The sequence below is a fragment of the Pseudomonas sp. efr-133-TYG-23 genome (assembly GCF_030209215.1).
GTDB classification, from domain to species: Bacteria; Pseudomonadota; Gammaproteobacteria; order Pseudomonadales; family Pseudomonadaceae; genus Aquipseudomonas; species Aquipseudomonas rhodesiae.
Genome location: NZ_JARVSL010000011.1, coordinates 1 through 57,236, shown reverse-complemented (window position 1 = coordinate 57,236; position 57,236 = coordinate 1). Strand labels below are relative to the sequence as shown.

Annotated in this window: 50 protein-coding genes and 1 pseudogene (1 of these 51 running past the window's edge); 22 read left to right on the top strand and 29 right to left on the bottom strand. The window is 60.2% G+C overall.

Going from position 1 to position 57,236, the window contains the following annotated elements; genetic code table 11:
- From QRN41_RS06840 to QRN41_RS06795, 10 genes are all read right to left on the bottom strand, one after another.
- Window positions 1–364 carry the 5' portion of an isochorismatase family protein gene (locus QRN41_RS06840; protein ID WP_123479902.1) on the bottom strand. 155 nt of this gene lie to the left of the window's left edge, so only the first 364 of its 519 coding nucleotides appear in the window; the start codon lies at window positions 362–364; the stop codon falls past the left edge of the window.
- Window positions 365–583: 219 nt separating this feature from the next.
- A complete protein-coding gene (locus QRN41_RS06835; RefSeq protein WP_034138321.1) occupies window positions 584–1,666 on the bottom strand; it encodes a protein-glutamate methylesterase/protein-glutamine glutaminase in 1,083 nt (360 codons plus the stop codon).
- Complete coding sequence (cheD, locus tag QRN41_RS06830) at window positions 1,629–2,162, bottom strand: chemoreceptor glutamine deamidase CheD (protein WP_034138320.1); 534 nt, start codon at window positions 2,160–2,162, stop codon at window positions 1,629–1,631. The genes QRN41_RS06835 and cheD overlap by 38 nt, the downstream gene beginning before the upstream one ends.
- Entirely contained in the window at window positions 2,159–2,968 is an 810-nt protein-coding gene (locus tag QRN41_RS06825; protein WP_034138319.1) for a CheR family methyltransferase, read from the bottom strand. Before QRN41_RS06825 ends, cheD begins: the two co-directional genes overlap by 4 nt.
- Before the next feature lie 9 nt (window positions 2,969–2,977).
- The gene (locus QRN41_RS06820; protein WP_285421376.1) at window positions 2,978–3,517 is read right to left on the bottom strand and encodes a chemotaxis protein CheW; all 540 of its coding nucleotides are present in this window, start codon (window positions 3,515–3,517) and stop codon (window positions 2,978–2,980) included.
- A gap of 37 nt (window positions 3,518–3,554) precedes the next feature.
- Complete coding sequence (locus tag QRN41_RS06815; RefSeq protein ID WP_167418026.1) at window positions 3,555–5,210, bottom strand: methyl-accepting chemotaxis protein; 1,656 nt, start codon at window positions 5,208–5,210, stop codon at window positions 3,555–3,557.
- A gap of 29 nt (window positions 5,211–5,239) precedes the next feature.
- Complete coding sequence (locus QRN41_RS06810; protein WP_040268195.1) at window positions 5,240–7,279, bottom strand: chemotaxis protein CheA; 2,040 nt, start codon at window positions 7,277–7,279, stop codon at window positions 5,240–5,242.
- A 38-nt stretch (window positions 7,280–7,317) separates the two neighbouring features.
- Complete coding sequence (locus QRN41_RS06805) at window positions 7,318–7,605, bottom strand: STAS domain-containing protein (RefSeq protein WP_034097649.1); 288 nt, start codon at window positions 7,603–7,605, stop codon at window positions 7,318–7,320.
- Between the two features lie 15 nt (window positions 7,606–7,620).
- Window positions 7,621–7,989 carry a response regulator gene (locus QRN41_RS06800; RefSeq protein WP_034097651.1) on the bottom strand — a complete coding sequence of 123 codons (369 nt, stop codon included), beginning with the start codon at window positions 7,987–7,989 and terminating at the stop codon, window positions 7,621–7,623.
- A gap of 9 nt (window positions 7,990–7,998) precedes the next feature.
- Window positions 7,999–8,910: a methyl-accepting chemotaxis protein gene (locus QRN41_RS06795; RefSeq protein ID WP_373873673.1), complete on the bottom strand. Its 912-nt coding sequence runs from the start codon at window positions 8,908–8,910 to the stop codon at window positions 7,999–8,001.
- Between the two features lie 571 nt (window positions 8,911–9,481).
- Between QRN41_RS06795 and gcvA the strand changes: the two genes are divergently transcribed.
- The 4 genes from gcvA (at window position 9,482) to QRN41_RS06775 (ending at window position 12,808) form a co-directional block, all read left to right on the top strand.
- Window positions 9,482–10,432, top strand: coding sequence for a transcriptional regulator GcvA (gene gcvA, locus QRN41_RS06790; RefSeq protein ID WP_285421375.1), 951 nt, complete (start codon window positions 9,482–9,484; stop codon window positions 10,430–10,432).
- Window positions 10,433–10,461: 29 nt separating this feature from the next.
- Window positions 10,462–11,289: an EamA family transporter gene (locus tag QRN41_RS06785; RefSeq protein ID WP_285421374.1), complete on the top strand. Its 828-nt coding sequence runs from the start codon at window positions 10,462–10,464 to the stop codon at window positions 11,287–11,289.
- A gap of 30 nt (window positions 11,290–11,319) precedes the next feature.
- Window positions 11,320–12,081, top strand: coding sequence for an SDR family oxidoreductase (locus QRN41_RS06780; protein ID WP_034138313.1), 762 nt, complete (start codon window positions 11,320–11,322; stop codon window positions 12,079–12,081).
- A gap of 151 nt (window positions 12,082–12,232) precedes the next feature.
- Window positions 12,233–12,808: a DedA family protein gene (locus QRN41_RS06775; RefSeq protein WP_213631725.1), complete on the top strand. Its 576-nt coding sequence runs from the start codon at window positions 12,233–12,235 to the stop codon at window positions 12,806–12,808.
- Between the two features lie 414 nt (window positions 12,809–13,222).
- On the opposite strand, the gene QRN41_RS06770 is transcribed toward QRN41_RS06775, so the two are convergent.
- Window positions 13,223–13,354 (bottom strand): DUF2256 domain-containing protein, encoded by a 132-nt coding sequence (locus tag QRN41_RS06770; protein ID WP_080758733.1) that lies wholly within the window; start codon window positions 13,352–13,354, stop codon window positions 13,223–13,225.
- 131 nt (window positions 13,355–13,485) lie between these two features.
- On the opposite strand from QRN41_RS06770, the gene QRN41_RS06765 reads away from it, so the two are divergent.
- The gene (locus tag QRN41_RS06765) at window positions 13,486–14,817 is read left to right on the top strand and encodes an APC family permease (RefSeq protein WP_285421373.1); all 1,332 of its coding nucleotides are present in this window, start codon (window positions 13,486–13,488) and stop codon (window positions 14,815–14,817) included.
- A gap of 7 nt (window positions 14,818–14,824) precedes the next feature.
- Here QRN41_RS06765 and QRN41_RS06760 read toward each other — a convergent pair whose 3' ends face one another.
- Genes QRN41_RS06760 through QRN41_RS06750 form a run of 3 tightly spaced genes read right to left on the bottom strand, consistent with a single transcriptional unit; the run spans window position 14,825 to window position 16,769 of the window.
- Complete coding sequence (locus QRN41_RS06760; RefSeq protein WP_034138355.1) at window positions 14,825–15,148, bottom strand: hypothetical protein; 324 nt, start codon at window positions 15,146–15,148, stop codon at window positions 14,825–14,827.
- 22 nt (window positions 15,149–15,170) lie between these two features.
- Complete coding sequence (gene xth, locus QRN41_RS06755; RefSeq protein ID WP_034138309.1) at window positions 15,171–15,980, bottom strand: exodeoxyribonuclease III; 810 nt, start codon at window positions 15,978–15,980, stop codon at window positions 15,171–15,173.
- Window positions 15,981–16,004: 24 nt separating this feature from the next.
- On the bottom strand, window positions 16,005–16,769 hold the full coding sequence (locus tag QRN41_RS06750) for an OBAP family protein (RefSeq protein WP_094066563.1): 765 nt from the start codon (window positions 16,767–16,769) through the stop codon (window positions 16,005–16,007).
- A gap of 258 nt (window positions 16,770–17,027) precedes the next feature.
- Between QRN41_RS06750 and QRN41_RS06745 the strand changes: the two genes are divergently transcribed.
- Window positions 17,028–17,177: a hypothetical protein gene (locus QRN41_RS06745; protein WP_167418018.1), complete on the top strand. Its 150-nt coding sequence runs from the start codon at window positions 17,028–17,030 to the stop codon at window positions 17,175–17,177.
- Window positions 17,178–17,216: 39 nt separating this feature from the next.
- Here the strand turns inward: QRN41_RS06745 and QRN41_RS06740 are convergent, their stop codons facing one another.
- The 3 genes from QRN41_RS06740 to QRN41_RS06730 form a co-directional block, all read right to left on the bottom strand.
- The gene (locus tag QRN41_RS06740; protein WP_034138307.1) at window positions 17,217–17,603 is read right to left on the bottom strand and encodes a DUF1850 domain-containing protein; all 387 of its coding nucleotides are present in this window, start codon (window positions 17,601–17,603) and stop codon (window positions 17,217–17,219) included.
- Window positions 17,600–19,627 (bottom strand): TRAP transporter permease, encoded by a 2,028-nt coding sequence (locus QRN41_RS06735; protein ID WP_285421372.1) that lies wholly within the window; start codon window positions 19,625–19,627, stop codon window positions 17,600–17,602. The genes QRN41_RS06740 and QRN41_RS06735 overlap by 4 nt, the downstream gene beginning before the upstream one ends.
- A 76-nt stretch (window positions 19,628–19,703) precedes the next feature.
- Entirely contained in the window at window positions 19,704–20,657 is a 954-nt protein-coding gene (locus QRN41_RS06730) for a TAXI family TRAP transporter solute-binding subunit (RefSeq protein ID WP_285421371.1), read from the bottom strand.
- 229 nt (window positions 20,658–20,886) lie between these two features.
- On the opposite strand from QRN41_RS06730, the gene QRN41_RS06725 reads away from it, so the two are divergent.
- Window positions 20,887–22,209, top strand: a complete 1,323-nt coding sequence (locus QRN41_RS06725; RefSeq protein WP_034138304.1) for a chloride channel protein — start codon at window positions 20,887–20,889, stop codon at window positions 22,207–22,209.
- A 205-nt stretch (window positions 22,210–22,414) separates the two neighbouring features.
- Here the strand turns inward: QRN41_RS06725 and QRN41_RS06720 are convergent, their stop codons facing one another.
- The 3 genes from QRN41_RS06720 to QRN41_RS06710 form a co-directional block, all read right to left on the bottom strand.
- Window positions 22,415–23,833, bottom strand: coding sequence for a sugar porter family MFS transporter (locus QRN41_RS06720; protein WP_285421370.1), 1,419 nt, complete (start codon window positions 23,831–23,833; stop codon window positions 22,415–22,417).
- A 94-nt stretch (window positions 23,834–23,927) separates the two neighbouring features.
- Complete coding sequence (locus QRN41_RS06715) at window positions 23,928–24,887, bottom strand: sugar phosphate isomerase/epimerase family protein (RefSeq protein WP_123479890.1); 960 nt, start codon at window positions 24,885–24,887, stop codon at window positions 23,928–23,930.
- A complete protein-coding gene (locus QRN41_RS06710; protein WP_285421369.1) occupies window positions 24,884–25,912 on the bottom strand; it encodes a Gfo/Idh/MocA family oxidoreductase in 1,029 nt (342 codons plus the stop codon). Before QRN41_RS06710 ends, QRN41_RS06715 begins: the two co-directional genes overlap by 4 nt.
- Before the next feature lie 342 nt (window positions 25,913–26,254).
- Here QRN41_RS06710 and QRN41_RS06705 point away from each other — a divergent pair, with 342 nt between their 5' ends.
- The 11 genes and pseudogenes from QRN41_RS06705 (at window position 26,255) to QRN41_RS06655 (ending at window position 37,497) form a co-directional block, all read left to right on the top strand.
- Window positions 26,255–27,280, top strand: coding sequence for a LacI family DNA-binding transcriptional regulator (locus tag QRN41_RS06705; protein ID WP_285421368.1), 1,026 nt, complete (start codon window positions 26,255–26,257; stop codon window positions 27,278–27,280).
- A gap of 827 nt (window positions 27,281–28,107) precedes the next feature.
- Window positions 28,108–28,710, top strand: a pseudogene (locus QRN41_RS26260) (methyl-accepting chemotaxis protein); the annotation flags it as partial.
- Between the two features lie 10 nt (window positions 28,711–28,720).
- Window positions 28,721–29,089 carry a response regulator gene (locus QRN41_RS06695; protein WP_034138300.1) on the top strand — a complete coding sequence of 123 codons (369 nt, stop codon included), beginning with the start codon at window positions 28,721–28,723 and terminating at the stop codon, window positions 29,087–29,089.
- Between the two features lie 30 nt (window positions 29,090–29,119).
- Window positions 29,120–29,437, top strand: coding sequence for an STAS domain-containing protein (locus QRN41_RS06690; RefSeq protein WP_034138299.1), 318 nt, complete (start codon window positions 29,120–29,122; stop codon window positions 29,435–29,437).
- Window positions 29,438–29,453: 16 nt separating this feature from the next.
- Window positions 29,454–31,583, top strand: coding sequence for a chemotaxis protein CheA (locus QRN41_RS06685; protein ID WP_285421393.1), 2,130 nt, complete (start codon window positions 29,454–29,456; stop codon window positions 31,581–31,583).
- A 22-nt stretch (window positions 31,584–31,605) separates the two neighbouring features.
- Window positions 31,606–33,996, top strand: coding sequence for a methyl-accepting chemotaxis protein (locus QRN41_RS06680; RefSeq protein WP_285421367.1), 2,391 nt, complete (start codon window positions 31,606–31,608; stop codon window positions 33,994–33,996).
- 3 nt (window positions 33,997–33,999) lie between these two features.
- Complete coding sequence (locus tag QRN41_RS06675; RefSeq protein ID WP_123479887.1) at window positions 34,000–34,512, top strand: chemotaxis protein CheW; 513 nt, start codon at window positions 34,000–34,002, stop codon at window positions 34,510–34,512.
- Window positions 34,513–34,585: 73 nt separating this feature from the next.
- Window positions 34,586–35,110 carry a chemotaxis protein CheW gene (locus tag QRN41_RS06670; protein WP_285421366.1) on the top strand — a complete coding sequence of 175 codons (525 nt, stop codon included), beginning with the start codon at window positions 34,586–34,588 and terminating at the stop codon, window positions 35,108–35,110.
- Window positions 35,107–35,910: a CheR family methyltransferase gene (locus QRN41_RS06665; RefSeq protein ID WP_285421365.1), complete on the top strand. Its 804-nt coding sequence runs from the start codon at window positions 35,107–35,109 to the stop codon at window positions 35,908–35,910. Before QRN41_RS06670 ends, QRN41_RS06665 begins: the two co-directional genes overlap by 4 nt.
- Window position 35,911: 1 nt before the next feature.
- Complete coding sequence (locus QRN41_RS06660; protein WP_034138293.1) at window positions 35,912–36,421, top strand: chemotaxis protein CheD; 510 nt, start codon at window positions 35,912–35,914, stop codon at window positions 36,419–36,421.
- Window positions 36,421–37,497 (top strand): protein-glutamate methylesterase/protein-glutamine glutaminase, encoded by a 1,077-nt coding sequence (locus QRN41_RS06655; RefSeq protein ID WP_285421364.1) that lies wholly within the window; start codon window positions 36,421–36,423, stop codon window positions 37,495–37,497. Before QRN41_RS06660 ends, QRN41_RS06655 begins: the two co-directional genes overlap by 1 nt.
- A 12-nt stretch (window positions 37,498–37,509) precedes the next feature.
- On the opposite strand, the gene QRN41_RS06650 is transcribed toward QRN41_RS06655, so the two are convergent.
- Window positions 37,510–38,139 carry a response regulator gene (locus QRN41_RS06650; protein WP_034138291.1) on the bottom strand — a complete coding sequence of 210 codons (630 nt, stop codon included), beginning with the start codon at window positions 38,137–38,139 and terminating at the stop codon, window positions 37,510–37,512.
- Entirely contained in the window at window positions 38,136–41,120 is a 2,985-nt protein-coding gene (locus QRN41_RS06645) for a sensor histidine kinase (protein ID WP_285421363.1), read from the bottom strand. The genes QRN41_RS06650 and QRN41_RS06645 overlap by 4 nt, the downstream gene beginning before the upstream one ends.
- Window positions 41,121–41,369: 249 nt before the next feature.
- On the opposite strand from QRN41_RS06645, the gene QRN41_RS06640 reads away from it, so the two are divergent.
- Window positions 41,370–44,267, top strand: a complete 2,898-nt coding sequence (locus QRN41_RS06640; RefSeq protein WP_285421362.1) for a sensor histidine kinase — start codon at window positions 41,370–41,372, stop codon at window positions 44,265–44,267.
- Window positions 44,252–45,313 (top strand): HD-GYP domain-containing protein, encoded by a 1,062-nt coding sequence (locus tag QRN41_RS06635; RefSeq protein WP_034138288.1) that lies wholly within the window; start codon window positions 44,252–44,254, stop codon window positions 45,311–45,313. The genes QRN41_RS06640 and QRN41_RS06635 overlap by 16 nt, the downstream gene beginning before the upstream one ends.
- 64 nt (window positions 45,314–45,377) lie before the next feature.
- On the opposite strand, the gene QRN41_RS06630 is transcribed toward QRN41_RS06635, so the two are convergent.
- Both QRN41_RS06630 and QRN41_RS06625 read right to left on the bottom strand, forming a co-directional pair.
- Window positions 45,378–46,541, bottom strand: coding sequence for a GGDEF domain-containing protein (locus QRN41_RS06630; RefSeq protein WP_285421361.1), 1,164 nt, complete (start codon window positions 46,539–46,541; stop codon window positions 45,378–45,380).
- Between the two features lie 106 nt (window positions 46,542–46,647).
- The gene (locus tag QRN41_RS06625) at window positions 46,648–47,859 is read right to left on the bottom strand and encodes an MFS transporter (RefSeq protein WP_034098162.1); all 1,212 of its coding nucleotides are present in this window, start codon (window positions 47,857–47,859) and stop codon (window positions 46,648–46,650) included.
- Between the two features lie 101 nt (window positions 47,860–47,960).
- Here QRN41_RS06625 and QRN41_RS06620 point away from each other — a divergent pair, with 101 nt between their 5' ends.
- Entirely contained in the window at window positions 47,961–48,782 is an 822-nt protein-coding gene (locus tag QRN41_RS06620; protein WP_040268478.1) for an AraC family transcriptional regulator, read from the top strand.
- Between the two features lie 9 nt (window positions 48,783–48,791).
- Here the strand turns inward: QRN41_RS06620 and QRN41_RS06615 are convergent, their stop codons facing one another.
- The 3 genes from QRN41_RS06615 to QRN41_RS06605 all read right to left on the bottom strand — a co-directional run bounded on the left by QRN41_RS06615 (window position 48,792) and on the right by QRN41_RS06605 (window position 53,702).
- Complete coding sequence (locus tag QRN41_RS06615; RefSeq protein WP_285421360.1) at window positions 48,792–51,344, bottom strand: bifunctional diguanylate cyclase/phosphodiesterase; 2,553 nt, start codon at window positions 51,342–51,344, stop codon at window positions 48,792–48,794.
- Between the two features lie 74 nt (window positions 51,345–51,418).
- Entirely contained in the window at window positions 51,419–52,615 is a 1,197-nt protein-coding gene (locus QRN41_RS06610) for an MFS transporter (protein ID WP_167418001.1), read from the bottom strand.
- Between the two features lie 64 nt (window positions 52,616–52,679).
- Window positions 52,680–53,702 carry an alpha/beta hydrolase gene (locus QRN41_RS06605; protein WP_285421359.1) on the bottom strand — a complete coding sequence of 341 codons (1,023 nt, stop codon included), beginning with the start codon at window positions 53,700–53,702 and terminating at the stop codon, window positions 52,680–52,682.
- Between the two features lie 168 nt (window positions 53,703–53,870).
- Between QRN41_RS06605 and QRN41_RS06600 the strand changes: the two genes are divergently transcribed.
- Window positions 53,871–54,770, top strand: coding sequence for an AraC family transcriptional regulator (locus QRN41_RS06600; RefSeq protein ID WP_285421358.1), 900 nt, complete (start codon window positions 53,871–53,873; stop codon window positions 54,768–54,770).
- Here QRN41_RS06600 and QRN41_RS06595 read toward each other — a convergent pair.
- A complete protein-coding gene (locus tag QRN41_RS06595) occupies window positions 54,767–55,273 on the bottom strand; it encodes a GAF domain-containing protein (protein ID WP_034098156.1) in 507 nt (168 codons plus the stop codon). The genes QRN41_RS06600 and QRN41_RS06595 overlap by 4 nt on opposite strands.
- Window positions 55,274–55,324: 51 nt before the next feature.
- Entirely contained in the window at window positions 55,325–56,827 is a 1,503-nt protein-coding gene (proP, locus tag QRN41_RS06590) for a glycine betaine/L-proline transporter ProP (RefSeq protein ID WP_034138284.1), read from the bottom strand.
- Window positions 56,828–57,236: the final 409 nt, after the last annotated feature.

Genomic DNA, 57,236 nt, shown 5'->3' with positions numbered 1-57,236 from the left:
CGGCACGGCAGGTGCTGTCGACGCAGTATTGGGTTTTCATACCCGCGATCACCACGCCCGTCGCCCCGACAGACCGTAAGCTGTTCGCTAGGTCGGTCTGGGCAAAAGCATTAGGCCGCTGCTTTTCAAACACCACTTCATTGCCTGAAAGCTTCAGCTGCGGCGCCAGCCTCGTCAGCGGGCTGTCCGGCGCCATCGGCGACCCTGCGGGCCCGACGTGGCGCGCGAGGAAAATTCCAGCCCCGGCGCGACGGGCCTGATCCATCAGGCCATTGACGGTGTCGAGCATCGCGTCGCAACGCCAGGGTGTTTCCGGGCCATGAACCAGGCCGACTTGGATATCGAGTACCAACAGTGCATACATGGGTGCATCTCCTTGCGTTTGCGCCAGCAACACAAGGCACAAAAAAAGGCCCTGTCCATTGCTGGCGGGCCTTTGAAGTTCGTTGGCTATGGGCTCACGACACCTCGCACGCACCGCTTTGAGCGGTCGTGGTGAGGGTGGTCGAGGTGAGGCAATAATTTGTCATGAATCGACACTAGCAACACGGCCGCCCGCTGACAAGAGCGCAGCCGCTGGACGTCACTTATGCAAAATCGCCTGATGAATCTCCTGCAACGGCATGACGCGTTGGGCGGCGTTGAGTTTGATGGCTTCCTTGGGCATGCCGAACACCACGCAGCTGGCTTCGTCCTGGGCTACGGTGGCGGCGCCGGCGTCGAGCATTTCCTTGAGGCCGCGAGCGCCGTCGTCGCCCATGCCGGTCATGATGATGCCGGTGGCGTTCTTGCCGGCAAATTTGGCCACTGAGCGAAACAGCACATCCACCGACGGCCGATGGCGATTGACCAGCGGCCCGTCAATCACCTGGGCGTGATAGAAGGCACCGCTGCGGGTGACCATCAGGTGTTTGCCGCCGGGGGCAATCAAGGCCAGGCCGGGCAGGATACGGTCGTTATTGCGCGCTTCACGCACCTCGATCTGGCACAGGCCGTTGAGGCGCTCGGCAAAGGACGCGGTGAATTTTTCCGGCATGTGCTGCACGATCACTATGCCCGGGCACACCCTCGGCAGCGCCGTGAGCACCGCTTCTAATGCTTGGGTGCCGCCAGTGGAGGTGCCGATGGCGACGATGCGTTCGGTGGTCTGGGCCATGGCCTGGCCATTGGCGGCGGGCAGGATCGCATCCGCCGTGAGTTTGCTGGCAGGAACGGGGGCTGGTGTGGGCTTGGCGATGCGCTTGCCCAGGTTCTTGACGTTGGAATTGGCCGCCGCACGAATCGCCGCCACCAGCTCGGGGCCGGACTCGATCAGGAAGTTTTTCAGCCCGGTGGTGGGCTTGGTGATGATCTCCACGGCGCCGGCCGACAACGCCTGCAGGGAGGTTTCCGCGCCTTTCTGAGTCAGCGACGAACAGATCACCACTGGCGTGGGGCGCTCGCTCATGATCTTGCGCAAAAAAGTGATGCCGTCCATACGCGGCATCTCCACGTCCAGCACGATCACATCCGGCCATTCCCGCGCGAGCTTGTCCATGGCGAAGATCGGGTCGGAAGCCGCACCCATGACATGGATATCCGGTGTGTCGTTGAAAATCGCCAGTAGCACCTGGCGTACCACGGCCGAGTCATCGACCAGCAGCACGCTGATTTTTTTGGTAGGCATCTTTTTCGAGTATTCCCATTGGTTGGTGCCGGACCCAGACGTTGCCGTTCCAGAGGTCGAACATAATCGTGCGATAGCCGGTACTACCCATGTCCTGGGCCGCCAGGTGCAGGTGGTGGCGTTCGGCGAGGGCCAGTGCGGCGCGGATATTCAGGTTGGCCACGTTGTGGGCCGGTCGCTGGCGCGGTTGCTCAGGGAACATCTCGCCGCCGCCGAACACTTTGACTTGGTAATCCTGCGGCCGTGTACCGTTGGCGCGGGCGTGGCGCAGTAACAGTTCGAGGGCTTCGTCAGCGTACTTGCCATCCAGTGGCTGGCCCGTGCGGTTGCGCGCCGGCAGCATGAAATGGCACATGCCACCGATGCGCCGTTGGGGGTGCCAGAAAGTGAACGCCACACAGGAGCCGAGCAAGGTACGCAAACGCGTCGGGCAGGTGGCAAAGCTGACTTGGCCAGGGGCGAGCACCACCTCGGCGGCATTGGCTGGCTTTTTCATGGCTTGCGGTAAATCGACGGCGCCACCAGCTTCAACGTGTCATTCACGCCGTTGAGGCTTTCAGAGTGGCTGATGATGAAATAACCGCCGGATTTAAGCTGCGGTAACAGTCGCGCCACCACCTGGGTCTTGGTCGGCTGGTCGAAATAGATCATCACGTTACGCAAGAAGATCACGTCGAACTCGCCCAGGCCGGGCAGGGGTTCATTAAGGTTGACCTGGACGAAACTGACGCGGTTGCGCAGTGGCTTGTCGATCAGGAACGTTCCGTCCTGGCGGCCGATGCCCTTGAGGCAGTACTTGACCAGCAATGGCTGGGGCAGGTTGGCGGCGCGCTCCATGGGGTAGTGGCCGTTGCGCGCCTTGGCCAGCACTTGGGTGCTGATATCGGAGCCGAGCACTTCCCAAGGCGTGGTGCCCAGGCCTTCGGCCAGGGTCATGGCCAGGCTGTAGGGTTCTTCGCCCGAGGAACTGGCCGCGCTCCACACGCGGAACACCTTGCCGGGCGCGGCGTTGGGCAGCACCTGCTGGCGCAGGAAATCAAAGTGCTTGGGCTCGCGGAAAAAGTAGGTCTCGTTGGTGGTCAGCAGGTCCAGCGCCACTTGCAGCTCGCCTTTGCGCTGATCGCTCATGATCAGCTTGAAATACTCGCCGTAGCTCTTGAGTTCATAGTGCTTGAGCCGCTTGAACAGCCGACCGGCCACCAGGGCCTTTTTGGCCGGTGACAGGTTGATGCCCGCCGCGCGATGCAGCCAGGACTGAAACTGGCCGAACTCGCGGTCATCCAGCGGGGTGGTATCAGGCATGATCGCACCTCACCGCGGGTCGAAGTCGAGGGCCGGCGCCTGGCCGGCTTCGGCAAGGCTGGACATCTCATCGATGGACAGCACTTTGTCCACCTCCAGCACAATCACAAACTTGCCCTCGACCTTGGCCATGCCGCTGATGAAGTCTGCACGAATCCGCGCGCCGAAGCTGGGCGGCGGCTCGATCTGGGCGGCCGGGATTTCCTGCACGGCGGATACGGTGTCCACCAGCAACCCGATATCCTGGGGCAGGCCGTCCTCGGTGCTGGCTTCGATAATGATCACGCATGAACGGCGGGTGATCTGCGAATTGGCCCGGCCAAAACGCGCCGACAGGTCCACCACCGGCACCACCGCACCGCGCAGGTTGATCACCCCGCGCACAAACGCGGGCATCATCGGCACCACGGTCAGGCTGCCGTATTCGATTATTTCCTTGATTCCCAGAATGCCGATGGCGAACATCTCGCCGCCGAGCATAAAGGTCAGGTATTGCGCATCCCCGTCGACCGCGACGGCGGCCTGGCGGGTAGTCATCACTGCGCCCATCTCATTACTCCCTGTGAGCCCGGATTGATGCGTACGATCAGAAACGGGTGAATTCCGATTCGTCCGGGGCACTGGCCATGTTGTAGGCAAAGGCCTTGCGCGCTGGCGGTTGCGCGGGGCGCGGCGGCTGGCGAGTCGGCTTGCTGCCGGCGCTGTCGACACTGCTTTGGGTGGCGGCCCTGGACGTCGTGTCGAGCACGAAGAAACTCATGGCCTGCTGCAATTGTTCGGCCTGGCTGCTCATCTCTTCGGCGGTGGCGGCCAGTTCTTCGCTGCTGGAGGCGTTCTGCTGGGTGACCTGGTTAAGCTGGGTCATCGCCGTGTTGATCTGCGCCACACCGGCGGCCTGCTCTTCGGACGCCGCGCTGATTTCCTGCACCAGGTCGGACGTTTTGTTGATCGACGGCACCATCTCATCAAGCAACTTGCCGGCTTTCTCGGCCATGTCGACGCTGCTGGAAGACAGTTCGCCGATTTCCTGAGCGGCAACCTGGCTGCGTTCGGCCAGCTTGCGCACCTCGGCGGCGACCACGGCGAAACCTTTGCCGTGCTCGCCGGCCCGTGCGGCCTCGATGGCGGCATTGAGGGCGAGCAAATTGGTCTGGTAGGCAATGTCATCGATGATGCTGATGCGCTGCGCGATTTTCTTCATCGCCACCACGGTCTGCTGCACTGACTCACCGCCGTCGGTGGCCTCCTTGGCGGCCTTGCTGGCCATGCCGTCGGTGACTTTGGCGTTCTCAGTGTTCTGGTTGATGCTGGCGCTCATCTGTTCGATAGAGGCACTGGTTTCCTCGACGCTGGCCGCTTGTTCGCTGGTGGCCTGGCTCATCGATTGCGCCGTGGCGCTGACTTGCTCGGAAGCGCTGGCCAGATTGTCGGCGGCATTGCGAACTTCGCCGATGATATGCGCCAGTTTGCCGACCATATTGCGCATGGCATTGAGCACCATACCGGTTTCATCTTTGGCGCCCGGTTCGATCTGTGCACTGAGGTTGCCTTCGGCCAATTGCTCGGCGGCGTTGGCAGCCAGCCTCAACGGACGGGAAATAATTCGCGCGATAAACAGCGCCAGGCCCAAGCCGATCAACAGGGCGGCGACCAAGGCCGCGATGATCGACAGACGCGAGCTTTCATACAACGCAGAACCCTTGTCACCGGCAGCAGTGGCGCCAGCATCATTGAGCTCGACCATTTTTTGCAGGCGCGCGGTCACTTCATCGAAGTGCGTCTTGGATTCGCCCCTGAGCAGCCCGCGCGCTTGGGTTTCCTGGTTCTCCCTGGACAGCTCAAGCAACTGTTTACTGGTGGCCAGGTACGCAGCCCATCCGGTTTTCACGCTGTCCAGCAACTGCCGATCTTCGTCATTCGATAGCAGCTGTTCATAGGTGCCCATGCGTGTGTCGAACTGCTGGCGCGCCTCGGCGGCTTCGCGTTCGGCCAGGGCCTTTTCCTCGGCGACCTCGGTGGCGACATGACGGTTCTCTTTCAAGCGGTAGTTGGCCGCGAAGAAGCGCATACCGGCCGCCGCGCGCATTGACGGCATCCAATTGCCGCGGATGTCCTGGGCGGCCTGGTTGACCCCCCCTAATTGGAGGATAGCGAAGGCACCCATGGCCGCTGTGAGCGCCAGGACCACCAGGAACGAGCTGATCAGCTTGGTGGAAATTTTTAGATCGTAAAACCATTTCATCGCGGAACCTCCATGGAATTGCAAATACGTCAGCGAGCGACGACCAGTGGCGACTGTGGCGCCTGGGCTGTGCGAGCTTCCATTTGTACGAGTTGGTTGAGCAGGGCCGGCACATCCAGGATCAGGGCCACGGCCCCGCTGCCCAGAATGGTCGAGCCGCTGATGCCGCGCAGTGCGCCAAACAGCTTGCCCAAGGGTTTGATCACGGTCTGGAACTCACCGAGCAGGTCGTCCACCACCAGCCCGGCCTTGTGCTCGGCATAACGCACCACCACCACGTTCTGGCGCCGGGCGGCGGGGCCTTCATGGTTGAAGTGGTCGCGCAGGTGTACCAATGGCAGCACCTCGCCGCGCAGGTCCAGATAGCCTTGTTCGCGGCTGGAGTCGCGCTGTGGTTCGTCCAGTTCGATGCATTCCTGCACCATGTCCAGGGGAATCACATAAGTGGCTTGGTCGATGCCGACCAGGAAGCCATTGATGATTGCCAGGGTCAGCGGCAGCCGAATACGCACCACCGTGCCCTGGCCGGGGCGGCTGTCCAGATCGACGGTGCCGCGCAGCAGGGTGATGTTGCGCTTGACCACGTCCATGCCAACGCCGCGCCCGGACAGGTTGGTCACCGCCTCGGCCGTGGAGAAGCCCGCTTCGAAAATCAGGTTGTAAATTTCCTGATCGGACAGCACCGCACCGCTGGCCACCAACCCGCGTTCCTGGGCTTTTTCCAGAATGCGTTCGCGGTTGAGCCCGGCGCCGTCGTCGGCGATTTCGATGACGATGCTGCCGGAGTCGTGATAGGCATTGAGGCTCAGATGGCCCTTGCTCGACTTGCCCGCCGCACGCCGCGCCTCGGCACTTTCGATACCGTGGTCCATGGCGTTGCGCAGCAGGTGCATCAGCGGATCGCCGATCTTCTCCACCACGGTCTTGTCCAGCTCGGTTTCCGCACCGCTGATCAGCAGGTCGATGTCCTTGCCCAACTCCTGGCTGACGTCGCGCACCACGCGGCGGAAGCGGTTGAAGGTGTCGCCGATGGGGATCATGCGCAGATGCAGGGCGCCATCGAGGATTTCTTCCACCAGCCCCGACACCGTCGACGTGGCTTCATGCAGTGGGTCGTGGTTGCAGGAGCGCGCCAACAGGCTCGCGCCGGCGCTGGCGATCACTAACTCACCGACCAGGTTGATCAACTCATCGAGCTTGTCGGCGTTGACCCGCACATAGTTGCCATCTCGGGGTTTGGCCTCGCTGGCCGTCGCCACGCGCTGGGGCGCGGTGCTCCGGTGAGTGGGTTCGGCCTGGGTAACCAGCTCGGTGCCGGTGCTCGCCAGGTTGATGGGCGCCTCATCGACGGCCGTGATCTGCACCTCACACTCGTCGCGCACAAAGTCGAACACTTCGTTGAGGGTGGCGTGGCTGGCAGTGGAGCGCAGGTCGATCTCGAAGCCCAGGTAGCAGCTTTCCGGGTCAAAGTTTTCCAGCGCCGGGATGCTGTCGGTGAGGGTGTCGACCTGCACCATTTGCCCCAGGGTTTGGAGGTAGCGCAGGAACGACAGCGGGTCCATGCCATTGCGGTACACGTCCGCGCCGAAGCGCAGAGAAATATGCCACAGCACTTCGGCTGACTCGCCGTCGGCCGCCTTAGCGGTGACGGCGTCGGCGGTTGTGGCGTGAAGCGGGTGGTAGACACCCAGCGCCTCGCGCAAAGCCTCACCGCGCTGCAATGCGGCGGGTGTAAGGGCTTCACCACGACTGGCAACCACGTCGATCAGTTCGAGCATATGGTCGCCGCACTTGAGCAGCAGGGCGATCAAGTCGGCATCCACCGCGATATCGCCGTCGCGCAGGCGGTCCAGCACATCTTCGACGATATGCGTGAACCCCACGATCGGCGCCAGGCCGAACAGCCCGGCGGAGCCTTTGATGGTATGCGCGGCGCGGAATATCGCACCGATGGCGTCTTGATCGTCGGGTTCGTTCTCCAGTTGCAGCAGGGATTGCTCCATGGCCTGCAACAGTTCGCGGGCCTCCACGATGAAGGTCTGCTGTGCCTGATCGAGATTGATGCTCACCTGGACTTTCCTTGTCGATCAATGAACGGTGGCGCCGCCTACAACGCGGCGCCGCGACAGAGTTGCAGTGTTTGCGTGACGGCCTGGCTCTGGCCAGTCAGGCTCAGGGCCGTGCCGTTGATGCCGGCTTCGCGCTCGATCACCGCGAGCAGTTGCAGGCCGGCGCCATCCATCTCAGTGACCTGTGACAGGTCTAGCTCAAGGCGGGCCGCGGCGCCAACCTGCGGCAGCAGCGCGGCGGCCAGCTCGGCGACGGTGTAGATCGTCAGCTCGCCTTCAATGCCCACGCGGGCCGTGTCGTCAGTGGTTTCGTGGGTGATGGACATGCCAGCCTCCCCGGATCACGGCAGAATCAGCTTGGACACCGCCGCCAGCATCTGCGCCGGCTGGAACGGCTTGACCACCCACGCCTTGGCGCCCGCGGCCTGGCCTTCGGCCTTTTTCGATTCCTGGGACTCGGTGGTCAGCATGATGATCGGCGTGAACTTGTAGTTGGCCAGCTTCTTCACCTCTTTGACGAAGGTGATGCCGTCCATATTGGGCATATTCACGTCACTGATGATCAGGTGCACTTTCTGCCCGTTGAGTTTGCCCAGGGCGTCCTTGCCATCGCTGGCCTCGATCACGTCGTAACCGGCGCTTTTCAAGGCAATACCGACCACTTGCCGCACGCTGCTGGAGTCGTCGACCACTAATACACTTTTCGCCATGATGGGCTCCTAAAAGAAAGTGATGTCTTGGGAATTCTGCTGCGCGGCGTCGTTGCCATGGTGCGTGCGCCGCTGCTCGTCGGTGGCGTAGGTGGCCTCCATACTGGCCAGCCATTGTCGGGCGTCGATGCTCACGGCCTGGTCCGGCGCTTGCCTGGCCTGACGCAAGTGATCGTGCAAGGCGTTCATGTTGTCGCGCACATGGCTGAGAATCTGGCTGACCCGGTCCTGGAACTGCAGGTTGACCAGCACGTCCGTCATTTCGTCGCGGATGCCGTAGCTTTCCTGCTTGAGCAGGTCAGCGGACTCGGCCAGGCGCCCGGTGATGTTCTGGAAGCGCTCAAGCACCAGTTGGATGCTTTGCTCGGACGCGCCGACGGAGTGGCTGTCCTGATCGGCGCTGGTGGAGGCGGCCTGCACCAGTTGGGTAATGGCGTTGTTGATAATGTCGACCTTGGCCGACATTTGCTGGCCGGTCTCGCTGGACTTGCTCGACAGGCTGCGCACCGCATCGGCCACCACCGCAAAACCGCGCCCGGCTTCACCGGCACGGGCCGCTTCGATTGCGGCGTTCAGGGCAAGCAGGTTGGTCTGCGCGGCAATCGCGGCGACGTCGGCGGCCATGGTGCGTAATTCGCCGGTGTAGGCGGTAAGGCCGCGTACTTGCGCCAGGGTTTGGTCGCGGCTGGATTGGGTGGCCTTAAGTGAGTCGATCACCTGGCTCAATTCGCTGTCACTGCGCGCCAGCACCTTGAGCGCGCCGTCGGCGGCTTGCCCATCCAGTTCACCGGCTGCGTGCTGTGAAGCCTGGACGGTTTCCTGCAAGCGTGCGGCGATCCCAGTGAAACGATTCGCCAGGCTGACAATGGCTTCCTCGGTCTGCTGGCGTGAACTTTCCACCTGCTTGGCCCAGATCGGCATGGCGCCCAGCAACACCTCATCGAGTTGCGCCCGCGCCGCCTGGCTGTTGTGCGCTGCGTCGGCATCGGCCTGATTGGCCAATGCGCTCGATGTCGCGCGCCATAGGGCATCGCGCTGAGATTTCGCGCTCCAGGCGCAGGCCCCAAGACCGACCAGCACCAACGCCGCGCACGCAACGAGGTTGGCCGCGGAGGTTGACTGGACGAGGATCCAGATCACCGCAGGCACCACGGGAATGAAAGCGAACCAACGAAAACGCGGATGACCGGTAAGGGAAGTGCGGCTGGATGGAGGCGGGGTCATAGTTCGATCCTTGAACAGTACTGCGGACATATAAACAACATAGGGGTTATCTGCCCTATGTGCCGCAACTTTAGACACGCCAGTGTGCCTTCCGTCTGGTTTATTACCAGCAGGTGACCGACGGTCATGTCTAAATGCCACTATTGCGAACTGTAGCCTAAAGTTAGGCATTTTGGCTGCTTCAACGGCGAGGTTATTCAATCAGCTTGGCTTTATGATGAGCTAACGTTCATGCAACACCCTCTGATGACTCGCTGGATACGCCCCGATGAGAGACCTGCCGCCCACCGCGACACTCCGCGCTTTTGAAGTCGCTACCCGCCACCCGACCTTTACTGCCGCCGCGCAGGAACTGCATGTGACTCAAAGCGCCGTCAGTCACCAGCTCAAGCATCTTGAGGCGCTGTGGGGCGTGCAGTTGTTCGAGCGTGGCAAGGCGCTGCGCCTGACAGCGGCGGGCGCAACTCTGGCGCCTATCGTGCGCGAGTTTTTTTTGAGCCTGGAGGCGACGCTCAACGACCTGCGCGAGCAGAAGGGCAGGGTTCGGCTCAGCGTCAGCACCACCTATTCCTTTGCGCTGAAATGGCTGTTGCCACGCCTGCCGAACCTCTCTCGCCTGCACCCCGAGCTGCTGGTGTCGTTGGACACCACGGATGCCATTATTCATTTCTCCAACGCCCAGGCAGACGTCGCGATCAGGCTGGGCAAGGGCAGTTACCCTGGCCTGTATTCGGAGTTCTTGTTCGGGGAACAGGTATTTCCCGTGGCCAGTCCCGAATTGCTGCGCCGCGTCGGGACACCGCTGAGCCCCGCCGAGTTGTTGCATTTTCCGCTGTTGGCCCGTGATGGCGCAGAACTGGCACCCAAATGGGAGGCGTGGTTCGAGGCGCTGGGCCTGGTGTATCTGCCGCTCAGGGAAAGTGTCAGATTCGGCGATACCAACATGACGGTCGAGGCGGCTTTGCTCGGCCAAGGCGTGGCATTGGTGCGCAGCGGGCATGTCGAAAAGGAAATCAGCGATGGCCGTCTGGTGCGGCTGTTCGACGTGCATTTCCCATCGCCGCTGGCTTATTACTTCGTGTGCCCCAAAGGCGTCGAAACGTTGCCGCACATCGTCAGCTTTCGCCAATGGTTAATGAGTGAGGCGCTGAAAGTGCGGGACGTGAAGGCGCCCATGATGAGTGTTCATTCATGCCTTGATGAGGAGACTTCGCTGTAGTCCCGACACCGGCGTAAATAGAATGAGGCATGCCTATTCATCTGGTCTGCCTCGTCCTTTTCGCCGCGCTCCTGCATGCCAGCTGGAATGCCCTGCTGCGCAGCGGTGCCGATCGCCTGTGGTCCATGACGGTGATGTGCATGGCGATCGCCATTACCTGCGCGGTCGCTGCGGTGTTTATGCTGCCGCCTGCGGTTGAAAGTTGGGGCTATGCGCTGCTGTCGGGGCTGCTGCATGTGGGCTACAACTTGTTCCTGGTGCGCAGTTACCGGGTCGGCGACCTGGGGCAGATCTATCCGATTTCCCGTGGTTCTTCGCCGGTGCTGATCACGCTGGGGGCCGCCGTTTTTGCCGGGGAAACCATCGCTCCTGGCCAGTTGCTCGGTATTGCTTTGGTCTCGGGTGGGATTATTTCGCTGGCGTTCAGAGGGCGACGGCTTTCGGTCCCCAGCCTGCCCTATGCCCTGGGCACAGGCTGCTTTATCGCCGCCTACAGTGTTGTCGATGGCATCGGCGCCAGGCTCTCCGGCGCGCCAATGGCCTACACCGTCTGGATGAGCGCCCTCTGGGGCGTGCTGATGCCCATGGTTTACATCGCTCTGCGCGATACCCGCAGCCTGTTCCGCGTGCGGCCCGGCACCCTGACGGCGGTGCTCGGCGGGCTGGTCTCTTTGCTCGCCTATGCCATGGTCATCTACGCCATGAATGAAGCGCCCTTGGGCGCAGTATCCGCATTGCGCGAAACCAGCGTGCTGTTTGCGGCATTGATTGGCTACGGGTTCCTCGGCGAGGCGCTGACTGCGCGCCGCATTCTGGCGTGCGTGGTGATCGCCTGCGGCGCCATCATCCTCGGCTGACTCGGCCAATCACCTAGAGAGGGATTCACCATGACCACTGTTTCGCAGGCCCCTTTGATCCTGATAACCGGCGGCAGTCGCGGGGTGGGTGCCGCTACCGCCCGGCTGGCGGCCCAACGAGGGTATGACGTGGCCATCAGCTACGTCAGCAACGAGTCCGCAGCGCAGGCGGTGGTTGCGGATGTGCAGTTATTGGGACGCAAGGCCTTGGCCATGCGCGCCGACAGTGCGGATCCGCGCCAGGTGGCCGATCTATTCGCGGCCATCGACCGTGAGTTCGGGCGCATCGACGTCCTGGTCAATAACGCCGGGGTACTGGCACTGCAATCACGGGTGGAGGCTCTCGACTTCGAGCGGATGCAGCGCATTTTCGCAGTCAACGCCATCGGGCCGATACTCTGTGCCCAACAGGCGGTACGGCGCATGTCCTATCGTCATAATGGCGCTGGTGGGGTGGTCATCAATGTCTCTTCGGCATCGGCCCGACTTGGCAGCCCCAATGAATACGTGGACTATGCGGCCTCCAAGGGCGCCCTCGAAACGTTCACCATCGGGCTGGCTAAAGAGGTGGCGCGGGAAGGCATACGCGTCAACGGTATTCGCCCCGGGCATATCTACACCGACATGCACGCCAGTGGCGGTGAGCCTGGGCGGGTCGATCGCGTCAAGGACTCGATCCCCATGGGGCGGGGCGGCCAGCCGGAAGAGGTGGCACGGGCGATTCTATGGCTGGCGGGCGCGGAGGCGTCGTTCGTAACCGGCACCTTTCTCGATGTGACCGGGGGTAAATAAAGCAGGGCGCGGCGCTGGCGCGAATGTCCCATAAGCGGCTGCTCATCACCTGTTGAAGGAACCGTCTCGCTCACGGCTGTGTCCATGTGCTGTCGCCACCGATCAGCACTGGCCCCGAGACATTTAGCCGTTATGGAGCAAATGCGCGCGCATGTTTGAACACTTCGACCTGAATTACCTGCTGGCCACCTATGGTTACTGGGCCGTTTTTATCGGCTGCCTACTGGAAGGCGAAACGATTCTGATACTGGGAGGCGTGGCGGCGCATCAGCAGGTGCTCAAGTTGCTGCCCGTGATCGCCTACGCCAGTCTCGCCGGCATGTTGGGGGACCAATTGCTGTTCTGGGCGGGGCGCTATTTCGGCGACCGTTTGTTGCCGCGCTTACATAAAAAACAAGCGGCCATCGACAAGATCACAACGTTGATCCATCGGCACCCCACGGTGTCGATTTTTTCGGTGCGCTTTCTCTATGGCATGCGTTTGTTGGGGCCGATGGTGATTGGCGCGAGCAGGATTTCACCGCTTAAGTTTGCCTGCATCAATGCCATTGGCGCGCTGGTTTGGGCCACGCTGTTTGCCAGTGCGGGGTATTGGGCTGGGGAGTTTTTGCAACGCGTCTTGGGCGACTTGAAACCTTATCGACTGCCTATTGCACTAGGCGTCGTCGGCGTGGTGGTGGCTGTGGGGCTGATACGCCATTACCGATCCAAACGCAGGCAACCCTGACTCGCGGCCCCAGGGTGAAGCCAATCCAGTCATTACTGGCATAATGCCGTTTTCCCGTTCACCCGGATGCATGGACGCTATGTTAAAGACCCTGACGCTTCTGGTGCTGTTGAGCACCATCATGGGCTGTAAAAGCCTGACCCGACCCGCCGATTACGACTCATCGATGACTGGCTTTCGCTGCATGTGAATTGCCGGCCAGAAACCGTTTGAGCGCGACAACCTGCGCTATATCGAGCGCTACGCCGAGTATGGCAATGCCACGTGCATGGCCATACTCGGCAAGCTGTATCAGGAGTGTGGCTATGGGGTCGATCAAGACTTTCGCGAGGACCCGCAGCACAAGCCCTACCGGAATTGGCTATGCGGCCGTAAACCCTGCAGTTGATCGTCCGGCGTTGACCAAGGGCATGCTCAGGGTTTGTTGCGTCGGCAGCGCTCCGAGCAATAACGCACCTCGTCCCAGCAACGCGCCCACTTCTTTCTCCAGGTGAAAGGCAGGCCACATGTCACGCAGGTCTTGACTGGCAGATCACTCTTTTTCATGGCTCTTAGGGCTGTGGGATAAGCAAATAAATGAACTATGGCAGCGTAACGCTTTTCCATGTTTAAACAACTTTGCTATTGCCGGCTCACGCCGGCTGAATCCACAGTGCAACCCGCCCGTAGAGCCGCCCATGACTGATTCCAGCCTCAGCAACGCTTCGTCTTCCAAGCCGTCACTGCGCCGCGCCGTCACCGGACCGATGCTGTTTTTGTTCATCCTTGGCGATGTGCTGGGCGCCGGTGTCTATGCGTTGGCTGGCACCATTGCCGGGCAAGTGGGCGGGGCGATCTGGGTGCCGCTGCTGGTGGCGTTGTTCTTCGCCATGCTCACCGCCGGCTCGTACGCGGAACTGGTAACCAAATACCCCCACGCCGGCGCCGCGTCGGTGTTCGCTGAGAAGGCGTTCAAGTCGCCTCTGGTTTCGTTTCTGGTGGGCTTCAGTATGCTCGCGGCCGCGGTCACCAGTGCGGCGGGGCTGTCCCTGGCGTTTACCGGCGACTATCTGGCGGCGTTTTTTGAGGTGCCACCGACCTTGGCGGCCTTGGTGTTCCTGGCGGTGATCGCATTGCTCAATGCGCGTGGTATCAAAGAGTCCCTGGGCGCCAATATGGTTATGACCTGCATTGAGTTGTCCGGGTTGTTGCTCGTGGTCATCGCTGCGGCCTGGTGTTTCCAGGCCGGTGAGGCGAACCTGGGGCGCGCCGTAGAATTCAAGCCTGGCGTGAACCCAATGCTCGCGGTATTGGGGGCGGCATTGTTGGCGTTCTATTCGTTTGTCGGCTTTGAGACCTCGGCCAACCTGGCGGAAGAAATCCGTAACGTGCGCACCGTGTATCCGCGCGCGCTGTTCGCCGCATTGGTCACCGCCGGTATCGTGTACATGGCGGTCGGGGTCGCTGCCTCCGTGGTGTTGCCGACGGACCGACTGATGGCTACCTCAGCGCCGCTGCTGGAAGTAGTGCGGGCTTCGGGCCTGAACATTCCACCCCAGTTATTCGCCTTCATTGCCTTGGTGGCGGTGGCCAACGGCGCACTGCTGACGATGATCATGGCCAGCCGCCTGGCGTACGGCATGGCTCGCATGGGGTTGTTGCCGGCGCCATTGTCGCGGGTTCTGCCCAAACGCCGTACGCCGCTGGTGGCGATCGTGGCCACCAGCGGCGTGGCCATGGCGCTGACCGCCACCGGCACGCTCGCAGCCCTGGCCGAGACGGTGGTGCTGTTGCTGTTGTTTGTGTTCCTCAGCACTAATCTGGCCGTGCTGGTGCTACGTCGGGACCGCGTCGACAAGGACCACTTCCGCGTGCCGACCTGGGTGCCGATATTGGCGATAACCTCGTGCCTGGTTCTGCTCAGCCAGCAAAGCCTCGATACGTGGCTGCGCGGCGGTGCGCTGATGCTGCTGGGGGTTGTGCTATATGGCTGCAATCGCCTGGCCACACCCATTGCAGAACCGAGCTAATGGGGCGCTAAGCTGACGTCTCGGCCAACGCCGCATGCCATTGGGCATAGGGCGTATCGCTTACCTTCTTCTGGTTGAGATCCGCAGCACCGTCATCCCACCACACCGGGCCACGCTCACCCAGGCCCACCTTGGCTTTCTGCACTTGTGTGCGAGCAGCCTGCAACTGGCGCGGATCACCGGACGCCTTGGCGGCTTTGACCGCACGGCGCGCCGTCATCAGTTGATTGACCAGGCCCTGCCGAGTGTCTTCGGGCAGCGAGGGGTTGCTGCACCGCCACAGGGTACCTCTTACGACGAAATAGCGGCCATCGGGGGTAGTTGGGTACATCACCGGCATTGCTCCTAGAGGTTCAAGTACGCTGGATACGCTTGCGCGGTTTGGCACTGATTTGAACCCAGACCGGTGCATGGTCGCTGGCATGTTCTTCGTTGCGCACCCATGCATCGACGCCGGCGTTTTCAAGGCGTGGGGCCAACACCGGGTTCAGCAATAGATGATCGATACGCAAACCAGAATTTTTCTGCCAATGCTGACGGAAATAATCCCAGAACGTGTATACGCGCTCGTCTGGATACAGGTGCCGAAGCGAGTCGACCCAGCCTTGGTCCAGAAGCTTTTGGTAGCACGCGCGGCTCTCGGGCTGGAGGAGGGCATCCTTGAGCCACGAGCGGGTGTTGTAGATATCCAGATCGGTAGGCACCACGTTGTAATCTCCAGCCAGCACCACCGGGTGTTCACTGCTGTGTAAGGTTTGAGCGTGTTGAATCAACTGTTCGAACCATTGCAGTTTGTAATCGAACTTCGGCCCAGGCTGAGGGTTGCCGTTGGGCAGGTACAGGCAGCCGACGATTACCCCCAGCACCGCCGCTTCCAGATAACGGGCCTGGGGATCATGTTCGGCCCCCGGTAACCCTCTATGGATCAACAGCGGCTCGGCATCGCGCGCCAGAATGGCGACTCCGTTCCACGCCGCCTGGCCATGGTGTACAGAGCCGTAACCTGCTTGCTCCAGCGCCTTGGCGGGGAAGGCGTTGTCCTGCGCTTTCAGCTCCTGCAGGCAGACAATGTCGGGCCGCTCTCGCTCCAGCCACTGCAACAGGTTCGGCAGGCGTGCGCCTATGCCATTGACATTGAACGTGGCGATCTTGAGGGATTGCATAGCTTGGCTCCTCAATCGATGAATTCAGTGCCGATGGGGTGTTTGGGTTGGATCAGCTATCTGAAATACCTGGCCCCGGCGCCACGCATCCGCCCCTGGCGCCACGGCGGGAGCCGGTATATCCGCGCGGTCTTTGCGCTTCTGTGCGCTGTCAATGCCGAACCGTTGATCGCGCTCGGCGACTTTTTGCGGGTCGGCCTGGCCGTCGGCGGTGAAGCCCATCATCAGTTGGGGCACGCCCAAGGGCAGGTCCTTATGCAGGTCGGTGTGCCAGGTGTGCCAGGTCTTGCCGTAGGTGTGCACGAGCTTTTCCATCAGCGCATGCTCGGCCACCTCAGGGATACCGGGCGCCACGAGTTGGCCGGATTTCACCTCGTGCACATGGCTGTGCCACAGCGCCTGCTCGGCCTTGGGCAGGCCGGTGAACAAGCGCTCGCTGATGATGTATTCCACACCCATCAACTTGGCGTCCTTGCGATTGCCATCGTAGATCACGCACTGGATCACTTCGTCGTTGAGGATCGCGCAATAGTGATGGGCCTCCATTTGCGCTTTCATATCGCCGTTGTAGAAATGGAAACCGTCGAGGTAAGCGTTCAAAGCATCAATCGGAGGGCGCGATTGCAATAGCGCTGCGCCGGCGTCCAGGGTGCGTGTGGTCGGCGAGGGGGCATCGCCGGGTGCGACCACATTGGAGGCTGTATTGTCAGCCGCGCAAGCGCCGAGCAGCAGCGCCGCTGCGCTTGCACAAGCCGTTTTGAGTACGAGGAATGTACGTGTTGCAGACATGGTTGAATCCCTTCCGCTGAGTCGAATGCTTCCCTATGGATAACCCTCGTGTCGAGAAAGTTTGTTATTTGTGCACGAAACACCGACGACAGGCACAACTCCAGGCTGTTTTTTAAGTGCATGGAAACATCAACCGCTTATCAGGCTTGGATCAAATTTGTTGAACATACGTTGAGTGCCCATGGACAGACTACACATGGGCCGTTGCAGATAAAGCGCTTGTCCATGACTTATTCCTCTACTGCCGGGTAAACCATCATGAAAAAGCTATATGTGTGCCTGAGTGTGTGCAGTCTGTTCCTCCTGCAGGGTTGCTTCGATAACTCGGACAATGCCACCAAAGGTAATAGCAGCTCGACCAAGTCCTCCGTGCAAATGCAAGAAGGCAACGCGGATCAGCATAAGTAATAGCAAGGGACATCTGCGGACTGAGTGATCATCCGCCCGTCAGCCGGTGTTGCACGGCCATAGTTGAATGAAGGGATGGCGCGTGGTTGGCGCGCCCACCCAATGGCTCAGAGCGTGACACTGGCCATCGACACACAGCTGGTAATCGCCAGCCTCCGGTGTTCGCCCCAGCCGCAAGGGTTGCAAAGGCGGCAATGGGTGCCGGTAGTGCCAGCTGCCATTTTCCAGTCGTGCGTCGTCTGGAACCTCCATCCCCGCACCGTTACCGCGTACCCGCGCCTCTTCCAGGACTAGCCCTTGCTCAGTCACGCGGTAGTCTTCCTCCCAGCGGATCTTTTCAATGGTGTGATCCCAGGCCAGCGTGAAGTGTGAAACCGACAGCTGGGCCCACACCACGCTGGTCAGGCCCAGGCATACGCCGATCATGGTAGGGCGAGCTCTGCACGTCGGGACCGCCAGACATGCTGGAGGATCACCGCTATCCCCAGCGCGAAGCCCAATTCATCGGTCAGCGGCAACGCCACCACCAGCAAGGCTCCAGCCGCCACACTCAGCAGTCGTTCCCACAGGGGCATCTTGCGCAGCAAATAACCGGTGGATGCCATGCCCCAGAGCCCGACCGCTAACAAGGTCTTGATCAGCATGTACGCGGTCATCCACAAATTATCGCCTTGCAACATCAACGCCGGGTTGTAGACCGCCATAAAGGGTATGACAAACCCCGCCAGGGCAATTCGCACCGCCCAGAGGCTGATCTTGAACCCAGTCTCTTTAGCGATCGGGGCCGCGGCAAAGCAGGCGAGGGCGACGGGGGGCGTCAGGTCGGCGAGGATGCCGAAATAAAACACAAACATGTGCGACACAATCAACGGTACGCCCAATTCCAAAAGGGCGGGGGCTGCAATCGAGCTGGTGATGATGTAGTTGGGTATGGTCGGAATACCCATGCCCAACACCAGGCAGGTGATCATCGTCAGGATCAACGAAAGCAGTAGATTGTCTCGGCCGATCGCCAGGATGTATCCCGCAAACGTCGAGGCGACGCCCGTCAGTGAGACCACACCAATAATGATCCCCACCAGGGCGCACGCGATGCCAACCGGTACAGCATGGCGTGCGCCTTCTACCAGGGCGTGCAGGCAGATGGTCAAGGTTTCGTGCCCGCCCTTGATGAGCCCGCAGCCCACCACCAGCACCGCAATCACGGCAAAGATCACACCGATGCCCAGTTGGAAAAAGCCTGTACAGAGGATGCCCAGCGCAATCCAGAATGCGCAGCGCAAGCCAAAGCTTTGTACTTTTAGAATAATTGCCGAGCCGAGAATCACGATGGCCGTGAGTGCCAATCCGACCATGCCGGAAAACAACGGCGTACGCCCGGAAAACAATAAGTAGACCAATACCAGCAGGGGTATCAGCAGATACCAGTTCTCCTTCACTGCGCCCAGCGCACTGGGGCATTGATCCTTGGGCAGGCCCTGGAGATTGGAGCGCTTGGCTTCCAGGTGAACCATCCAGAAGATCGAGCCAAAGTACAAAATCGCGGGGATCAACGCTCCCTTGGCGATCTCCACGAACGGGACGTTAATGGTTTCGGCCATGATGAACGCGACGGCACCCATGACCGGCGGCATCAGTTGACTGCCCATGCTGGCGGTCGCTTCCACCCCGCCGGCAAAAGCTGCCCGGTAGCCGAAGCGCTTCATCAGAGGGATGGTGAATTGTCCAGTAGTCACCACGTTGGCGATGCCCGAGCCGGTTATCGTGCCCATCAGCGCCGATGAGGCCACGGCGACTTTGGCCGGCCCACCCAGTTTGTGGCCGAACAGGCCCATGGCAAAGTCGGTGAACAACTTGATCATGCCGGCCTGTTCAAGGAATGCGCCGAACAGGATAAACAGGAAGATATAGGTCGCCGAAACATAGGTGGGCGTGCCGTACAGCCCTTCGGTGCCAAAAGACAGCTGGTTGATGATTTGATCGAAACCATAACCTCGATGGGCCAGCTCCCCCGGCAGATGCTCGCCAAACAGGCCATAAGCCAGGAACAACCCGCAGATGATTGGCAGGGCAATGCCCATCACCCGTCGAGCGGCTTCGAACACCAGCAGCACCAGCACAATGCCGATCACCGTATCTGCGGTGGTCAGGTCCCCTGAGCGCTGGATCAGATCAGCCTCGTACCGCCATTGATAAAACGCGGTGGCAATGGCTGCGAGGCTGAGAATCCAGGCCAACGGTTGCCAGGGGCGCCGGTTGCCATAGGCCGGATAGCTCAGGTAGACCATCCACAATAAGAAGCCGACGTGTATCGCGCGCAGTACCTGGCTTGAAAAGGGCGAAAAGGCTGCCGTGACGATCTGAAAGATCGAAAATAACAACGCGACGTAAAACAGCGTTTTTGGCCAGTCTCGCGGGATCGCAGAGATGCCGTGATGTTCTTCACTCATTAGCTGCCTGCCTCACTGCATGGAAAAAGGGCGGAACGTTGGCGCAGCGATCCGCTGCGCCGTGCATCGCTCGCGGCTAGAGCGCGCCTTTTTCGGTGTAGTAGCGTTCGGCGCCCGGATGCAGCGCAATCGGCAGGTTCTTGGTGGCGTTTTCCAGGGTGATGTCCTTGGCTGCCGAATGAGCGTTGCCCAGACGCGAGAGGTTTTCGAACAACAACTTTGTCATCTGGTACGCCAACTCATCGGGCACGTCCGAGCGGGTCACCAGAATGTTGGTGATGGCAACCGTCGGCACTGGGTCAGGTTGGCCGTCATAGGTGTCGGCTGGAATCATCGCGCTGTGATAGGCCGCGTTGCCGATGTTCGCCACCACGTCCGCGGGGATGGCCACATAGTTCAGCGGCATCACCGATGACAAGTCACGGATGGCGGCCATACCCAGCCCGGAGGACTGTAGCGTGGCATCCAACTGCCGGTTCTTGATGAGCTCCACCGACTCGGCAAAAGGCAGGTATTGCACCTTGCCCATATCTGCATAGGTCAGGCCCGCCGCCTTGAAAATCGCCCGTGCGTTCAACTCGGTACCCGATTTCGGCGCGCCGACCGAGATGGTCTTGCCTTTAAGGTCCGCCAGTGTCTCGATCCCCGACTCTTTGCTGGCCACGATTTGAATGTAGTTGGGGTACGCGCCGGCAATAGCGCGCAACTTGGTCAGTGGTTTACTGAAGCCCGCTTCCTCGACGCCGTTCTTCGCATCCGCCACCGAGTCGCCCAACGCCAGCGCCAACTCGCCTCGACCCGATTGCAGCAGGTTCAGGTTCTCCACGGAGGCCTTGGTGGCCTGAACCGAAGTCTTCACGCCGGGGATGCCTTCGTTGTAGATCTGTGAGAGGCCGACCCCGATGGGGTAATACACCCCGCTGGTGCCGCCGGTCAGAACGTTGATGAATACAGGGGCTGCCTGTGTCGTGGTGGTCAGTGCCAGGGCTGCAGCAGTTGCCAACAGAATGAAGCGGTTCTTTACCAGCATGGGAATCTCTCCGGCTTGTTTTGTTTTTATTCAGAGCGACTCAACTGTAGTTGATTGATCACGGCAATGGCGACGGACGGTCATACTCTGTATCAGAATGACTGGCTGAGGCTGTCGAGGAGCGGTCAGGCGGGGGCCATGGTTAGCTGACTGCCGGTTGGACCTGACGGTTTAACCCGTTATTCTCGTTATGACATTTTATTGAGTCTCACAACGGGAATCCGCTCGGGTGATCAAACCGATATTGCTGATACGTCGCCGTTTTGCCTCTATCCGGTGGCGCACTCGAGTGACGCTCTGGGCCGCTGCTACCCTCGCCGGATTGCTGGTTGTGATGTTTGCCCGGCTGGCTGACCTGGCGCTGATGCAGTTCGCCCAACAGGCTGCCGAGCGGCCCTGGCTGCCGTTTATCTATACGCCGCTGATCGGCATGTTTGTGGTGTGGATGACCTCGCGATTTTTTGCAGGGGCCCAAGGTAGCGGCATTCCCCAGGTGATCGCGGCCACGCGGTTGGCGCACCAAGGCAAACCCGTGGATAAGTTGGTGTCGTTGCGTTTGGCTTTCGCCAAGATTGGCCTTGGAACTCTGGCCCTGACGGGAGGCTTTTCAGCCGGCCGTGAAGGCCCCTCGGTGCAAGTCGCCGCCTCAATCATGCATTGCTTTCACCGCTATCTGCCCAATGCACGAATCATCCGCGCTGAAGACCTTATCCTGGCGGGCGGCGCAGCGGGTATTGCCGCCGCCTTCAACACCCCCTTGGCGGGCGTGGCCTTTGCGGTGGAGGAACTGGGGCGCAAGTTGGAAACGCGCACCAGTGGGGTGTTGCTCAGCACTATTATTTTGTCGGGGATGGTCGCGATTGCCTTGCAGGGCAACTACAACTATTTCGGGCACTTCGACGTGCAAGAGGCCAATCTCGATATCGTTGTTCCGGTACTGGCGATAGGTATTGGCTGTGGCCTTATGGGCGGCTTGTTCAGTCGGATGCTCCTGTGGCCACAGCGTCATCGTCGTTTTGTCGTCTGGGAATGGCGCCGGCTGCATCCTGTCTGGTTCGCAGGGGGCTGCGGCTTGATCGTCGCGGTGCTTGGTTGGCTCAGTGGGGGGATGTCCTATGGCAGCGGTTACGGGATCACCTCCCAAATCATCGTTTCCGATGTTGGTTTACCCTGGCACGCGCCTATTACGCGTTTTCTTGCGACCGTAGTGACTTACTTTTCCGGCATCCCTGGCGGTATTTTTGCCCCCTCTTTGGCGGTAGGCGCCGCTGTCGGGGCCAATGTCGCCGACTACTTCGCCTTGGCGGCACAGCCCATCATTGCATTGTGCATGGTGGGGTTTCTGGCAGCGGTCACGCAGTCGCCGATCACCTCTGCAATCATCGTCATGGAGATGATCGACAGCCATGGCATGGTCATCAGTCTGATGGCGGTCGCGCTGATTGCCAAAGCGGTCAGCGCCAGGATGGGGCCCGAACTGTATCAGCAACTGGCACGTGGCTTTTTGCAATCGGAGAGCAGTGGCGCCGCTGCGCAAAAAGCCAGTTCGTAGAGGGGCTCAGTACAGCAGCGGTTGCGCCGCTGCCTGAGTTTGTGCCGGTCCTCGTCCAGTCCAAGCGCAATGGTCGCGCGCTTGCGCAGCCATTCTGCGTGCTGGGTACAGGCAGCACTGAACATCGCCGGGTTTATCTGCGCCAGGCTTACAAGGGCCTTCATGAGGCGCAGATCGACTTCCAACAGGTCCGCGCCATCCCCGGCTAGCCATACAACCGCTGCTCAATCTCTTCGAGCGTGCTGCCGCGTGTCTCCGGGACCCATACCGCGACGAAGGTCAGGGACAGCAGCCCTGCGCCCACGAACACAAAGAAGGTCTGGCCGATCCCGAGCGTTGCCACCAGAGATGGAAAGAACATGCCTATCATCACGTTGGTCAACCAGAACGCAGCGATCGCCATACCCATACATCCGCCGCGGATGCGCATGGGGAAAATCTCTGCCAAAAGTACCCAAAAGGCAGGCCCGATCAGCCCTTGCATGCAGGCCAGGAACATCGCCATGGCTGCGAGGATAAGCATGGCGCGGGTCACGGAGGGGTCGACAAAAACTGAAACCAGGCCAATCAACAGTAAAGACAATGTGGTGCCGGTGAAACCGAGCAGCATCATGGGGCGACGGCCCACGCGGTCCAGCAGAGCAATGCCCACGAACGTTGCGCCAATCGAGATGATGCCGTTTACGACGTTGGCGATCAGTGCACTCCGCTGTTCCAGGCCGGCTTCCGTAAGGATCTGGGTGCCGAAGTACATGATCGAATTGACGCCGGTCAGTTGCGATGTCACCGCAATACCGATGCCAATCAAAAATATGCGTCGCGCGCCTTTCTGTGACAGGTCGCGCCAGCCACCTTTCTTGATGAATCGTTCGTTGCTGATCTGCTGGGTGATGGCCTCCATTTCAGCCTTGGCATAGTACTCTTCCCGTACCAGTTTCAGGACTTCCAGGCCCTCTCTGAAGCGGCCTTTGGTTGCCAGCCAGCGCGGGCTTTCGGGCATGTAGAGCATTCCCAACCAGAGTGCTACGGCTGGCAGCGTGGCCAAGGCAAGCATCCAGCGCCAAACACCATCGAGATCGCCGAACACATTGCCCAGGGTGGCGTTGGTGGTGAAAGCCAGGAATTGCCCGGTGACGATCATCAATTCGTTACGGGTAATGATGCGCCCGCGAATGCTGGACGGAGCCATCTCTGCGAGGTATGCCGGCACCACCACCGATGCGCCGCCCACCGCTAACCCCAGGGTAAAGCGGGCGGCCACCATGAAATTGAGCGTGGGCGCCAGGGCACACGCCAATGCGCCAAGAAAAAACAGCACGGCGAGGAACAAAATGATACGGCGCCGGCCCTTGAGGTCCGATAAGCGACCGCTGCACAGCGCCCCCAGCATGGCGCCGATCAACAAGGCACTGGCGACCAAGCCTTCGGTAAAAGGCGTCAGCCCCAGGTCATCTTTCATGTAGAGCAGGGCGCCATTGATGACGCCGGTATCGAAGCCGAACAGCAGGCCGCCAAACGTGGCGATCCATGTCACTTTTTGCAGGTAACGCTGTGCCTGGCGTTTTTGAGGGCTTGCATAGGCGACTGAAGTGTCCGCCGTATTTCCGTAGGAATTAATTGTCATTGTGATATTCCTGACTGAAACTCATTGGGGTGCTCACTCGCCGTTGCGGTGAGCGATCGAATAGGGAATTACATGGGTTTTCTCGCGCTGCGATTCAGATGGACTGGGGTTTGAAGTCGCTGGCGGCAACTGGCATGACACTTTTGAGCAGTCTTACGGACTTTTCCAAACCCTCGAGGCTGTTGAGCAAAACGTCCTCATGCTCGATCGATAGCCAGCCATCGTAGCCAGCCATTTTCAGGCGATAGCAGAACTGCCTCCACCATTGCTCGCCGTGGCCGAACCCGAGCGTGATGTAGGACCAGCTACGGGATGAGATATCCATCAATGAGCCATTTTCCAAAAGTGAGTCCACGGCCTGGACCGGCGTATTAAGCAAGGTATCTTTGGCATGCACATGGTAGATGGCGTCGCCCAGTGCCTCGGCGGCTACCAGCGGATCAGCGCCCATCCAGAACAGGTGAGAAGGGTCCAGGTTGGCGCCTAGCACCGGCCCGATTGCGTTGCGCAGCTTCAGCAGCGAACGGACGTTGTAGACGCACTGGTTACCGTGCAATTCCAGAGCGATACGCTCCACACCATTTTCCTTGGCCAGGTCGGCCATCTCGCTCCAGAAGGGCAGCAGGCGTTCTTCCCATTGGTAGCGCAGCATTGTCTGGGTTTCCGGAGGCCATGAGGCAACCACCCAGTTCGGCATGCTGTCGCCGGCCCGACCTTCCGGTAATCCAGACATGGTGCAGACAGTCTTGACGCCCAGTTCCCCGGCGACGCGTAGGGTGTCCCGCAGGCATTGGCCTTGTTCAGGCTGCGTGGGGTGCAGAGGGTTGCCGTTGGCGTTGAGGGAAATGATTTCCAGGTTGTGCTCCTGGAAGCTGCGTTTGAGTGCCTTGCGGTCGTCGGCACTGGCGAGCATCTGTGCAAGGTTAAAGTGTGGCGCGGTCGACCATCCGCCGGTGTTGATTTCCAGGCCCGATACTTCCAGGCGTTCAGCCTGCTTGAGCATCTCGCGCAGTGGCAGGTTACCCAGGCTATCGGTGACGAATCCCAGTTTCATGATGTAGCGCCCTCGTGCGGCTGATAGAAGGGGGGGGCTTGCAGCGTGGGCAAAACCACGCGGCGCCGCTGATTGAGTGCCTCAATGCCGGCTTGGGCGACCACGGCTGCGCAATAGCCATCCCAGGCATTCGCGGCAAAGGCAGGGAAGATGCCTGTATTGATAAATTCCACGAATGCTTTGTTTTGCAGGCGATAGGCGTCGGCGAAACGCGGCCGCCAATCGGCGGCATACTTTTCAAAACCCTGAAGACGAGTGTTGAAGCGAGCATGTACCGGTGTGGCCAGTTGCACGGAACCTTGCTCGCCTACCAGCTCGCCACGTACGTCGTACCCATAATGGGCGTTGTTATTGATTTCGATGTTCACCAGTTGGCCTTCACGGGTTTCCAGCACCATGAATACCGGAGCACCGACGCCGTCCTTGGACGTGTGGGCGGGTTGGAACACTGAAATAGCCACGTATTCGGTGTCGAGCACGTGACGCGCCACATCGAATTCATGTGGCGCGGAGTTACTGATCGCCATTTGCCCGCTGAAGTTGGCGGGGGCTTCTACGTTGCGGTGGAAGTTGTGCATCATCACCGCCCGACCTATCACGCCGTCGCTCAAGGCATTTTTCATTTCCCTGTACGAAGGATCAAACCGGCGCATGAAGCCCAGCTGCACGAAGTGGCGACCCTGAGACATCTCTCTGTCGATCACGGCCAGGCACTGGTCCGGGCTTTGAGACAGCGGCTTTTCACACAGTGCCGGTTTCCCGGCCTCGATGGCTGCCATGGTCAGGCCCGCATGGGTTTCGTCCGGGCTGGCGATGATAATTGCATCGACATCGGACCTAGAAAGCGTGAACAGCGGATCAGTGGATACGTCCGCGGCGCCGTAGCGGTCAGCTATCAGCTTGGCTCGTTCTGGCGACGCATCGCACACCACATGCAAAGTGGCGCCCGGGAGGTCTTGGGCGATGGTGCGGGCGTGGTCTTCCCCCATAATTCCGGCGCCGATAACGGCGATTCGTATGCTCATATTCAACTACCTATCAATGGGCGACAGTCATCAACGCAGCGTCGAACACGCGCATGGGTTGATTGGGAAAGGAGATGGACGGTGGGGCAAAAGCGGCGCAGCCGTGGCGGTCGAAACCAACCGATGAGGCGAGTTATTCATGGGGGCGATCCTGACGGTTTGTTGTGTTTGTTATGCCGCGATTATTAGCACCGCAAAAGCAATCATCAAGGAGCACCAAAGGCGCTTTATGATGTGAATCACCTCAAATTCGAAAATGCGTTGATAGCCGTACTTGCGCTTGAACACACTGGCCAGGGCGGTGATATGGTGTAAAAAACATCAAAAGAGGGCGGGCTATAGATGACCACACAAACTTCGGCGCGCTTATGGAAGGGCCCCACGGTTCAACAGGTCGCCAAGGTGGCCAGGGTTGGGGCAGCGACCGTCGATCGTGTACTGAACAACCGCCCCGGCGTACGGGAAAACACCCGTCTGAAAGTGCTGGCGGCGCTGGATAAGCTGAAGAAAGATCTGGCTGACGGCATGGCAACGTTGCAGATCAAGCTATTTTGCGACTCCGGCGAAACCTTCAATGCTACGTTGGCCGACGCCGAGACGCTGGTGAATGCTTCGACCCCTGGCGTCGTCGTGCATGGCTACTATGTGCCGACTAACCAGGTCGATCCCGCCTCTTTTGCGGATCAGGTTCAGGCCGAGGGCGTCTCGGCCGATGGTGTGATCGTCGTATCGCGCGAGCATCCGGCGATCAACCGAGCGATCCGCAAACTGCGCAGCCTCGGTATTCCCGTTGTGTGCCTGACCACCGATCTTCCTAACTCCGGGCGCAGTGCTTACGTGGGGAATGATCAATACGCCGCGGGCAGTGTCGCCGGGTTGCTGATAGGCAACGCACTACCTAAAGAACCGGCGAAGATCCTGCTGGTGACCAGCGTGCCGTTTCGCTGCCAGCAAGAGCGAGAGATGGGGTTTCGTAGGGTGCTGCGCTCCGAGTTTCCGTATCTGAAAATCGACGAACGAGTGATGTCCGACGATCGCCCTCAGACCACCACTGAACAATTGAAGCGTTATTTTTCCAAGCATGACCACCCGGCAGCCATCTACAACGTGGCCGGCGCCAACCGAGGCGTTGCTCAGGCGATAGAGACGCTTGCGACTGAGGATCGGCCTTTTTTCGTCGGTCATGAGCTTACGGTTCATACGCGAGCACTGCTGGAGGCCGGCATCATGGATTACGTGATCTCCCATGATTTCGTCGGCGAGACGGCCGCCGCGGTGCGTTGGATACGCGGCGCGATTGAAGGCGCGGCGACAACGCCACCTTCGACACAAATCTTGATTCACACTCGATATAACTGTGGTCCTTGAGTGCGCTGTTAGCCTTCGGCCGCGCCGTCGAACGTCCCATTAGATCGAACAGCAGCCAGCTCGGGTCCTGTGGGGCGCGTAGGGATTTTCCTACTGTGTAACTGCAATCCTTAGGTGTAAATCAGGATGCTCTGATAGTTCCGTCGCCATTACTTAGCCATCATCTCTTCAGATCAACAAAAACGGGCATCCCAAGGGCGGATGTCGCGCGCCGGGTCCCGCCGGATCCGCACTGAACTGGAGAGATGAAGGTGAAAGGACAGGTAATTTCCTCCCCCCTGATCTTGATGCTGCTGCCGGCAGGTTTGACCGGAGTGCTCGGTTGCGCCGCGATTGTGATCAACGCGGACTTCACCCTACGCAGTGCGGTCAGTTGCGCTGTTGTTCTGTTGGGCTCGCTGTTCATGGGCCTGTGGAACAAGCGTCTAGTGGGCAGCCGTTCCCACGCCCGGCAAGACGATCAGCCAGGTCACCTGCCGCCGGCCATTTCAGCCTATGAAGGGCTGGGCGAGGTGTGCGCGCAGGTCCTGCCCATCTGGAGTCACCAGATCGACGCGGCGCGCATCCTCAGCGAGGAGTCGATCCTCAAGCTGAGCAACCGCTTTGCGACGTTGTCGGGGGACATCAGTGCGTCCGCTTCCCACGGCGCAGGCCAGAATTCGGGCACGCGGTTGCTGGAAATCCTGGAAGTGGGTCAGCGGGACCTGGATTCAATCATGGTTGCGCTGCGCGATGCGCTTTTGCGCAAGGAGTCGGAGCTCAAGGAGATCTTGCTCCTCTCTGATTTCACTTCGCAGTTGCAGGAAATGGCCAACTTTGTCGGTGATATTGCCCAACAGACCAATTTGCTGGCGCTCAACGCCGCTATTGAAGCCGCGCGGGCGGGGGATGCCGGACGCGGCTTCGCGGTGGTGGCGGATGAAGTGCGCAAGCTGTCCAGTTTGTCCGGGGAGACGGGGCAGAAAATCAGCGAAACGGTGAACACCGTCAATGCTGCCATCTCCCGCACCGTCGAGCTTTCCCGGCATCAGGCGCAGCAGGATTCCCACACCTTGGCTCAGTCAGAGCACCTGGTGTCCCAGGTGATCGAGCACTTCCGGCATAACGCCCAGGCCATCGTCGACACCAGCAGCAGTCTTCAGCAGCAAAGCGAAAACGTTGCCACCGAGATCTCGGGGGTACTGGTTGCCCTGCAGTTCCAGGATCGGGTGGGCCAGATGCTTTCCCTGGTCAACAACGATCTTTGCAAGCTGCATGCGCATATCGCCGAACGCCAGCAACTGGCCCTCGCCGGCGCTGCGCCTGCGCCGATCATCGCCGATACCTGGCTTGAGCAATTGGCAAGCACCTACACGATGCCTGAACAGCACGCGATTCATCACGGCAAGCCTGTGGCGAGCAGTCCCTCATCCGAGATCACTTTTTTCTAGGGAGTTTCCCATGAGCAAAACCATCCTGATTGTCGATGACTCTGCCTCCATTCGCCAAGTGGTGAGCATCACCTTGAAGGGCGCCGGATACGAGGTCATCGAAGGTGTCGACGGCCGCGATGCCCTAACCAAGCTTGACGGTCGCAAGATCCACCTGATTGTCAGTGACGTGAACATGCCCAACATGGACGGCCTGAGTTTTATCAAAGCCGCCAAACTGCTGGCGCCCTACAAGTTCACGCCCGTGATCATGCTGACCACCGAAACCGGGGAGGCCATGAAACAACAGGGCCAAGCCGTCGGTGCCAAGGCTTGGATTATCAAGCCCTTCCAGCCGGCCCAGATGCTCGGTGCCGTCTCCAAACTGATCATGCCTTAGGCGCCCAGAGCCCCTGGAAAGGAGGTTGTCATGACAAATACCACGGCTTGTCTGCGTCGGATTCTGGTTCTCGAAGGGCCGCTGACCATTTACACCGCCGCTGAGCGTAAAGACCTGTTGCTGGAGCTGTTTCCCTTGGCGCAGGAAGTGGAACTGGATCTGGGTGGGGTGGACGAAATCGACACCGCCGGGCTCCAGCTGTTGGTACTGATCAAGCAGGCGTCACTGCGCCACGGTTCCAGCCTGCTGCTTAGCAACCCCAGCACGGCGGTACTCGATGCACTGGACATGAGCGGGCTGTACAGCTTATTCGACGAGTCGGCCACGCCTCGTCACCAGAGAGGTTGAAACCATGAGTTCGCCCATGAATCTGGACGACGTGCTACAGACGTTCATCGCCGAAAGCCAGGAGCTATTGCTCTTGATGGAAGACGCGCTGCTGCAGATCGAACAGGCGCCGGATGATACCGACACCATCAACGCGTTGTTTCGCGTCGCCCACACCATCAAAGGTTCTGCCGGCCTGTTTGGCTTAACGCCGATCGTTGCCTTTACCCATGTGGCGGAAAGCGTCCTGGATCGGGTGCGCGGCAATGAACTGCGGGTGGACGAATCGCTGAGTGCCTTGTTCCTCGAAGTTCGGGACCACTTGTGCACGCTTATTGAGTTGCTTGCCAGCCACGGTGACCTGCACGGCATGACCGCAGAGCACGAGCAGCAGGGCGCGGCGTTGGTCGAGCGTCTCAACCGTTACCTGGACAACCGTCACGAATCGCAGCCAGCCCCAATGCCGCTCGAACCGCCGCAATCGGCTTGCGCTACGCGTTGGCATCTGTCCCTTCGCCTGTGTCCCGACGCTTTGCGTAACGGTATGGATCCGCTGTCGTTGCTGCGCTACCTCAACAGTTTCGGGAAAATCAGTGCCGTCGTGTGCATTACCGAGGGGCTGCCGAATATCGCGGCGATGGATCCGGAAACCTGTTACCTGGGGTTTGAACTGGGGTTTGTCAGTGACGCCGGCCAGGCCACCATTGAAGGGGCCTTCGACTTTGTTCGCGAGGGCAGCCAGATCTGCGTGCTGCCGTGCGACGGCGACTTAACCGGTCTACGGGCGTTGATCGGCCGTCTCGAAGCCGAGCCCGATGCCATGGTCGAGGCCTTTATTGCGTGTGGTTCGGTGACTCGTGAGCAATGGCTGGCCGGTTCGTCTTCTGGCGCGCCGACGACCGTTGCAGCGCCCCCCGTGATGCCGGACCTGGCGGCTCGCGATGACGTGACCAGAAACCGTGGGGCGAAAGAGCCGCGTTCGGCCGAAGGCAATCTGATTCGTGTCGATGCCGGCAAGCTGGATCAACTGATCAACCTGGTGGGCGAACTGATCATTGCCGGCGCCGGCGCCAATCTGGGGGCCATCCAAAGCGGCATCGGCGAGCTGATCGAAGCGACAAGTTCGCTCTCGCGTCTTGTCGAGGAGGTGCGCGACTGCGCCCTGACCCTGCGAATGGTGCAGATCGGTGGCACGTTCAATCGCTTCCAGCGGGTGGTGCGCGATGTCTCCAAAGAACTGGGCAAGGACATTGCCCTGCAGGTCCTTGGCGCTGAGACCGAGCTGGACAAGACGGTGGTCGAGCGCATCGGCGATCCCCTGACCCACCTGGTGCGCAACGCCATGGACCACGGCATCGAAGCCTCCCACCTGCGTCGTGAACGCGGCAAGCCGGAGCAGGGCACGGTTCGCCTCAATGCCTATCACGAGGCCAATAGCATCGTTATTGAAGTCAGCGACGACGGTGGAGGCCTGAACAAGCAACGCATCCTGGCCAAGGCGATAGAGCGCGGCCTGGTAGCCGAAGGGCAACCGTTGGCTGACGGCGAGATTCTCAACCTGATTTTCGAACCCGGCTTCTCCACCGCCGACCAGGTCAGCAACCTGTCCGGGCGCGGCGTGGGGATGGATGTCGTCAAACGGAACATCGTCGCCCTGCGAGGCTCGGTCAGCCTGGAAAGCGAGGAGGGCGTGGGCACCACGGTGCGTATCCGCCTGCCGCTGACGCTGGCCATCATCGATGGCTTTTTGATCGGGGTCGGCAATGCCTCCTATGTCGTGCCGCTGGACCTGGTCGAGGAGTGCATCGAACTGTCGAGCGACGACTACGGCAATCAAGAATTCCTCGACCTGCGGGGTGCGGTGCTTCCCGTTCTGCGCCTGCGCGAAATGTTCGCCATCGATGGGGCTAACCCTGGCCGTGAGAACGTCGTGGTGGTGCATTACGCGGGGATGCGGGTGGGCCTGGTCGTCGACCAATTGCTGGGTGAGTTCCAGACGGTGATCAAGCCGCTGGGCAAGATTTTCGGTACAGCCCATGGACTGGGCGGCTTCACCATCCTGGGGAACGGAGCAGTCGCGTTGATCCTGGATATACCCAAACTACTCGGGCAAGTCGCCAGCCAGCAGAAGCACGGTACGACTCTCAGCCCTGAATTGACTCAATAGTTTTTCCACGGAGTACAGCATCATGACCGTCAAAAAAAATATCTCGCTGCTGGTCGCCTCAGCTCTGTTGGGGATCTTGATCCTGGTCAGTCTCAGTCTTTATCTGATGGGTGGGGTCAGGAGCGCCGCCAGCTATGCGCAATTCAATACCGTGCCCAGCCTGCAATTGCTGGATCAGGTGGCCCTGACCCTTGCAGATAACCACAGCCGGCAATGGCAGAGCCTGTCCGCGCCTGCCGGTAGCCCCCAGCAAAATGACAAGGACTCGGTGCTCCAGGCCCTTGATCTCTACCAGAAAGAGTTCATCTCCGACGATCGTGATGCAACGCTGCTCAGCGCCTTGCGCAGCACAGTCAACGAATACAACCGGGGGGTGGAGCGTTTCGACAATGCTCTGCGCAGTGCTGCGCCTGAGGCCCGCACTGCGCTGCTCGACCTGGACGTGGCACGGGAAAAGGTCACCTCGGCCTTGAGTGATATTCGCCAGTACAACCTGGACCTGGGAAGTAAAAAAGCAGCGGTCGCGGCGTCGACCGAACAGACGGCGATCTACAGCATTGCCTTGGTTGGCGGCACCACTTTGGTGGTGATCGGCTTGATCGGTTTCTTCCTGGCACGCCGGCTGTTGCACACTTTGGGCGGCGAGCCCGACGATGTGCGCCTGTTGGCCGAGCGCTTCGTGGCTGGTCAGCTGGATGTGCAAGGCAGCGGCAATGGTGTTGAGCGATCCGGACTGATGGGTTCCATGGACCGCCTGAGCGGGACCTTGAATCAGTTGATCAGCGATATGAACCATATGTCCGCAGAGCACGACAAAGGCGACATCGACGTGCAAATCAATGCGGCAAACTTCGCTGGCAGCTATGGGCTGATGGCCCAAGGCATCAACGCTATGGTCAATGGGCATATAAGCGTCAAGAAGCAAGCCATGGCCTGCATCAAATCGATCAGCGAGGGCGATCTGCAAGCGCCGCTGCAGGCGTTCCCTGGCAAGAAGGCTTTCATAAACGACACCGTCGAGCAGCTTCGCAGCACCATCATGGCGTTGATCGAAGAGATGCGTCACATGTCGGACGAGCATGAGAAAGGCGACATCGATGTGCATATCGACGTGCAGCGATTCCACGGCTCGTACCGTCAGATCGCCCAAGGCATCAACGACATGGTCGATGGCCACATCAGCGTGAAAAAGCAGGCCATGGCGTGCATACGTTCTTTCGGTGAAGGCGACCTGTCGGCGCCCCTGGCCCAGTTCCCCGGCAAAAAAGCCTTTATCAACGACAACATCGAGCAACTGCGCCGCAACATCCAGGCGCTGATCGAAGACACCCAAATGCTCAGCGAGAATGCCGTGGTCGGTCGCCTCGATACCCGTGCGGACAGTACTCGCCATCAAGGGGACTTCCGCCGCATCGTCGCAGGGATCAATAGCACGCTGGACTCGATCGTGGCGCCGCTCAGCGAGGCGATGGACGTCATGGTGGCCCTGTCCGGTGGTGACCTGACCCGCAGCGTCAAAGGCGACTACCAAGGCAGCCTGCAAGACCTGAAGAACGCAGTCAACGAAACGGTGACCAAGCTCTCGCAGATCATCGGCGAGGTGCGCAGTTCTGCCGACTCGCTGTCCAGCGCCTCGGAAGAGATTTCCGCCACGGCCCAGAGCATCAGTCAGTCGGCTTCGATTCAGGCGACGTCGGTTGAAGAAACCTCGGCGTCCATGGAGCAAATGTCGGCGTCGATTTCGCAAAACACCGAGAACGCCAAGGTGACCGATGGCATGGCCGGCAAGGCGAGCAAAGAAGCCTGTGAGGGTGGGCAGGCCGTGAAGGATACCGTCTCGGCCATGAAAACCATCGCGGAGAAAATTGGCATCGTCGACTCAATTGCCTATCAGACGAACCTGCTGGCGCTCAACGCGGCCATCGAAGCGGCCCGTGCCGGTGAACATGGCAAGGGCTTCGCGGTCGTCGCCGCTGAGGTGCGCAAACTCGCCGAACGTAGCCAGGTCGCGGCGCAGGAAATCGGGCATGTGGCCAAAAGCAGTGTTGCCTTGGCTGAACGGGCCGGCAACTTGTTGGATGAAATCGTGCCCTCGATCACCAAGACTTCCGATTTGGTCCAGGAGATTGCCGCTGCATCCGAAGAGCAGTCCATCGGCTCCGAGCAGATCAATACCGCCATGTCGCAGATGAGCCAGATCACCCAGCAAAACGCCTCGGCGTCTGAAGAGCTGGCCGCTACCGCCGAAGAAATGAGCAGCCAGGCCGAACAATTGCAGGCGTTGATGGGCTTTTTCACCCTCCAGGGGCGGGCGGCGGTTTCTGCCGTACCCCGGGCCGCCGCATCCAGTCTGGGCAGCGTGCAAAGCAGTGAGCATGCTCAGGAAGGCGGTTTTATTCGCTTCGGGAGTTGAGACATGGACGCCGCCGTCTTGAGTCATCCCGAGCAGGCGCCGCAGCGTGCGTGTGACGGCCAATTCCTGCAGTTTCTGACGTTCGTGTCCGCCCGGGAGGTCTATGCAATCGATACCTTGTGTGTGCGCGAGATCATCGAATACGGCCAGGTGACCAGCGTACCGATGATGCCGGACTTTATCCGCGGGGTGATCAACCTGCGTGGTTCGGTGGTCCCGGTGATCGATCTGCAGGCGCGCTTTGGCAAGGGTGCCACGCTGCAAAGTAACAGGACCTGCGTCGTTATCCTGGAACTGATCCAGGAAGACGAATCCCACGTGCTGGGCATCGTCGTCGACTCGGTGAGCGAGGTGATCGAAATCGAGCTGGCCGACATCAAGGCCGCCCCAGCGATCGGAAACCGGATCCGTGAAGACTTCATTCGAGGGATGGTCAAGATCCGAGGGGCGTTCCTGACTGTGCTTCAGCTCGACCAGGTGCTGTGTGTTCGTGAGATCGCCAGCCAGTTGCATTGAGTCGTCGCGCCCCGGGGTGCGTACGTTGTCTTGTGAAGGGCCGCCGGATGCGGTGGGGCCCGAGGAGTGAACCATGTCCATATCCGCGTCGCGCTTGCCCGCCCCAGGAACGGCCGCCCCACAATACTTGACCTTCAGCGTGGGTCAGGAAATGTTTGCGGTAGGCACCCTGTGCGTTCGGGAGATTGTCGAATACGGCCCGATTACCCCATTGCCAATGGCGCCGCCGAAGGTGCGCGGCATCATCAATCTGCGCGGTGCGGCCATTCCGGTGCTGGATCTGGGGTTGTGTTTTGGCGGCGCCCAGACTTTGGCCAACCCACGTACCTGTATCGTTATGCTGGAGGTCCACGGCAGCGGCGGCACAGGTCTGGTGGGCATCATCGTGGATGCCGTCAGTGAGGTACTTGAGATACCCGCCGAGCAGATCGAGCCGGCCCCGTCACTCCAGGGGCGTCTGAGCCCCGAATTCGTGGTGGGGATTGGCAAGCTCAGTGATCGCTTCGTCTTGTTACTCGATATCGAATACATGCTCGCAAGCGACGACTGGCCAGCGCTGCTTGCTTCGACCATCAATATGGACGGGTTGCAAGCATGAATACCATCCTCTCCGACACCGAGTTTCAGCAGTTTCGGTCAATGATTCATGAAATCGCCGGGATCAGCTTATCCGTCGCCAAGAAACAGCTGGTCAGTGGCCGCCTGGCCAAGCGTTTGCAGTTTTTCAACTTGACCACCTACGGCAGCTATTACCGTTTGCTGATGAAGGATCGGGCCGAGCTGCAAATAGCGGTGGACTTGTTGACCACCAACGAAACCTACTTTTTCCGCGAACCCAGGCATTTCGAGTTTCTGCGCGACGTGATTCTTCCCGGGCTTGGCGGTAATGGTCCGGTGCGCATTTGGAGTGGGGCCTGCTCCACCGGAGAAGAACCCTACACCCTGGCCATGGTGCTGGCCGACAGCCTGGGCACCCGGCCATGGGAAATCCTCGCTTCCGATATCAGTAGCCGGGTGTTGGAAAAGGCCCAAGGCGGACGCTACCCACTGGACGGTATCCGCGGTATTCCCGAAGCGCTGTTGAACAAGTACTGCTTGAGGGGCGTGGGCTGCCACAATGGTATTTTCATGGTCGACCGCGCGTTGGCGTCACGGATCACCTTCACTTCGATCAACTTGAATAATGCGTTGCCTTCGGTGGGGCAGTTCGACGTGATCTTCCTGCGTAACGTGATGATCTACTTTGACAACCAGACCAAATCCGAGGTGGTGAAGCGCCTGAGCAAACACCTGAAGCCAGGCGGCTATTTCATCGTGAGCCATTCGGAAAGCCTGAATGGCATCAGCGATGAAGTGCAGTTGGTGAAACCCTCGATCTATCGCAAGCCGGCTGCTTGAGATGACGCGGGTGGTCGAATATTTCCTGCAACCCGGCGAGGTGGCGTTCGGAGGGCGCCAGATGCGCTTAGGTACGGTGCTCGGGTCCTGCGTTGCCCTGGTGTTCTGGCATCCGCAACGCTTGTTGGGCGGCATGTGTCATTTCATGTTGCCGAGTCGGGGGCGCCACATCGTCGGGCATTTGAACGGTCGTTACGCTACGGATGCGTTGATGTTGTTGTTCGAGTGCATTCATCAGGCGGGAGCCCGGCCCGAGCAGTTCGAGGTGAGTATTTTTGGCGGCGCTGACATGTTCCCCGGGGTCAAGCGCGGTGACGCTATCGGGATTGGCCAACAGAACGTCACTGCGGCCAGGCGCCTGATCCAGGACCATGGGTTGCAATGCCGGGTCTATCACGTCGGTGGCCGGGGGTACCGCCACTTGCTATTCGATGTGAGCACCGGACGCCTTCAACTCAATCACGCCGACTCGGTACGCAAAGTATTCGAATCGCCCAAGAGTAATGTCTGATGACGGATATCAAGGTGTTGATCGTGGATGATTCCGCCGTGGTGCGTCAGGTGCTGAGCGCCGTTCTGAACCAGGCCAGTGGAATCCAGGTGATCGACGTTGCCGTCGATCCGGTTTACGCCATGGAGAAGATGAGCAAACAATGGCCTGACGTCATTGTGCTGGACGTCGAGATGCCACGCATGGACGGCATTACCTTCCTGAAAAAACTGATGGCGCAAAAGCCTACGCCGGTGGTGATTTGTTCGACGCTGACAGAGACGGGCGCCAAGACCACGTTGCAGGCGTTGGCGGCCGGTGCAGTCAGTATCGTCACTAAGCCACAGTCCAGCCTGCGACAGTTCCTGACTGATAACGCGGATGAGCTGGTCCAGGCCGTCAGGGCGGCGGCGAAGGCCAATATGCGATGTGTAACGGGCGCCAGGGCACCTGTCGACGTACCGCCACGGTTGAGTGCCGACTCGATTCTGCCCCCTGCGTGCGTAGCGATGACCCGCACGACTGAAAGCATCGTTGCCATCGGCACTTCCACTGGCGGCACCCTGGCTCTTGAACAGGTCCTACAAGGGTTGTCGCGGGCATGTCCAGGCATTGTCGTGGTGCAGCACATGCCGGAAAAATTTACCGCCGCCTTCGCCGAACGCCTCAATCACGTTTGCGAGATCGAGGTTCGCGAGGCGGCTCAAGGTGATCGCATCATTCCCGGGCGTGCGCTGATCGCACCGGGTGGCACGCATATGCTGGTCAAGCGCACTGGCGCCCAATACCAGGTGGATATTGTGCAAGGGCCTCCTGTCAGCCGACATCGACCCTCGGTGGATGTACTGTTCCGTTCGGTCGCGCGCAGCGCAGGCAGCAATGCCTTGGGCATCATCATGACGGGTATGGGGGACGACGGCGCCCGTGGCCTCAAGGAAATGCGCGATGCCGGCGCCAGGACCTTGGGGCAGAATGAAAAGTCCTGCGTGGTGTATGGAATGCCGCGCGAGGCGTTCAAGCTGGGAGCGGTCGAGCGTGAGCTGCCCCTGGAGCAGATTGCTTGCGCCATCCTTGACGTTCGCGGCCATCAGCCCTGAGCCGCGGCGTCTTTAGACCAGCCCTTCATTCAAGGCGTACCGCACCAGGTCCGTACTGGTGGTAAAGCACATCTTTTCCATCAGCCGAGTCTTGTGTGTGCTGACGGTTTTGTTGCTGATCACCAGTTGCTCGGCGATCTGGTTCACGCTCAGCCCTTGGGCCAGCATGCGCAGAATCTGGAATTCACGCGAGGTCAGGCTCTGCGATGCGTTCTCGGACGTCACACCGCTGCTTTGCAGTGCGATTTGTTCGGCCAGTTGCGGGTCGAGGTAACGTGCGCCGGTGCTGACCTTGCGGATCGCCGCCAGCAGCGCTTCCGGGTCGCGGTCCTTGGTCATGTAGCCTGAGGCACCGGCGCGTAGGGCGCGCTGGGCGATGTGGGCTTCATTGTGCATGCTCAGGATAAGCATCGGCAGTTTGGGGTAATGGCCGTGGATACGGCCAATCAGGTCCTCGCCACTCGAACCCGGCATGGTCATGTCAAGCAAGAGCACATCGATATCGGTATGGCGCAACAACTCCAGGACCCGGGCCCCGTTCTCCGCTTCCGCCACCACGGAAATATCCTTGACCAGGGCGAACAACTGCTTGAGGCCTTCGCGCATGATTGTGTGATCGTCGGCCACCATTAAACGGATCATGAGTCTTGACTCCTTGAAGCGGGTACACGTAATTGGACACTTGTGCCGCTGCCCGGGGCGCTGCATACCGTGGTGGTTCCGCCCAAGGTCAGCCCCCGTTCGCGCATGCCCAGCAAGCCAAGGGTCTTGGATGATTGTTCACGCTGCTCGAAGCCCTTGCCGTTGTCAGTGATTTCCAGTGACCAGTCATGCTCGCTTTGCTCAAACCTGATATCGACCCGAGTGGCTTCGGCGTGTCTGGCAATATTGGTCAGCGACTCCTGGGCGATGCGAAATGCGGCGGTTGCGCTGGCATCGTCCAAGCTGACTTTTTGCGCAGGCACCTGCAGGTTGCAGTCGATGCCCCATTGCTGCTTGAACGTGTCGGTCAGCCATTCCAACGACGCGACGATGCCCATGTTAAGGATGGAAGGGCGCAGGCTGGTGGAAATGTTCCTGACCACCTGCACCGTTTGGTCGATCAATTGCAGTAGACGCGCCACTTGTTCGCTGAGCTGGGGCAGTTGCTCGCCGTACTGGAAACGCAGCAGCGAAGTGCCCATGCGTATGGCGGTCAGATGCTGTCCGAGTTCATCGTGGATCTCCTGCGCAATGAGCTTGCGTTCCTCTTCCCGTGCACTTTCTCGGCTGGACATCAATTGGCGCAGCTGCTTGTTGAGCGATGCCAGGCGCGTCTCGGCCAGGCGCAGTTGGGATATATCGCGAACGACTGCCAGAACGGTAGAGATCTTGCCGTGGATGTCCTGTTCGGGAACGAGGCTGATGTGATAGACGCGCTGCAAACGATGTTGCTCGTTGAACACATATTCATGTTCCAACGGCCGGCCTTTTTCCACCGCTTCGATGACTGCGGCGTGGAATAACTGGCTTTGCAGGTTTTTCGGCAGAATTTCGAGCAGGTCCTTGCGCAGCAAGTCGATTTGCGGGCGATCCAGCCAGGCTTCCAGGGCGGGATTGACGAACAGCAGTTCTGCCGTTCGACTCAGCCGTGCAATACCATCCGGGGAGTTTTCAACCAGCGTGCCGATTTCCTGCTGCCGGGCCAGTTCGTTGCGCTGGGCTTCCAGGATGTCGGTAATGTCGCGAGCAATACACACCAAGCGATGCAAGCGCCCCGTGGAATCGGCGACCGGAACCAGGTTGAAATGGACTACGAGTGAGCGCCGGCCGCAGGGCAGATGTGCATCCAGTTCGATGGGGGCGCCCACGGCAATACAGTGCAGGCAGATGGCCTCGACGATACTGGCGGCTCCTTTTTCCAGGCAATGGCCCAGCGATTGCCCGATCATCTGCGAGTGACTCTTGGCGAGCATTTCGCACAGTTTTGGATTGGCCTCCAGGCAACTGAGTTGCTGGTCGGCATCCACGGCCAGCAGGCAAAGCATGTCTTGGGAATGATCGAAGACTTCGCGATAACGGCGTTGGCTTTGCGCCAGGTGGCTATGGGCCGAGCAGCGCTCCCAGGCGATGGCAGCGATATGACTGGCCATTTGTGCGTGTTTGTGATCTTGCTCGCTCAGGGGGGTGTCACTACCGACGAATAAGAGGATGACGCCCATCGTGTCGCCGTTCTTATGGGTCACCGGCTCAACCCAACAACCTCGATAGCCGGCCTGCAAGGCGGGCCGGCTGAAAGCCAAGTCTGAAGCCTGGCTTTTCAAATCGGTGATCAAACGATGCTGTGCGAACAGCTCCGGATGTCGAACGAGGTCTTCGGCAAGGCAGGTTGCAATCGAGGACGTATCCGTAAGGGGTGCGCCAGGGACGTCGTCGCCAGGGACAGCCTTGAACGCCATGGCGTTGTGAAACTCGGGTGTCAGAATGTTCAGGTAGGCACCGAGCAGGGGCAGCACCTCCTGGAGCGAGTCATGGGTAACCATCTTCTGGAAAATCGCCGAGCGCGCATTCTCGGCGCGCTCCTGGCGGCGCAACGCACTGATATCCTGGGCGGTGACCAGCACCCCGCACAGCTCGCCTGTTTCGTCACGCTCCGGGGTCAGATTGCACAGGAAATCCATGGGCCGACGTAAATGGGCGTCTGTGTTTTCCAGCAGAAACGTGTTTGCTACGCCGGTTGATAGGGTGAGTTCTACCTGTGTGCGAAAGTACTCGTCGAGCTGATTGGGCGTCGATGCGCGTTCGGTAATGTGAGTGTTGGGAAAACCTCGGGCGCGTTCAAGCTCCGGATTGGCATAGATCTGTTGTCCGAGCCGGTTGTAGCGAAGGATGATGTTCTGTGAGCTTTTGGCCAGTGAGAGGTACTTCTGTTCGTTAATGAACAATGCCTGGCGCAAGGCGAGATGTTCACTGATGTCTTCCAGCTGCGATACGAAGTAAAGCGCTTCTCCATCGGCGTTACGGGCGATGCCCACGGTCAGGCGTGCCCACAGTGTGCTGCCGTCTCTGCGGATATAGCGTTTTTCCAGCGTCAGGCTCGTGAGGTGCCCCTGGATGAGCCTGTGCAATTCATCCTTATTGATATCGGCGTCGTCTGGATGGGTCAAACCCTGGAAAGAGGTGGCGCGCAGTTCTTCTTCGGTGTAGCCCAGCATCTGACACAGCATACGATTGGCCGCGATCCATTCACCGCTCATTCGCAACAAGGCCAGGCCAGTGCCGGCAGAATCGAACGCCAGGCGATAATCCTGTTCGGCAAGGTGGATGTTTTCGGCGCGACGGATTTTCAGCAGGTACGTGGCTTGCTGCGCTTTGTAGTCAACGGTCACGCTTAGGGCGCCGCCACTGGCCGAGGTGCTCTGGAAAGACCAGCGGCCTTCAAGCCGCGCATGGGTCAGGTGTTGTTCAAACGCCTGCGGCTTGAGCGCAAACAACGCGGGCGCGGGCAAAAGGGCGGCGACGCTCTCGCTGAGCCCCAGCAATCCGCTGGCGCAGTCATCCATGACGAGCAGTGCCCCCTGGGCATCCAGCAGCAGGACCCCCACATCGTCGGCATCCTGCGTGGACGGTGTCGCTATAGCCATGGCTGAATCCATTCGCCCCATCCTCCGGTTATCCGGTCTTGAGCATAGCTTAAGTCGTGAGCCCAAAAATCGAGTGTTCGACTATGGTCATAGGCTACACACGGGCTTTTGATCGCGGCTGGGTGTCCCTACCGGATGGGCCAGGTCTCGCACAAAAGTAAGGGCGTCCCATATGGACAGAGAGCAGGGATGCTCTCACAATGATATCATTGTGATATCACTCATGTTGCCAACGCAACGAGCGTGCCTATGCAAGCAGCTCCAAAAAAGAGAGTCAGTCTGCGCAGATGGATCTGGCGCGCGTTTGCCAGTACCAGTCTGTTGCCACTCGTCTTGGTGGAAGGCGTGCTGATCACCACTTACTTCATCACGAACCAATCCATCCGAAACTCCCAGATCGAGTACCTGCATCAAAGTGCGACACGAGACATTCAGGTATCTGTCCAGCAGAATGCCTTGTTGGTGCAAGGCCAACTGGAGCAGATCCACAAGGCGATCGGCCTTTATGCCAAGTCCACTGAGCATGAACTGACCGAAAACCAGAATCTCACGGCGGCCTCGCTTTCATTAAGCGCCGATGGTGTCCGTTACAGTGCGGTAAACGACGGCGGATCCGCCTCGTTTTATTCCAATCTCACGGCGCCGGAAAAACAGGATCTCTACAAGATATCGCTTCTGGCGAATCAAGATTTCATGATGAAGCAGTTGAAGGATGGTGATCCGCTTATTGCCAGCATCTATTTCAACAGTTGGGACAGCTACAACCGGATCTATCCCTGGTTCAATACGCTCGAACAATATCCCCATGACATGGACATCACCCAATACAACTTCTACTACCTGGCCGATGCCCAGCATAACCCGCAAAGAAAAGTGGTCTGGACGGATGTCTACCTGGACCCGGCCGGCCAGGGATGGATGATGTCCGCCATCGCACCGGTCTACAAAGGTGACTTTCTTGAAGGCGTAGCCGGGGTCGATGTAACGGTCGACGGGATCTTGAAGCGGATCGAGCAATTGCAGATGCCGTGGGATGGCTACCTGATGCTGGTCAACAACAAGCTCGATGTCATGGCCGTCCCCAAGGCGGGTCAACGTGATTTTTCCCTGCGCGTCGATAACCAGCCCGCTGGTGAGCCTATTGATCACGAGCGTTTGCAATCGCCGGATTTGAACCTCGCTAGGCATCCGGACCTTGCCAGTCTCAACAAAAATCTACCCGCGCACTCACAAGGCATCGTGACGCTGACGTTGAATGGACGGCCCCACCTGGTCGCCTGGGATGAGATCCCCTCTACCGGTTGGTTCTTGCTGGCGGTAGTGGACGAGGCGGCGGTTATGCAAGAGACCAATCTGCTCGCCACTCATTACCGTGAAGTGGGCTATTTGTTGATTGCGGGGTTGGTGCTGTTCTACGCGTTGTTCTTTGCCTTCATGTGGTGGCGCGCACGCGATCTCAGTCGCCAACTGAGTAGGCCCGTGGAAGGCGTCTCACGAATGATGAGGGAGATCGGTCGGGGTAACTGGCAACCGGCTGCTAGCCCTTCGGACATCATCGAACTTTGGTCAATGTCCAACCAGGCACTGGGCATGGGCAGGCAGTTGGCCCAGGCTGAGTTCGTGCGCAGTTCCACACAGCAGCGGCTCGAATTGGTCATGGAGAGTTTTGCCGAAGGGCTTTGGGAGTATTACCCCCAACGGCAGCGCTTTATTCTCAAGGGAGCCCTGTGCCAGCGTTTCGGTTTCGCCGCCAATGAAGTGCCGATGGCGACTCTGCTGGAGAACATTCCCATTGAAGATCGGCAGATCTTCACGCGGTTTCTGGAAGAGGCCAGCAGCAGCGCCAGCGTGGCGTCGGAAGCGGAGTTCCGCATCAGAGACGTGCATGGCACGTTGATCTGGATCCTTTGCCGAGGCCGCACCCTGGAGCCGTCGCGGCTGGATGATTCCACTGTCGTGGTCGTGGCCTGCGTCGACATCACGACGCTCAAGCAGACCCAATTGGACCTACGGGAGAAAACCCTGGAGGCGGAGGCCGCCAGTACGGCCAAATCCAAGTTCATCTCCAGCATGAGTCATGAATTGCGAACGCCCTTGAATGCCATTTACGGGTTTGCGCAATTGGGACTCATGCAGCCGGCTGACGATGCATCGCAACAGACGGCCAACTTGCAGGAAATCATCGGGGCCAGTGAACACCTTATTCAGTTGGTGGACGACCTGCTTGATCTCTCCAGCCTGCAGGCCGAGAAGCCATTGCTGGATCTCAAACCGGTGAATGTGGCGAGCCTGCTATCCAACTGCGCAGACATGGTTCAACAGCAGGTTTGCGCGCACCGCCAAACCTTGCACATCGAGGCGCCTGCGGATACATGGCACGTCTGGGCGGATAAGCGTCGTCTCAAGCAGGTCCTGATCAATCTGTTATCCAACGCAATCAAGTACAACCGGCCCGGTGGCGATATCACGCTGGGAGCCATGGTTGTCGGGACGGGCGCGCGCTTGCGTCTTTACGTGAAGGATACCGGGCTGGGCATTTCCGCGGATGTGCAGAAGGAGCTGTTCCGGCCCTTCCAGCGCTTGGGTAAAGAGAACTCTTCCATCCAGGGCACTGGCATTGGCTTGGCGTTGTGCCGGGACCTGGCGTTCCTGATGCATGGCACCATGGGCTTTGAAAGCCTGGTCGATGTGGGAAGCACCTTCTGGATCGACATGTGCTCTTCGGCTTTTCCTGCGCCAGGGAGCGATTCCACGGCGTCAGCCATGGGTTTGCCCTGCGTGCTACTGGTCAGCAGCAACCCCGAGGATGGTCAGGTGGTCCGGGATGCTTTGGCCGGTGATTTCGAGGTGCAAAGGGTCGAAACGTTGCCTGAGGCCAGCCTTGTGCTTGAACACACGGCAGTCAGCGTATTGATCGTCGCCACAGCGCATCGTGCGCCTGTGCTGGATCCATTTTTCCGCAGTTTACGCACGCAGTTCGCCGAGGCGGCCATGTCGATCATCGTGGTTCGTGGGGCTATGGACCAGGCCTCGGATGACCCCTTGGAGTGCCAAGCTATAGTGCCTTCTCCCTTGGGGAGGCAGAGTATTCGTCATCTCGTATTGACGCTCATTGCGAAGAGGGCAGACGCATGTTCGCCAAAATAAATGCTGAAAGCAGGATCGTGATTATCGACGATGTGCCCACCAATCTCAGGCTTCTGGATTCATGCTTGCGGGCCGTGGGCCTGCGTAACATCACAACCTTCAGCGATTCGGCCCAAGGGCTGGACTGGCTGCTTTCGAACGCCTGGGACTTGGTGCTGCTGGACCTGGACATGCCCGCGCCTGACGGATTTGAGATCCTCGATCGCCTCAATAAACGCGACCGCACTGAGTCGCCGGTCATCATCGTAACGGCCCTGAACGACCAGCAGAATAGGCGCAAAGGCCTGGAAAAGGGCGCCAACGACTTCATCTCTAAACCCATTGACCTGCCCGAAGTTCTACTGCGCGTACGCAATTGCCTGGAGCTGTCGCAGGCGGCGAAGCAGCTACGCGATGTCAATGCCGAGCTTGAGCGCAAAGTCGAGTTACGCACCGTTCAACTGGCGTCCAGTTACAAGGCGATCAGCAGCAGCTTGAATCGAGCAGCCAGCTATCGCGACGATGACACGGGGCAGCATATCGTTCGTATCGGCGAGTCCTCCGCATTGCTGGCCAAGGCAATCGGCATGCCTTCCCCGTGGTGCGAACTTATGAAGATGGCGGCTCCGCTGCACGATATCGGGAAAATCGGCATTGCCGATGCAATCCTGCAAAAACCGGGAGCGCTCACGCCGCAAGAACGACAGATCATGCAGGAGCATGCGCGCATCGGTTATGAAATCCTGCGTGACCCGCACGGTTCTCCGTTGACGGATCTCGCAGCGGAGATTGCGTTGGCGCATCACGAACGTTGGGACGGCACCGGCTACCCTAACGGGTTGCAGGGTACGCAAATCCCATTGTCGGCAAGGATTGTGTCGATATGCGATGTGTACGACGCCATAAGAATGCCTCGGGCCTATAAACAGGCTTGGGATGTCGAGCGTTCGAGGCGTTTCATCACCGATCAGGCCGGCACCCAGTTCGACCCTTTCCTGGTAGATATTTTTTCTAGTCTCTTTGACGAGATAGATCGCTTGCGGTCGCCGGATGGGTCAGAGGCCTGATATGGCCGCCTGCCGGGTCATCACCGTTTATACCGACCTCAAATAGGCTGCCGATATACGCGCCTCAGCTCGATGCTCCCCCCGTTCCATCCACTAACCCAATCCGATCGCGCCCACCCCGCTTGGATTCATACAGCGCCGCATCCCCCTGTTCGATCAACGCCGCCAGGCTGGCCGGTGGTTGGTCGAAGAGCAGGGCACCGATGCTCAGCGTGACCGGTTGCGGCGTGGCGAAGTGTTGGCCGGCCAGTTGCTGGAATTGCCCACGCAGGTGGTTGCCCAGGTCGACGATCTGCTCGGCGCTGGTGGCGTTGAGCAGGATGACGAATTCATCGCCGCCCAGGCGCGCGGCCAGGGCGCCGTCGGGGGTGACGCTGCGGATCATTTCGCTCAAGGCGATCAACAATCGGTCGCCGGCGATGTGACCGTGCAGGTCGTTGACGCCTTTGAAATGATCGATGTCGATCAGCAGCAGCGCCCCCGGTTGCGCCGTCGAGGCGTGGGCCAGCAGGCGTGGTGCGCGCAGGTCGAGGGCGCGGCGGTTGTAGAGGGCGGTGAGTGGATCGCGGGCGGCGAGGCGGGCGATGTGCTGTTCGCGGCGGTAGCGTTCCGAGCCGGTCATGGACAACGCGATCAGCATGATCGCCATGGCGCCTTCCACCAGTGACACCTGGATGATTTCGCCCTTGAACGCCGCCAGGTCGATCAATGTGCCGGGGATCACCACCGACACGGCCTTGGCCACGTAGAAGGCGCCGTGAATCAGCAACACATAGCGCAGTTGCACCGCACCGACGCTCAGGGATTTGCCATGGGGACGCAGCAGGAAACTGGCGCGCAAGGTCGGCAAGGCCACCAACAGCGACTGCACCGCCAACATGGCTTTGGACCACGGCAGGTCGGCCGGGAGCATCAGCATGCCAAGCCACACCACCAGCATCAGTGCCCAAAGCGGTGAAAGGCGCACCTGGGTGAACCGCGCCACCCCGAGCAAAAACAGAAAATGTGCGCTCACCAGCAAACCGTTGGCGAACCAGATGCCGATCACCAGGTAGCCGTTTATGCGCAGCAGCGCCAGGGTGGAGCCGACGGTGATGGTGGCGAAACCGGCGCTCCAATACAGCAAGGACGGTTCGCGCACACTGCGCCATTCAATCAACAGGTAAAGCGCCGCCGCGGCCGCCAGGGCGACGGTCAGGGCCAGAATCGTGGGAGGGTCGAGCGTCATATCGTGCAGAACTGCCTGGTGTGCGTTTAAACGCGAATTGTAAGCGCACACACAGGTTTTTCAGAACACAAACCGTAATGGCATACCGCCATCCGATGGCCGGCGGTCAGACCCCTTTGGTCGACGGCAGCAACACCGTGAGTATCCCCACCAGCGGCAGGAACGAGCACAGCTTGTAGACGTATTCGATACCGTGGTTATCCGCCAGCAGGCCGAGCAAGGCTGCGCCGATCCCACTGAAGCCGAACATCAGGCCAAAGAAGATACCGGCGATCATGCCCACATTGCCCGGCACCAGTTCCTGGGCGAACACCACGATGGCCGAGAACGCCGAGGCCAGGATAAAACCGATCACCACGCTGAGCACGGCGGTCCAGAACAGGTCGACGTAGGGCAGGGCCAAGGTGAACGGTGCGGCGCCGAGGATCGAGAACCAGATGACCTTCTTACGCCCGATGCGGTCGCCGATCGGCCCGCCGAAGAACGTGCCCGCCGCCACCGCGCCGAGGAACAGGAACAGGTACAACTGGGAGTTGGCCACCGACAGCTGGAATTTTTCGATCAGGTAGAAGGTGAAGTAGCTGGTCAGGCTGGACATGTAGAAGTACTTGGAAAACACCAGTACCGCCAGCACCACCAAAGCGAAGGTCACGCGGCCTTTGGACAGACCGTGGGTGGCCTGGCTGCCTTGCTTGAGCTTGAACAGGTTGAGGTGGTTGCGGTACCAGCGGCTCAAGCCATACAGCACACCGATGGCGAATACGGCAAACAGGCCGAACCAGGCGATATGGTCCTGGCCGTACGGGATGATGATCGCCGCCGCCAGCAGTGGGCCGAATGCGCTGCCGGTGTTGCCGCCGACCTGGAACGTCGATTGCGCCAGGCCGTAGCGCCCGCCCGAGGCCAGGCGCGCAACGCGTGAGGTTTCCGGGTGAAAGGTCGACGAGCCCACGCCCACCAGGCCCGCGGCCAACAAGATCGCCGGAAAGCTGCCGACAAACGCCAGCAGCAGGATGCCGACCAAGGTGCATACCATGCCGGCCGGCAGCAGCCACGGCTTGGGGTGCCGGTCGGTGTGGTAGCCGATCCACGGCTGCAACAGCGACGCGGTGAGTTGGAAGGTGAGGGTGATCATGCCCACCTGGGTAAAGCTCAGCCCATAGTTGGCCTTGAGCATCGGGTAGATCGACGGCAGCACGGCCTGGATCAGGTCATTGATCAAGTGCGCCAGGGCGCACGCGCCAATAACGCGCAACACCAGTGGGCTGGCTTGGGGTGGGCTTGAGGCGGCGGCAGGTGAGGCGGTCAGGGTCGACATGCAGGCATTCCATACAAGGCAGCAAACAGTGAAAGTGGGCAGCGGTGCTATGAACCGCTGCTCCATATCTAGACGCGGTGTTTATGCTAGATTCGGCGCAAATGCCTGTCTCGCGAAATTGGGGCGGCAATCATCGCAAAAAGGGCGAAATGATCAAATCACTGGATACATTCTTGCGGGAGATCGATGAAGGCGACTGGGCCGTCATCAGTTCGGCCACCGACTACCCGGAAAACTGGGTGATTCCAGACCATAGTCATGAGAAGCACCAACTGCTGTACGCCACCGAGGGCGTGATGGTCGTGCGTTCGGCGCACAACCAGTGGACGGTGCCGCCCCATCGCGGTTTCTGGATGCCCAGCGGCCACGTTCACTCCCTGCGCTGTGTGGGTGCGCTGAAAATGCGCAGCGTATTCGTGCGCCCCGGCAGCTTCCCGAATTTGCCGAGCGAGACCAAAGCGGTGAGCATCTCAGCGCTGCTGAGCGAGTTGATCAAGGCCTCGGTCAGCCTTAAACCACCGTACGCCGAGGATTCGCGAGACGCGCGCATCATGCACCTGATTCTGGATGAACTGGCCCTGTTACCGGCCTTGCCGCTGTCGCTGCCGCAGCCGGCCGATTCGCGTATCCAGCAGATCTGCGCGGCCTGGCAACACGATCCGGGCGATGCCTCCACCGTGGCCGACTGGAGCGCGCGCCTGGCGCTGGACCAGAAAACCATCCAGCGTCTATTCCGCAAGGACACCGGCATGACCTTCGGCCAATGGCGCCAACAGGCGCGCCTGCTGTTGGCGTTGGAGCGCATAGCGCTGGGCGAGAAGATTATCGACGTGGCCCTGACGCTGGGCTACGACAGCCCCAGCGCCTTCACCAGCATGTTCAAAAAGCAATTCGGCAAGACGCCGAGTCAGTTTTTCACCTAGCTCGGCGGGTCAGCCCAGCAAACCATGGAACGCGGTGATATCCAGCGGGCGGCTCAGGTAGTAGCCCTGGCCTTCGTCGCAGGCCACCGATTTAAGCATCGCCAAGTGCTCGGCGGTCTCGATGCCTTCGGCGGTCACGGTCAACGACAGCGCGCGACCCAGGCCGACGATGGCCTGAATAATGGCTTTATCGTCCTCGCTTTCTTCCAGACGATTGAGGAAGCTGCGGTCGATCTTCAGCCCGTCGAACGGGAACGCGCGCAGGTAGCTGAGGGACGAATAGCCGGTGCCGAAATCATCCATGGCGATGCGCACGCCGAGCTGCTTGAGGGCGTGCATCACCTCCAGCGCAACGGCGGCATCTTCGAGCATAACGCTCTCGGTAATTTCCAGCTCGACCCGCGCCGGGTCGATCCCCGACGCCTGTAACGCCAGGCTCACGCGTTCCACCAGGTTGCCGCGCCGGAACTCGGTGGGCGACAGGTTAACCGACACAAACAACAGGTCCGGCCAGCGCGCGGCGTAGGCGCAGGCGGTTTCCAGCACCCAGTCGCTCAGCGCCAGGATCAGCCCGGACTCTTCGGCAATCGGAATAAACGTATCCGGCGCGATCAGCCCGCGCACCGGATGCTGCCAGCGCACCAGGGCTTCGGCCCCGACCATTTGCCCGTCGGCGATGCGATAGCGCGGCTGGAAGTGCAAACGCAGTTCCGCATGCTTGATCGCGAACCGCAGATCGCTTTCCAGGCGGCGCCGCTCGATGATCCGCGTGTTCATTTCGCCGGAATAAAAGCGCCAAGTACTGCGCCCGGCGGACTTGGCTTCGTACAGCGCGATATCCGCATAGCGCAGCAGTTCGGTAACGTCTTTGGCGTCATTGGGCGCCAGCGCGATGCCGATGCTGGCGCTGATAAACACTTCCTGCTCATCGATACGCACGGCTTGTTCGATGGAGGCAATCAGGCGCCTGCACAGGTTCTCGACTTCGTCCTGGTTGCCGGCATCGCTGAGGATCAGCACGAATTCATCACCGCCGACCCTGGCCACCAGGTCGCCGTGGCGCACGCAATCGGCCAGGCGCCCGGATACTTCGTTGAGCACCCGGTCGCCGGCGGCATGCCCGAGCAGGTCGTTGACCGGTTTGAAACGGTCCAGGTCGAGGCTGAGCATTACCAGCGGGTGGTCAGGCGAGGGCAGGGTCTTGAGCTTGCCATTGAGGAACGCTTGCAGCCGCGTGCGGTTGGCCAGCCCGGTGAGGGCGTCGTGTTGGGACAGGAACTCGATGCGCCGCCGGGCCTCGACTTCTTCGGTGACGTCGGTGGCGGTGCCACGGAAGCCGCCGCAAGGCATTTGTCGCGCGGCCAGGCGCGTCATGCGTTCCTGGCCCTGAGCGTCTAGGTAACGACACTGCAGGCTGAGGTCTGGATGCCGGTCCGGGCTGCCCAGCCATTGCGAGAGCACGCCGGCCTCGGAGCCAAGCAGGTCGAGCATGGGCGCGCCGATCCAGGCGTAACGGTCCAGGCCGGTGACGCTCTGAAAACGTTCCGACAGGTAGGTGAACCGCCAGTGGCCATCGATCTCCCAGACCCAATCGGAACTGGCCTCCACCACATCGCGAAATCGCGCTTCGCTGGTGGCCAAGGCATTCTGGCTGTCTTGCAGCGAGGCGTGGCTGGCGTCCAGCGCCTGCGCCGCCGCCGTGGCCCGGCGGGAAATCACCCAGGCCATCAGACACACCAGCAGCGCCGCCAGGCCCAGCAGCGGCAGACCGACCGCCATCAGCCGCAGGCCGGGGCGCTCCGGCTCCCAATGCAGGCCGCCGGCGTCGCCGTTGTTGCCCAGGGGGACCAGCAACACATTGCCGATGTCGTCAGGCGTGGCGATGTGCAGATTGTGAATGCCGAACTCATTGCCGATCAGGGCCAGTTTATCGGCGGTGAGCAGGTCTACAAACACCAGCACAGAAGACTTTCGGCCGTCCTTTTCCACGGTGGGGTCGGTGCCGGGGGTAATCGCCGCTGCGGCTATCAATGCGGGGGTGCCATGCACATTGATAAACCGCGTGACCGGGGTTTCGTCATCGGCGCCGGCGCGGGCCTGTTCGAGAATCTGGGCCATAGGCTGGTCCAGCCATTGGCTCAGTTCGAGGTGTTGCATCTGGCCCTCGACCACCGCATACACCGTGCGGTCTGTATCGTCGACCACAAACAGCCCCTGGAAGCCGAAGTCCTGATACAGCGTCGGCCCGACGTTTTCACGGACAAAGGCCCAATCGGTGTCCACCTTCATATGCAGGTGCTTGTAGGCATCGCTCCAGTACGCGTAGTCCTTGACGGTCACACGCAGGGATTTCTCCATCGATTGCATGGCTTTGCGCGTATAAAAAGCGCTTTCCACCTGCTCGGTATGGTCCAGGTCGTGGGCGATGTACACCAGCGAGTAAGCCGCCGCCGCGAACACACCGGCCAGCAAGGCCATGAAATTGAGCAGTGACGTGCGGGTCAGCGACAGACTGGTGCGGGTGGAGAGGGTACGGACGATAGGGGCGAGAGTATTCGGCATTATTTCCCGCAGGGCGTCGCTGCAAGTCATGGGTATGACAGGCTATCGGCACCCTCGGCGAAATATTGAGCGGCTCAGGCGCCACGGGTTTGCCTATCCGGCTCGGGCACGCGTTGGCTGACGTGGGCCGTGAGCAGGGCGAAAACCGCCGCCAGACTAAGGACCGCCGCGCTCAGTTCGAAGGTGGCCCGATAGCCCCGAACATCGAACACCGCGCCCCCGACTATTGCCCCGGCCGCAATGGCCAACTGAATGATCGCCACCATCAGGCCGCCGCCGGCTTCGGCGGCATCAGGCAGGGTGCGAGCCAGCCAGGTCCACCAGCCCACCGGCGCGGCAGTGGCCACCAGGCCCCACAGCGCTAGCAATAGCGTGGTGATCGCGGTCGAGCGGCCAAAGGCCACGAGGGCCAGGGCGAGTAACGCCATGATCACCGGGATAATCGTCAAAGTGCGGTACAGGCTGCGTTGCACAAAGCGTTCGATCAACAGTGTGCCCACCAGCCCGGCGACGCCGAGCACCAGCAGGATCAACGACAGCAGCGACACGCTGACCTGGGTTACCTGCTCCAGAAACGGGCGCAAGTAGGTGAACAACATAAACTGCCCCATGAAGAAGCCGCTCACGGCGAGCATGCCGAGGGCCACCGGCGCGCGCTTGAGCAAGGCGAACACGTTGCCCCCGCTGGTGCGCTGTAAGGACTGGAAAGTCGGCAGGCTCAGCCACAGCCACACCAGGGCGACCACGGCCACCGGTACTACGCAGAAAAACGCGCCGCGCCAGCCGATGATGCCGCCGAGAAAACTCCCCAGCGGCGCGGCGATCACCGTGGCCAAGGCATTGCCGCCGTTGACCATGGCTAACGCGCGGGGCACCTGGGGCTGCGGCACCAGCCGCATCGCCGTGGCCGCCGACAACGACCAGAACCCGCCAATGGCCACACCGATCAGCGCACGGCCCAGCATAAAAACCCAATAATTCGGCGCCCAGGCCACCACCGTACCTGAGGCGATCATCAACGCGGTCAAGCCCAGCAGCAGTCGCTTACGGTCCATTCGCGCAGCCACGGCGGCGATCATCAGGCTGGTAAGCAGTGCGAACAACCCGGACACCGAGATGCCCTGGCCTGCCTGGCCCGGGCTGATATGCAGGTCGGCGGCCAAGGGTGTGAGCAGACTCACCGGCATGAATTCCGAGGCGACCAGGGTGAACGCCGCGAGGGACATCGCGAACACAGCGCCCCAGCGAGGGGAAGAAGGGGAAACGGTCATGGGGGAAATCCTGTCGAGCGTAAACGGCGGCAGCCCGGAAGACCCAGACCACCGCAGTCGGTGATTACGGCAACTGGCGCTTGAAGAAGGCGCCGAGTTTGGCGAAGGGGATCAAATCGACGCGGTCATAGAGGTCGACATGGCCGGCGCCGGGGATAATCAGTAGCTCCTTGGGCTCGGCGGCGCGCTGATAGGCGTCCTCGCTGAACTCCCGCGAGTGCGCGTCGGCACCGGCAATCAGCAGTAAGGGGCGTGGGGACAGTGTCTCGATGTCGTTGAAAGGGTAGAAATTCATAAATTTCACATTGCTTGTCAGCGTCGGCCGGGTGGTGGTCTGCGCCGAGGCGCCGGCGGGGGTAACTTGGCCACGCGGGGTGCGGTAGAAGTCGAAGAACTCGTCGCCTACCGCATCGCCGGTCAGGGCCAGCGGTGTGCCGCCGGTGTAGACGGTCTCGCCGCCTTGGAATTCCACATAGCGTTGATTGGCGGCTTGCAGCAGGACTTTGCGGCGTTGTTCCAGGGGCATGCCGTGCTTGAGGCCGTTACGGTTGGCTGCGCCCATGTCGTACATGCTGACCGTGGCGATAGCCTTCAGGCGCGGGTCGATCTTGGCCGCCGCGATGGCAAAGCTGCCGCTGCCGCAAATACCGATTACGCCGATGCGCTCGCGGTCGACCATGGGGCGGGTGCCAAGAAAATCCACGGCGGCGCTGAAGTCCTCCACATACAGATCAGGCAGCACCGCATTGCGCGGCTGGCCGGCGCTCTCGCCCCAGAACGAAAGGTCCAGGGACAGGGTGACAAAGCCCTGTTCCGCCATTTTGGTAGCGTACAGATTGGCGCTCTGTTCTTTGACCGCGCCCATCGGATGGCCGACCACCAGCGCAGCGCTTCTGGCGCCAGCAGCGAGATGCTTAGGCACAAACAGATTGCCCGCCACCCGCATGCCGTATTGGTTGTTAAAAGCGACCTTTTCGACGGTCACCTGCGAGCTGGTGTAGAAGTTGTCGGCACCGTTGGACATATCGGCTCCCAGTGAAGAAAAAGATGTCACCAGCAAACCCAGGGTGAGCAAGAGGCGTTTCATCGGATGATCCTTGATGGAAAGGGGTTGTGCCTATTGTCCCCAGGCTCAGCTGGTGTCTGTAGTGCGTTACGCTGGATTACTTGCCTGATCCTCTGAGTGTTGCCGCTCCTACGGGGACAGCCCCGCAGCGACGGGATACAGTGCACCGAACACAGTAGAGAGCCCGTTATGAACCTTCCTCAAGCGCCTCTGGACGCCCTGATCCAGTCCATTACCCGGCGCGTGCCAAGCCCCGGCGATCGCCCGATGCCCATTCCCGGCCTGGGGTTCTATCGACGTGAAAGGCCGCAACCTCCTGTGGTGTGCATGGTCGAGCCGTGCATCGTGCTGGTGGCCCAGGGCGAAAAGCAGTTGTGGGTCGGCGGGCAAGGCTACGCGTACGATCCCAGGCGTTTTCTGCTGACGTCCCTGGATATTCCGGCCAATTCCGAAGTGCTGCGCGCCAGCGCCGAGCGGCCGTGCGTGGGGCTGACCTTCAAACTCGACCTGCGGATGCTTGCCGAATTGATCGCCCAGGGCGAGACGCCGCCCACCCGTGAGCGAGCGGCATTGACTGGTGCAGGCATCGGTACGGTCACCGGCGGCATGCTGGATGCCTTCGCGCGGTTGGTGGCATTGCTGGATGAACCGGCCGCAATCCCGGTACTCGCGCCGTTGATCCAGCGCGAGATCCATTACCGGCTCTTGCAGAGCGACCAGGCCGGGCGGCTGCGGCGCATCTGTGCGGTGGACGGGCAGGGCTATCGTATCGCCAAGGCCATCGACTGGCTCAAACTCAACTACGATTCGGCGCTACGCGTGGACGAAATGGCGGCGCGAGTGCAGATGAGCGCGGCCACGTTCCACCATCACTTTCGCCAACTGACGGCAATGAGCCCTTTGCAGTACCAGAAGTGGTTGCGCTTGAACGAAGCGCGCCGGTTGATGCTCAACGAGCATCATGACGTTTCCAGCGCGGCCTTCAGGGTGGGCTATGAAAGCCCATCGCAATTCAGCCGCGAATACAGCCGGCTGTTCGGCTTGCCGCCCAAGCGCGATATCGCCGGGCTGCGCCAAGGCATCAACTAGCGCTCATGGGCCGTCAGGTTGGCAAAGAAGATGCAGCCGATCAGGCGGGCGAACAGGCTTAGGGTTTCGGCCAGGTTGGGGTCGTCGAACAGCATCGCTTTGGAGTCCAGCGCACACAGAGCACCGAACAGGCGCCCATCGGGGAGGAAGATGGGCGTGCCGGCGTAACTCTCGATGGCGTACTGCTTGACCACCGGGCGCGCGGCGAAGCGGCCGTTCTGGCTGACCTGGGGAATGAACAGGGTCTGCGGGTTGATGCAGAACTCGCTGCACAGGGTGGTTTCCAGATCGAGCACGTCGTCCGGGTGGATGCCCATGTCGAAAGGGTCATGCACCGAACACACGACCCATTCCAAGTCGGTAAATTTGGCGATACCGGCAAAGCGCATGCCGGTCAGACGGGTGACAAGTTGCAGGATGCTGGTGGTGGCTTCGATTTCGGCGATGGCGGCGCGTTCTTCTGGGCTGAGCAATGACAGTGGTGCGGTGACGCTGGAAAGCATGCTGAACACTCCAAAGGCGCGGGGGCTGGGGCCACCGCGCGCGGACAGGTCTTAGTTGATACGAGGATGCTGTTGCACCAGGTTTTCGCGCTTGGCTTCTAGTTCGGCGATCTCGGCGTCGATATCTTCGATCTTCTGCTCGATATTGTCATGGTGTTCTTGCAGCAGCTCCTTGGCTTCTTCCATGTCCGAGGCCGCCGGTGCCGCACCGCGCAGGGGGCGGTTAGCGGTCTCTTTCATGGTCACGCCGGTGATCAGGCCGACCACTGCAAACGCCATCAAGTAGTAGGCGGGCATGTACAGGTCATTGGTGGTTTCCACCAGCCAGGCGACAGCGGTCGGGGTCAGACCGGCAATCAGCACCGAGACGTTAAAGGCGCTGGCTAGAGCGCTGTAGCGCAGGTGCGTAGGGAACATCGCCGGCAATGTCGACGCCATCACGCCGATAAAGAAGTTCAGCACAACGGCCAGGATCAGCAGCCCGGCGAAGATCAGCCCGATCTTGCCGCTGGTGATCAGCATAAAGGCTGGAATGGCCAGCAACAGCAAACCCACGCTGCCGGCAATGATGAACGGCTTGCGGCCGATTTTGTCACTGACAAAACCGATGAACGGTTGCACGAACAGCATGCCGACCATGATTGCGATGATGATCAATACACCGCTGTTTTCTTTGTAGTGCAGGTTGTGGGACAGGTAGCTCGGCATGTAGGTGAGCAGCATGTAGTACGTCACGTTGGTGGCAGCCACAATGCCGATACAGGTCAACAGGCTGCGCCAATGCTTGGTGGCGACTTCCTTGAACGACACTTTCGGGCCGTGGGACAGACCTTCGCGGTCGCCTTGTTCGAGGGTGTCCATGTGCTGCTGGAACGCCGGGGTTTCTTCCAGCGCGTGGCGCAGGTAAAGACCGATGATGCCCAGGGGCAGGGCCAGGAAGAACGGCAGGCGCCAGCCCCAGGATTCAAACTGTTCTTCGCCGAGGATGCTGGAAATCAGCACCACCACACCCGCGCCGAGCACGAAACCGGCGATGGAACCGAAGTCCAGCCAACTGCCGAGAAAGCCGCGCTTGCGGTCCGGCGCATACTCGGCAACGAAAATCGACGCGCCGGTGTATTCACCGCCCACCGAGAAGCCTTGGGCCATTTTGCACAGCAGCAACAGGATCGGCGCCCAGATACCGATAGTGTCGTAGCCGGGGATCAGACCGATGGCGAAGGTACTCAGCGACATGATCACGATGGTCGCCGCCAGCACCTTCTGTCGTCCGTATTTGTCCCCCAGGGCGCCGAAGAACAGGCCACCCAAAGGACGGATCAGGAACGGCACCGAGAAGGTAGCCAGTGCGGCGATCATTTGCACACTGGGCGAAGCGTCCGGGAAAAACACCTTGCCCAGCACATAGGCGACAAACCCGTAGACGCCAAAGTCGAACCATTCCATGGCGTTACCCAGTGCAGCGGCGGTGATCGCCTTGCGCATCTTGGTGTCATCGACAATGGTGATGTCATTCAATCCGATGGGATTGACGCTTTTCTTACGTGATTTCATGCGGATCACTCTAAAACAGAACAGGGGAGGTGCTATCACTGCGACAGCACCGCTCTGTCACTTCAGATACAAGTGCATGCGAAATAATTCACCGCTATTTGGGTTTTTTTATGGATGAGGTCGGCGGCCTTACCCCTCAGCAGCAGTCACCCAATGCCCCGCTGTGAGTCAGGCCGTAACAGTGTGCAGGGATTATTCGCGATCTTCGGCGACCCTGTTCAACCCCGCGGCGCTATGCAGCAGGGGGGCATATACACGCCACACTCATTTGTGGTGATCAGGCTTGGCCTGTGCTGGGCTGCGGAGCAGCCCCATTCCAGACGCTGTGGTTTTATCGGGCACACCGAGGGGCTTGGTTTTGGGGCCGCTTCGCAGCCCAGCGCGGGGCAAGCCCGCTCACCACAAAAAT

Bases quoted from the DNA above. Each gene is read 5' to 3' on its own strand.
- QRN41_RS06835 (WP_034138321.1), bottom strand. From the start codon at position 1,666: ATGCCTACCAAAAAAATCAGCGTGCTGCTGGTCGATGACTCGGCCGTG.
- cheD (WP_034138320.1), bottom strand. From the start codon at position 2,162: ATGAAAAAGCCAGCCAATGCCGCCGAGGTGGTGCTCGCCCCTGGCCAA.
- QRN41_RS06825 (WP_034138319.1), bottom strand. From the start codon at position 2,968: ATGCCTGATACCACCCCGCTGGATGACCGCGAGTTCGGCCAGTTTCAG.
- QRN41_RS06820 (WP_285421376.1), bottom strand. From the start codon at position 3,517: ATGGGCGCAGTGATGACTACCCGCCAGGCCGCCGTCGCGGTCGACGGG.
- QRN41_RS06815 (WP_167418026.1), bottom strand. From the start codon at position 5,210: ATGAAATGGTTTTACGATCTAAAAATTTCCACCAAGCTGATCAGCTCG.
- QRN41_RS06805 (WP_034097649.1), bottom strand. From the start codon at position 7,605: ATGTCCATCACCCACGAAACCACTGACGACACGGCCCGCGTGGGCATT.
- QRN41_RS06800 (WP_034097651.1), bottom strand. From the start codon at position 7,989: ATGGCGAAAAGTGTATTAGTGGTCGACGACTCCAGCAGCGTGCGGCAA.
- QRN41_RS06795 (WP_373873673.1), bottom strand. From the start codon at position 8,910: ATGCCGATCTGGGCCAAGCAGGTGGAAAGTTCACGCCAGCAGACCGAG.
- gcvA (WP_285421375.1), top strand. From the start codon at position 9,482: ATGAGAGACCTGCCGCCCACCGCGACACTCCGCGCTTTTGAAGTCGCT.
- QRN41_RS06785 (WP_285421374.1), top strand. From the start codon at position 10,462: ATGCCTATTCATCTGGTCTGCCTCGTCCTTTTCGCCGCGCTCCTGCAT.
- QRN41_RS06780 (WP_034138313.1), top strand. From the start codon at position 11,320: ATGACCACTGTTTCGCAGGCCCCTTTGATCCTGATAACCGGCGGCAGT.
- QRN41_RS06775 (WP_213631725.1), top strand. From the start codon at position 12,233: ATGTTTGAACACTTCGACCTGAATTACCTGCTGGCCACCTATGGTTAC.
- QRN41_RS06770 (WP_080758733.1), bottom strand. From the start codon at position 13,354: ATGAAAAAGAGTGATCTGCCAGTCAAGACCTGCGTGACATGTGGCCTG.
- QRN41_RS06765 (WP_285421373.1), top strand. From the start codon at position 13,486: ATGACTGATTCCAGCCTCAGCAACGCTTCGTCTTCCAAGCCGTCACTG.
- QRN41_RS06760 (WP_034138355.1), bottom strand. From the start codon at position 15,148: ATGTACCCAACTACCCCCGATGGCCGCTATTTCGTCGTAAGAGGTACC.
- xth (WP_034138309.1), bottom strand. From the start codon at position 15,980: ATGCAATCCCTCAAGATCGCCACGTTCAATGTCAATGGCATAGGCGCA.
- QRN41_RS06750 (WP_094066563.1), bottom strand. From the start codon at position 16,769: ATGTCTGCAACACGTACATTCCTCGTACTCAAAACGGCTTGTGCAAGC.
- QRN41_RS06745 (WP_167418018.1), top strand. From the start codon at position 17,028: ATGAAAAAGCTATATGTGTGCCTGAGTGTGTGCAGTCTGTTCCTCCTG.
- QRN41_RS06740 (WP_034138307.1), bottom strand. From the start codon at position 17,603: ATGATCGGCGTATGCCTGGGCCTGACCAGCGTGGTGTGGGCCCAGCTG.
- QRN41_RS06735 (WP_285421372.1), bottom strand. From the start codon at position 19,627: ATGAGTGAAGAACATCACGGCATCTCTGCGATCCCGCGAGACTGGCCA.
- QRN41_RS06730 (WP_285421371.1), bottom strand. From the start codon at position 20,657: ATGCTGGTAAAGAACCGCTTCATTCTGTTGGCAACTGCTGCAGCCCTG.
- QRN41_RS06720 (WP_285421370.1), bottom strand. From the start codon at position 23,833: ATGACAATTAATTCCTACGGAAATACGGCGGACACTTCAGTCGCCTAT.
- QRN41_RS06715 (WP_123479890.1), bottom strand. From the start codon at position 24,887: ATGAAACTGGGATTCGTCACCGATAGCCTGGGTAACCTGCCACTGCGC.
- QRN41_RS06710 (WP_285421369.1), bottom strand. From the start codon at position 25,912: ATGAGCATACGAATCGCCGTTATCGGCGCCGGAATTATGGGGGAAGAC.
- QRN41_RS06705 (WP_285421368.1), top strand. From the start codon at position 26,255: ATGACCACACAAACTTCGGCGCGCTTATGGAAGGGCCCCACGGTTCAA.
- QRN41_RS06695 (WP_034138300.1), top strand. From the start codon at position 28,721: ATGAGCAAAACCATCCTGATTGTCGATGACTCTGCCTCCATTCGCCAA.
- QRN41_RS06690 (WP_034138299.1), top strand. From the start codon at position 29,120: ATGACAAATACCACGGCTTGTCTGCGTCGGATTCTGGTTCTCGAAGGG.
- QRN41_RS06685 (WP_285421393.1), top strand. From the start codon at position 29,454: ATGAATCTGGACGACGTGCTACAGACGTTCATCGCCGAAAGCCAGGAG.
- QRN41_RS06680 (WP_285421367.1), top strand. From the start codon at position 31,606: ATGACCGTCAAAAAAAATATCTCGCTGCTGGTCGCCTCAGCTCTGTTG.
- QRN41_RS06675 (WP_123479887.1), top strand. From the start codon at position 34,000: ATGGACGCCGCCGTCTTGAGTCATCCCGAGCAGGCGCCGCAGCGTGCG.
- QRN41_RS06670 (WP_285421366.1), top strand. From the start codon at position 34,586: ATGTCCATATCCGCGTCGCGCTTGCCCGCCCCAGGAACGGCCGCCCCA.
- QRN41_RS06665 (WP_285421365.1), top strand. From the start codon at position 35,107: ATGAATACCATCCTCTCCGACACCGAGTTTCAGCAGTTTCGGTCAATG.
- QRN41_RS06660 (WP_034138293.1), top strand. From the start codon at position 35,912: ATGACGCGGGTGGTCGAATATTTCCTGCAACCCGGCGAGGTGGCGTTC.
- QRN41_RS06655 (WP_285421364.1), top strand. From the start codon at position 36,421: ATGACGGATATCAAGGTGTTGATCGTGGATGATTCCGCCGTGGTGCGT.
- QRN41_RS06650 (WP_034138291.1), bottom strand. From the start codon at position 38,139: ATGATCCGTTTAATGGTGGCCGACGATCACACAATCATGCGCGAAGGC.
- QRN41_RS06645 (WP_285421363.1), bottom strand. From the start codon at position 41,120: ATGGCTATAGCGACACCGTCCACGCAGGATGCCGACGATGTGGGGGTC.
- QRN41_RS06640 (WP_285421362.1), top strand. From the start codon at position 41,370: ATGCAAGCAGCTCCAAAAAAGAGAGTCAGTCTGCGCAGATGGATCTGG.
- QRN41_RS06635 (WP_034138288.1), top strand. From the start codon at position 44,252: ATGTTCGCCAAAATAAATGCTGAAAGCAGGATCGTGATTATCGACGAT.
- QRN41_RS06630 (WP_285421361.1), bottom strand. From the start codon at position 46,541: ATGACGCTCGACCCTCCCACGATTCTGGCCCTGACCGTCGCCCTGGCG.
- QRN41_RS06625 (WP_034098162.1), bottom strand. From the start codon at position 47,859: ATGTCGACCCTGACCGCCTCACCTGCCGCCGCCTCAAGCCCACCCCAA.
- QRN41_RS06620 (WP_040268478.1), top strand. From the start codon at position 47,961: ATGCCTGTCTCGCGAAATTGGGGCGGCAATCATCGCAAAAAGGGCGAA.
- QRN41_RS06615 (WP_285421360.1), bottom strand. From the start codon at position 51,344: ATGCCGAATACTCTCGCCCCTATCGTCCGTACCCTCTCCACCCGCACC.
- QRN41_RS06610 (WP_167418001.1), bottom strand. From the start codon at position 52,615: ATGACCGTTTCCCCTTCTTCCCCTCGCTGGGGCGCTGTGTTCGCGATG.
- QRN41_RS06605 (WP_285421359.1), bottom strand. From the start codon at position 53,702: ATGAAACGCCTCTTGCTCACCCTGGGTTTGCTGGTGACATCTTTTTCT.
- QRN41_RS06600 (WP_285421358.1), top strand. From the start codon at position 53,871: ATGAACCTTCCTCAAGCGCCTCTGGACGCCCTGATCCAGTCCATTACC.
- QRN41_RS06595 (WP_034098156.1), bottom strand. From the start codon at position 55,273: ATGCTTTCCAGCGTCACCGCACCACTGTCATTGCTCAGCCCAGAAGAA.
- proP (WP_034138284.1), bottom strand. From the start codon at position 56,827: ATGAAATCACGTAAGAAAAGCGTCAATCCCATCGGATTGAATGACATC.